Source organism: Bradyrhizobium xenonodulans, assembly GCF_027594865.1.
Lineage (GTDB): Bacteria > Pseudomonadota > Alphaproteobacteria > Rhizobiales > Xanthobacteraceae > Bradyrhizobium > Bradyrhizobium xenonodulans.
On the sequence record NZ_CP089391.1, the window covers coordinates 4,242,557 to 4,296,912 of the forward strand.

56 protein-coding genes and 1 pseudogene (2 of these 57 running past the window's edge) are annotated in these 54,356 nt (G+C 64.7%); 18 read left to right on the forward strand and 39 right to left on the reverse strand.

Annotated elements, in window-relative coordinates:
• The 3 genes from I3J27_RS19940 to I3J27_RS19950 form a co-directional block, all read right to left on the reverse strand.
• Window positions 1-459, reverse strand: partial view of a YVTN family beta-propeller repeat protein gene (locus I3J27_RS19940; RefSeq protein ID WP_270172846.1) — the 5' portion only. 495 nt of this gene lie to the left of the window's left edge; 459 of the gene's 954 nt are visible here — the first part of the coding sequence; the start codon lies at window positions 457-459; the stop codon falls past the left edge of the window.
• Between the two features lie 17 nt (window positions 460-476).
• Window positions 477-1,046: an SRPBCC family protein gene (locus tag I3J27_RS19945; protein ID WP_270160144.1), complete on the reverse strand. Its 570-nt coding sequence runs from the start codon at window positions 1,044-1,046 to the stop codon at window positions 477-479.
• Between the two features lie 746 nt (window positions 1,047-1,792).
• On the reverse strand, window positions 1,793-2,560 hold the full coding sequence (locus I3J27_RS19950) for an AAA family ATPase (protein ID WP_270160145.1): 768 nt from the start codon (window positions 2,558-2,560) through the stop codon (window positions 1,793-1,795).
• A 244-nt stretch (window positions 2,561-2,804) separates the two neighbouring features.
• Between I3J27_RS19950 and I3J27_RS19955 the strand changes: the two genes are divergently transcribed.
• Complete coding sequence (locus I3J27_RS19955) at window positions 2,805-4,862, forward strand: DUF1217 domain-containing protein (RefSeq protein WP_270160146.1); 2,058 nt, start codon at window positions 2,805-2,807, stop codon at window positions 4,860-4,862.
• A 13-nt stretch (window positions 4,863-4,875) separates the two neighbouring features.
• Here the strand turns inward: I3J27_RS19955 and I3J27_RS19960 are convergent, their stop codons facing one another.
• The 3 genes from I3J27_RS19960 to I3J27_RS19970 all read right to left on the reverse strand — a co-directional run bounded on the left by I3J27_RS19960 (window position 4,876) and on the right by I3J27_RS19970 (window position 7,956).
• Window positions 4,876-5,736, reverse strand: a complete 861-nt coding sequence (locus I3J27_RS19960) for a PCC domain-containing protein (RefSeq protein WP_270160147.1) — start codon at window positions 5,734-5,736, stop codon at window positions 4,876-4,878.
• A 9-nt stretch (window positions 5,737-5,745) separates the two neighbouring features.
• Window positions 5,746-7,353 carry an acyl-CoA synthetase gene (locus I3J27_RS19965; protein ID WP_270160148.1) on the reverse strand — a complete coding sequence of 536 codons (1,608 nt, stop codon included), beginning with the start codon at window positions 7,351-7,353 and terminating at the stop codon, window positions 5,746-5,748.
• Between the two features lie 105 nt (window positions 7,354-7,458).
• Entirely contained in the window at window positions 7,459-7,956 is a 498-nt protein-coding gene (locus I3J27_RS19970; protein ID WP_270160149.1) for a hypothetical protein, read from the reverse strand.
• Between the two features lie 94 nt (window positions 7,957-8,050).
• Between I3J27_RS19970 and I3J27_RS19975 the strand changes: the two genes are divergently transcribed.
• The 3 genes and pseudogenes from I3J27_RS19975 to I3J27_RS19980 all read left to right on the forward strand — a co-directional run bounded on the left by I3J27_RS19975 (window position 8,051) and on the right by I3J27_RS19980 (window position 8,844).
• A complete protein-coding gene (locus tag I3J27_RS19975) occupies window positions 8,051-8,410 on the forward strand; it encodes a hypothetical protein (protein WP_270160151.1) in 360 nt (119 codons plus the stop codon).
• Window positions 8,411-8,437: 27 nt separating this feature from the next.
• Window positions 8,438-8,557 (forward strand): annotated as a pseudogene (locus I3J27_RS39100) (DUF3828 domain-containing protein); the annotation flags it as partial.
• Window positions 8,558-8,568: 11 nt separating this feature from the next.
• On the forward strand, window positions 8,569-8,844 hold the full coding sequence (locus I3J27_RS19980; protein ID WP_270160153.1) for a GNAT family N-acetyltransferase: 276 nt from the start codon (window positions 8,569-8,571) through the stop codon (window positions 8,842-8,844).
• Between the two features lie 47 nt (window positions 8,845-8,891).
• Here the strand turns inward: I3J27_RS19980 and I3J27_RS19985 are convergent, their stop codons facing one another.
• Entirely contained in the window at window positions 8,892-9,287 is a 396-nt protein-coding gene (locus tag I3J27_RS19985; RefSeq protein ID WP_270160154.1) for an SPW repeat protein, read from the reverse strand.
• A gap of 231 nt (window positions 9,288-9,518) precedes the next feature.
• Between I3J27_RS19985 and I3J27_RS19990 the strand changes: the two genes are divergently transcribed.
• Window positions 9,519-9,794, forward strand: coding sequence for a GNAT family N-acetyltransferase (locus I3J27_RS19990; protein ID WP_270160155.1), 276 nt, complete (start codon window positions 9,519-9,521; stop codon window positions 9,792-9,794).
• A gap of 53 nt (window positions 9,795-9,847) precedes the next feature.
• Here the strand turns inward: I3J27_RS19990 and I3J27_RS19995 are convergent, their stop codons facing one another.
• Window positions 9,848-10,234, reverse strand: coding sequence for a DUF3597 domain-containing protein (locus I3J27_RS19995; protein ID WP_270160156.1), 387 nt, complete (start codon window positions 10,232-10,234; stop codon window positions 9,848-9,850).
• Between the two features lie 328 nt (window positions 10,235-10,562).
• On the opposite strand from I3J27_RS19995, the gene I3J27_RS20000 reads away from it, so the two are divergent.
• The gene (locus I3J27_RS20000) at window positions 10,563-11,471 is read left to right on the forward strand and encodes a DUF2189 domain-containing protein (RefSeq protein ID WP_270160157.1); all 909 of its coding nucleotides are present in this window, start codon (window positions 10,563-10,565) and stop codon (window positions 11,469-11,471) included.
• 135 nt (window positions 11,472-11,606) lie between these two features.
• Window positions 11,607-12,431 carry a lytic murein transglycosylase gene (locus I3J27_RS20005; protein ID WP_270160159.1) on the forward strand — a complete coding sequence of 275 codons (825 nt, stop codon included), beginning with the start codon at window positions 11,607-11,609 and terminating at the stop codon, window positions 12,429-12,431.
• A gap of 72 nt (window positions 12,432-12,503) precedes the next feature.
• Here the strand turns inward: I3J27_RS20005 and I3J27_RS20010 are convergent, their stop codons facing one another.
• Window positions 12,504-12,767, reverse strand: a complete 264-nt coding sequence (locus I3J27_RS20010; protein WP_270160160.1) for a hypothetical protein — start codon at window positions 12,765-12,767, stop codon at window positions 12,504-12,506.
• Window positions 12,768-13,470: 703 nt separating this feature from the next.
• Here I3J27_RS20010 and I3J27_RS20015 point away from each other — a divergent pair.
• From I3J27_RS20015 to I3J27_RS20030, 4 genes are all read left to right on the forward strand, one after another.
• On the forward strand, window positions 13,471-13,623 hold the full coding sequence (locus tag I3J27_RS20015) for a DUF1127 domain-containing protein (protein ID WP_007590701.1): 153 nt from the start codon (window positions 13,471-13,473) through the stop codon (window positions 13,621-13,623).
• A 125-nt stretch (window positions 13,624-13,748) separates the two neighbouring features.
• On the forward strand, window positions 13,749-15,176 hold the full coding sequence (gene trmFO / locus I3J27_RS20020) for a methylenetetrahydrofolate--tRNA-(uracil(54)-C(5))-methyltransferase (FADH(2)-oxidizing) TrmFO (RefSeq protein WP_270160167.1): 1,428 nt from the start codon (window positions 13,749-13,751) through the stop codon (window positions 15,174-15,176).
• A 7-nt stretch (window positions 15,177-15,183) separates the two neighbouring features.
• Window positions 15,184-16,278 carry an AMP-binding enzyme gene (locus I3J27_RS20025; RefSeq protein ID WP_270160168.1) on the forward strand — a complete coding sequence of 365 codons (1,095 nt, stop codon included), beginning with the start codon at window positions 15,184-15,186 and terminating at the stop codon, window positions 16,276-16,278.
• A 77-nt stretch (window positions 16,279-16,355) separates the two neighbouring features.
• A complete protein-coding gene (locus tag I3J27_RS20030; protein WP_270160169.1) occupies window positions 16,356-16,952 on the forward strand; it encodes a CAP domain-containing protein in 597 nt (198 codons plus the stop codon).
• Between the two features lie 12 nt (window positions 16,953-16,964).
• On the opposite strand, the gene I3J27_RS20035 is transcribed toward I3J27_RS20030, so the two are convergent.
• Window positions 16,965-17,438, reverse strand: coding sequence for a VOC family protein (locus I3J27_RS20035; protein WP_270160170.1), 474 nt, complete (start codon window positions 17,436-17,438; stop codon window positions 16,965-16,967).
• Window positions 17,439-17,587: 149 nt separating this feature from the next.
• Between I3J27_RS20035 and I3J27_RS20040 the strand changes: the two genes are divergently transcribed.
• A complete protein-coding gene (locus tag I3J27_RS20040; protein WP_270160171.1) occupies window positions 17,588-18,766 on the forward strand; it encodes an aminotransferase class V-fold PLP-dependent enzyme in 1,179 nt (392 codons plus the stop codon).
• Window positions 18,767-18,789: 23 nt separating this feature from the next.
• On the opposite strand, the gene I3J27_RS20045 is transcribed toward I3J27_RS20040, so the two are convergent.
• Window positions 18,790-19,251, reverse strand: coding sequence for a cupin domain-containing protein (locus I3J27_RS20045; RefSeq protein ID WP_270160172.1), 462 nt, complete (start codon window positions 19,249-19,251; stop codon window positions 18,790-18,792).
• Window positions 19,252-19,378: 127 nt separating this feature from the next.
• On the opposite strand from I3J27_RS20045, the gene I3J27_RS20050 reads away from it, so the two are divergent.
• The gene (locus I3J27_RS20050) at window positions 19,379-20,920 is read left to right on the forward strand and encodes a winged helix-turn-helix domain-containing protein (protein WP_270160173.1); all 1,542 of its coding nucleotides are present in this window, start codon (window positions 19,379-19,381) and stop codon (window positions 20,918-20,920) included.
• Window positions 20,921-20,934: 14 nt separating this feature from the next.
• Here the strand turns inward: I3J27_RS20050 and I3J27_RS20055 are convergent, their stop codons facing one another.
• The 6 genes from I3J27_RS20055 to yajC all read right to left on the reverse strand — a co-directional run bounded on the left by I3J27_RS20055 (window position 20,935) and on the right by yajC (window position 26,592).
• Window positions 20,935-22,179, reverse strand: a complete 1,245-nt coding sequence (locus I3J27_RS20055) for a threonine ammonia-lyase (RefSeq protein ID WP_270160174.1) — start codon at window positions 22,177-22,179, stop codon at window positions 20,935-20,937.
• A gap of 45 nt (window positions 22,180-22,224) precedes the next feature.
• Window positions 22,225-23,088 carry a phytoene/squalene synthase family protein gene (locus I3J27_RS20060; RefSeq protein ID WP_270160175.1) on the reverse strand — a complete coding sequence of 288 codons (864 nt, stop codon included), beginning with the start codon at window positions 23,086-23,088 and terminating at the stop codon, window positions 22,225-22,227.
• On the reverse strand, window positions 23,085-23,468 hold the full coding sequence (locus I3J27_RS20065; protein WP_270160176.1) for an Mth938-like domain-containing protein: 384 nt from the start codon (window positions 23,466-23,468) through the stop codon (window positions 23,085-23,087). The genes I3J27_RS20060 and I3J27_RS20065 overlap by 4 nt, the downstream gene beginning before the upstream one ends.
• A gap of 61 nt (window positions 23,469-23,529) precedes the next feature.
• Window positions 23,530-24,555: a protein translocase subunit SecF gene (gene secF / locus I3J27_RS20070; RefSeq protein WP_270160178.1), complete on the reverse strand. Its 1,026-nt coding sequence runs from the start codon at window positions 24,553-24,555 to the stop codon at window positions 23,530-23,532.
• Window positions 24,556-24,571: 16 nt separating this feature from the next.
• On the reverse strand, window positions 24,572-26,170 hold the full coding sequence (secD, locus tag I3J27_RS20075; RefSeq protein WP_270160179.1) for a protein translocase subunit SecD: 1,599 nt from the start codon (window positions 26,168-26,170) through the stop codon (window positions 24,572-24,574).
• A 47-nt stretch (window positions 26,171-26,217) separates the two neighbouring features.
• Window positions 26,218-26,592 (reverse strand): preprotein translocase subunit YajC, encoded by a 375-nt coding sequence (gene yajC / locus I3J27_RS20080; RefSeq protein WP_100180922.1) that lies wholly within the window; start codon window positions 26,590-26,592, stop codon window positions 26,218-26,220.
• A 181-nt stretch (window positions 26,593-26,773) separates the two neighbouring features.
• On the opposite strand from yajC, the gene I3J27_RS20085 reads away from it, so the two are divergent.
• Window positions 26,774-27,766, forward strand: a complete 993-nt coding sequence (locus I3J27_RS20085) for an ATP-binding protein (protein ID WP_270160181.1) — start codon at window positions 26,774-26,776, stop codon at window positions 27,764-27,766.
• An 83-nt stretch (window positions 27,767-27,849) separates the two neighbouring features.
• Here I3J27_RS20085 and I3J27_RS20090 read toward each other — a convergent pair whose 3' ends face one another.
• Both I3J27_RS20090 and I3J27_RS20095 read right to left on the reverse strand, forming a co-directional pair.
• The gene (locus tag I3J27_RS20090) at window positions 27,850-29,235 is read right to left on the reverse strand and encodes a LysM peptidoglycan-binding domain-containing M23 family metallopeptidase (protein WP_270160182.1); all 1,386 of its coding nucleotides are present in this window, start codon (window positions 29,233-29,235) and stop codon (window positions 27,850-27,852) included.
• A 109-nt stretch (window positions 29,236-29,344) separates the two neighbouring features.
• Entirely contained in the window at window positions 29,345-29,995 is a 651-nt protein-coding gene (locus I3J27_RS20095) for a protein-L-isoaspartate(D-aspartate) O-methyltransferase (RefSeq protein ID WP_270160184.1), read from the reverse strand.
• 236 nt (window positions 29,996-30,231) lie between these two features.
• Here I3J27_RS20095 and I3J27_RS20100 point away from each other — a divergent pair, with 236 nt between their 5' ends.
• Window positions 30,232-30,603: a response regulator gene (locus tag I3J27_RS20100; protein WP_270160185.1), complete on the forward strand. Its 372-nt coding sequence runs from the start codon at window positions 30,232-30,234 to the stop codon at window positions 30,601-30,603.
• Here the strand turns inward: I3J27_RS20100 and surE are convergent, their stop codons facing one another.
• From surE to I3J27_RS20160, 12 genes are all read right to left on the reverse strand, one after another.
• Window positions 30,604-31,371, reverse strand: a complete 768-nt coding sequence (gene surE / locus I3J27_RS20105; protein ID WP_270160187.1) for a 5'/3'-nucleotidase SurE — start codon at window positions 31,369-31,371, stop codon at window positions 30,604-30,606.
• A 103-nt stretch (window positions 31,372-31,474) separates the two neighbouring features.
• Entirely contained in the window at window positions 31,475-31,828 is a 354-nt protein-coding gene (locus I3J27_RS20110; protein WP_270160189.1) for a hypothetical protein, read from the reverse strand.
• Between the two features lie 62 nt (window positions 31,829-31,890).
• Complete coding sequence (gene serS / locus I3J27_RS20115; RefSeq protein ID WP_270160190.1) at window positions 31,891-33,222, reverse strand: serine--tRNA ligase; 1,332 nt, start codon at window positions 33,220-33,222, stop codon at window positions 31,891-31,893.
• 194 nt (window positions 33,223-33,416) lie between these two features.
• Window positions 33,417-34,229, reverse strand: a complete 813-nt coding sequence (gene tatC / locus I3J27_RS20120) for a twin-arginine translocase subunit TatC (RefSeq protein WP_270160191.1) — start codon at window positions 34,227-34,229, stop codon at window positions 33,417-33,419.
• Window positions 34,226-34,735: a Sec-independent protein translocase protein TatB gene (gene tatB / locus I3J27_RS20125; RefSeq protein WP_270160192.1), complete on the reverse strand. Its 510-nt coding sequence runs from the start codon at window positions 34,733-34,735 to the stop codon at window positions 34,226-34,228. Before tatB ends, tatC begins: the two co-directional genes overlap by 4 nt.
• 87 nt (window positions 34,736-34,822) lie before the next feature.
• Window positions 34,823-35,056, reverse strand: a complete 234-nt coding sequence (locus tag I3J27_RS20130; protein WP_200515731.1) for a twin-arginine translocase TatA/TatE family subunit — start codon at window positions 35,054-35,056, stop codon at window positions 34,823-34,825.
• 168 nt (window positions 35,057-35,224) lie between these two features.
• Window positions 35,225-35,977: an SMC-Scp complex subunit ScpB gene (gene scpB / locus I3J27_RS20135; protein ID WP_270160193.1), complete on the reverse strand. Its 753-nt coding sequence runs from the start codon at window positions 35,975-35,977 to the stop codon at window positions 35,225-35,227.
• Between the two features lie 21 nt (window positions 35,978-35,998).
• On the reverse strand, window positions 35,999-36,838 hold the full coding sequence (locus I3J27_RS20140) for a segregation and condensation protein A (RefSeq protein ID WP_270160194.1): 840 nt from the start codon (window positions 36,836-36,838) through the stop codon (window positions 35,999-36,001).
• Window positions 36,835-37,863 carry a beta-N-acetylhexosaminidase gene (gene nagZ / locus I3J27_RS20145; protein ID WP_270160195.1) on the reverse strand — a complete coding sequence of 343 codons (1,029 nt, stop codon included), beginning with the start codon at window positions 37,861-37,863 and terminating at the stop codon, window positions 36,835-36,837. The genes I3J27_RS20140 and nagZ overlap by 4 nt, the downstream gene beginning before the upstream one ends.
• A 46-nt stretch (window positions 37,864-37,909) precedes the next feature.
• Window positions 37,910-39,481 carry an SPOR domain-containing protein gene (locus I3J27_RS20150; RefSeq protein WP_270172847.1) on the reverse strand — a complete coding sequence of 524 codons (1,572 nt, stop codon included), beginning with the start codon at window positions 39,479-39,481 and terminating at the stop codon, window positions 37,910-37,912.
• 140 nt (window positions 39,482-39,621) lie between these two features.
• Window positions 39,622-41,412: an arginine--tRNA ligase gene (gene argS, locus I3J27_RS20155; RefSeq protein ID WP_270160196.1), complete on the reverse strand. Its 1,791-nt coding sequence runs from the start codon at window positions 41,410-41,412 to the stop codon at window positions 39,622-39,624.
• 9 nt (window positions 41,413-41,421) lie between these two features.
• Entirely contained in the window at window positions 41,422-42,630 is a 1,209-nt protein-coding gene (locus I3J27_RS20160) for a deoxyguanosinetriphosphate triphosphohydrolase (protein ID WP_270160197.1), read from the reverse strand.
• Between the two features lie 123 nt (window positions 42,631-42,753).
• Between I3J27_RS20160 and erpA the strand changes: the two genes are divergently transcribed.
• Complete coding sequence (gene erpA, locus I3J27_RS20165) at window positions 42,754-43,083, forward strand: iron-sulfur cluster insertion protein ErpA (protein WP_270160198.1); 330 nt, start codon at window positions 42,754-42,756, stop codon at window positions 43,081-43,083.
• 4 nt (window positions 43,084-43,087) lie between these two features.
• On the opposite strand, the gene I3J27_RS20170 is transcribed toward erpA, so the two are convergent.
• Complete coding sequence (locus I3J27_RS20170) at window positions 43,088-45,418, reverse strand: hybrid sensor histidine kinase/response regulator (RefSeq protein WP_270160199.1); 2,331 nt, start codon at window positions 45,416-45,418, stop codon at window positions 43,088-43,090.
• Between the two features lie 135 nt (window positions 45,419-45,553).
• Here I3J27_RS20170 and xth point away from each other — a divergent pair, with 135 nt between their 5' ends.
• Both xth and I3J27_RS20180 read left to right on the forward strand, forming a co-directional pair.
• Window positions 45,554-46,351: an exodeoxyribonuclease III gene (gene xth / locus I3J27_RS20175; protein ID WP_270160200.1), complete on the forward strand. Its 798-nt coding sequence runs from the start codon at window positions 45,554-45,556 to the stop codon at window positions 46,349-46,351.
• Between the two features lie 210 nt (window positions 46,352-46,561).
• Window positions 46,562-47,332 (forward strand): outer membrane protein, encoded by a 771-nt coding sequence (locus I3J27_RS20180; RefSeq protein ID WP_270160201.1) that lies wholly within the window; start codon window positions 46,562-46,564, stop codon window positions 47,330-47,332.
• A 158-nt stretch (window positions 47,333-47,490) separates the two neighbouring features.
• Here I3J27_RS20180 and I3J27_RS20185 read toward each other — a convergent pair whose 3' ends face one another.
• From I3J27_RS20185 to I3J27_RS20215, 7 genes are all read right to left on the reverse strand, one after another.
• The gene (locus tag I3J27_RS20185) at window positions 47,491-48,318 is read right to left on the reverse strand and encodes a tetratricopeptide repeat protein (RefSeq protein ID WP_270160202.1); all 828 of its coding nucleotides are present in this window, start codon (window positions 48,316-48,318) and stop codon (window positions 47,491-47,493) included.
• Window positions 48,305-50,029: a dihydroxy-acid dehydratase gene (gene ilvD / locus I3J27_RS20190; RefSeq protein WP_270160203.1), complete on the reverse strand. Its 1,725-nt coding sequence runs from the start codon at window positions 50,027-50,029 to the stop codon at window positions 48,305-48,307. The genes I3J27_RS20185 and ilvD overlap by 14 nt, the downstream gene beginning before the upstream one ends.
• A 1,102-nt stretch (window positions 50,030-51,131) precedes the next feature.
• Window positions 51,132-51,710, reverse strand: coding sequence for a hypothetical protein (locus tag I3J27_RS20195; RefSeq protein WP_270160204.1), 579 nt, complete (start codon window positions 51,708-51,710; stop codon window positions 51,132-51,134).
• Between the two features lie 85 nt (window positions 51,711-51,795).
• Window positions 51,796-52,053: a hypothetical protein gene (locus tag I3J27_RS20200; RefSeq protein WP_270160205.1), complete on the reverse strand. Its 258-nt coding sequence runs from the start codon at window positions 52,051-52,053 to the stop codon at window positions 51,796-51,798.
• 97 nt (window positions 52,054-52,150) lie between these two features.
• On the reverse strand, window positions 52,151-52,363 hold the full coding sequence (locus I3J27_RS20205) for a hypothetical protein (RefSeq protein WP_270160206.1): 213 nt from the start codon (window positions 52,361-52,363) through the stop codon (window positions 52,151-52,153).
• Between the two features lie 152 nt (window positions 52,364-52,515).
• Window positions 52,516-52,692, reverse strand: coding sequence for a hypothetical protein (locus tag I3J27_RS20210; protein ID WP_270160207.1), 177 nt, complete (start codon window positions 52,690-52,692; stop codon window positions 52,516-52,518).
• 126 nt (window positions 52,693-52,818) lie between these two features.
• Window positions 52,819-54,356, reverse strand: partial view of an adenylate/guanylate cyclase domain-containing protein gene (locus I3J27_RS20215; protein WP_270160208.1) — the 3' portion only. It continues 199 nt past the right edge of the window; the window shows 1,538 of its 1,737 coding nt (coding positions 200-1,737); its start codon lies beyond the right edge, outside the window — the gene reads right to left on this strand; its stop codon occupies window positions 52,819-52,821.

Genomic DNA, 54,356 nt, shown 5'->3' on the forward strand with positions numbered 1-54,356 from the left:
GAGCAGCAGCTTGCCGTCAGGCGTCACCGCCAGCCCCGACGGCGAAGCGCCGACGGCGATGCTGGCCGTGACGCTGCGGCTCCCCGCATCGATCACCCGCACCGCCGCCGCATACCAGTCGGCGACATAGACCGTCTTGCCATCGGGCGACACCGCAATGCCGAGCGGCCCGCCGCCGACCTCGATGCGGCCGGCAACCTGGCGCGTTGCGGCGTCCACCACCGTCACCGTCTTGGCATCGGGGCTCGTCACATAGGCAAAGCGCCCATCCGCGCTGACGGCCACGCCGGCCGGCTTGCCGCCGATCGGAATGGTCGCAACGCTGCGCGACGTGGCGAGATCCACCACCATCAGATCGTCGCTGAGCTGGTTGGTGACGAACGCCTCTTCGGCTGCCGAGCTGTCGAGACCCGCAGCGCAAAGGCTGGCGGCGAGCGCCGCCAGGGCCAGCGCCGGCAAGCCCAGCACCCGCACGGTCAGCTTCCGCTCTCGATCTTCTTCTTCAGCGCTTCGAGACCGGCCTTGTACAGCCCGCTCACCGCCGTCTTGGCGGCCTCATCGCTCAGCTCCGGCGGCGGATCGTTGTTGGGAAAGCCGCGGTAGAACGCGCCCGCCCATTCCAGCGTCGAGCCCTTGCCGTCGGCACTCGGCGTCACCGTCAGCGTCGAGGAATAGTTGGTCACCGGCAGCACCTTCACGTCGACGGTGGTGATGCGGTAGGAATAGGTCATGGCGGCGGCGTCGAACTTGTAGAGCTCCTCGTCGACGGTCGCTCCGCCCGTCAGGGTCAGCTTGCGCGTGGCGCCGATCTCGTTGCCCTTCTCGCCCTCGGTCTTGGTCACCGGCGGCAGCCAGCCCATGTCCTGGAAATTGCCGATCGCTGCCCACACCTTGGCCGGCGGCGCATTGATCTCGATGGATTCGCGCACCTTCTGCCGGGTCGGCCCATGCGCCCAAACCGGCGCAAACGCCGCCGTCAAAGCCGCCGCGCCCGCGGCCGTCAGCGCCGCCACCAGCACCGTGCGCCGTCCAATCGTCACCCTCATCTCGTTTCCTCATACGTCCAGTTGATCGTGCGCGACTTGAGGCGCGCTGGGATCATGGTAGCGCATTTTGCGGCCGAGGGGAGACCCGTTCGTGGCGCCGTTGCGGCGGAGCGCCGGCGCCACCCACAACCCCTTGCGCAGGTAGACGGGCAAAACACCCAACGGGAGGGTCAATCACGCCACGTGAAAATATTTCTCTTTATCCGTATTTCGGATTATCGTATAGAAAATCACCCTAACCCGGGCCGAGGGGCGGATCGCGATCGTCACGAACGCGGGATGGGACGTGGTGGACGCGGGCGGCGTCGGCGCGAAGGTGGTTTGCAGGGCGGGTCACTCCGTGAGCAACGGCCTGCGCGCACACGACCGGTGCAGCCCGCGTACGGCAAAATCGTGTGGTCCTGACGCCCGGGGTCTGTGCGTCAAGTGTTGCGGTGATGTCGCGGCCCGACCGGGTCCGCGCATCAGCTATCGGCAAGGCGACGGGGGCAATAGTGCATCGCTCCCCGGGGAGAGCACGGCATAAGCCGTCAAACCACTGCGCAGGGAAGGCCGGATGTTTGGCTTCACCTGTATGCCGCTGTGCAGATTTTTGTAGCCACCTTCCGCACAGTGGACCGTGGGTGCCAGCCGGCACCCGGCCTTCCCTGCGCCCTCGGCGCTTTTCGAGGGCGGCGATTAACGCAAAGCTCGGGCGCGATATGCCGCGAGAACGAGAAGCCGCGCATGCTAGCCAACCGCGCTCATCACTCACCCAGCGTTGCCTCGACGAAGCCGCGGGGATCATCGCAAAACTCCCGCATCACCCGAAAATGATCCGTCTCCTCCACCGTCACCGGTTCGAGGCCGTATTTGCCGAGCCGCAACAGCCGCGCATTCGGATACGCCATCAGCATCGGCGCATGGGTTGCCATGATGACCTGGCAGATGCGGGAATCCTCCATGCGTCGCAGCAGCTTCAGGAATTCGATCGGACGCGCCGACGACAGCGCCGATTCCGGCTCGTCAAAGATGAAGATGCTCTGGCGCTGGCAGCGCTCCTCGAAAAAGCGCAGGAAGCCTTCGCCGTGGGAGTGCGACAGGAAATCAGGGCCGACCTGGCCGGCATCACGCGCGGCCTTGTCCAGGTATCGCGCCACCGAGAAAAAACTCTCGGCGCGGAAGAACCAGCCATTGGTGATCTTCGGCAGCCAGCTTGCGCGCAGCGCCCTGGAGAGTTGGCCGCCCATGCTCTCGCGCGCCTCGGAATGGTCGACCGGCATGTAACCCTTGCCGCCGCCGGCATCGTCATGGCTGGCGAGCGCTGCGATGCCCTCGAGGATGGTCGACTTCCCGGTGCCGTTCTCTCCGACGATGATCGTGATCGGGATATCGAAATGGAGCTCGAAATCATCCGGGAAGATCGGCAGGCAAAACGGATGGGCCTCGCGATCCCGAACTTGCGATGGATCGAGCCAGACGCGCTTCAGATACGGCGCCGGCAGCTTGATGGTTCGCCCGCTTCTTCGGCTCATGCCCGGCTTCCAACTCATTCCAACCGATCTCCGGATTGGAACATATCAGGAACACAACCTCCGCGAAAGCTGCATGAGGGAAACAGACGGAAACAAATTGAAACAAACCCGGCATCCGCCGGCCGGCTGCAACTTAAGAAAACCCAGCTACGAGTCAGTTTGCTGGCATGAGGCCAGTTCCCACCTCGCGACCCCGCAATGATTGCCGGACGTCCGGGACCGTAACGCCGCGAGGAATGCCGCGATGGTGACGACCTATTTCAGCTACAGCTACATCACGCGCAATCTCAAGCAGTCCCTCACCCGGGTCGAGCAGCAGCCGGACGTGGCGCGGGAGGCCGCCTATTACAAGGCTCACATCGGCAAGGTGAAGACCGTCGATGAATTCATGAAGGATTATCGCCTCTATCACTATGCAACGAAGGCATATGGCCTGGAAGACATGGCGTATGCCAAGGCCTTCATGAAAAAGGTGCTGGAAAGCGACCTCAACGACTCAAACAGCTTCGTCAACAAGCTGGTCGACAAGCGCTACCGGGAGTTTGCCGCGGCATTTTCCTTCAATGGTACGGGAACGCCGGTTGCGCAATCGGAAAACCAGACCGATGAGATGATCGGTCTGTACACGGCGACCAAGAAGAGCCAGGTCGATGCACTTGCCAACGACTCGGCATATTACAGCGCCCAAATCGGCAAGATCGGCAGCGCAGACCAGATCCTGAACGACGACCGCCTTCGCAACTACGTCTATTCGGCATTCGGAATCGATCAAAGCAAGTGGCCGCGCGACACGATAAGCCAGGTCCTGCGCAGCGATCCATCCGATCCAAACAGCTACGTCAACACAACCTTCGCGTCTCAGTTGACCGGCCTCAACACCCAGCTTGCTCAAGCCCAGTCGGACGTGAGCGCCACCAAGACGAAGATCGCAGACTACACGGCCCAACTCTCGCAACCGGGCGCCAATGTGAGCCAGTTGCAGGTCCAGATCCTGGTCGAAAAATATCACCTGGAATCGTACACGAAGAGCGTCGCCAGCCTCAACGACCAGATCTCGACGATCGGCGAGTTCGTAGACTTGGCCGGCGCATTCGAATTTTCGTCTGATGGCTCGCTTCCGTCGGGTGTGCCTGCACAGACCGCTGCAAACGTCACGCTCACGGCAAAGCGGTTCGACGACAGCAAGTCCGCCGTCTATGCAGCGGCAAGCCCGCTGAGCGAAGCGCTGGCAATCACGCAATTCAGAAACGCCATCCTCAAGGTCAATTCCATCCAGGCGTTCGTATCGACGCCGGCCGTGTATGATTTTGCGCTCGGCGCGGTCGGCCTCGATCCGAAAGAGGTCTCGCAGGACACCATCAAGGCCGTCCTCGAAAGCGACCTCAGCGATCCCAAGAGCTTCGTCCATACCCTCAAGGACGAACGATACGTCGAGCTCGCACGGGCCTTCAACTTCGATGCCAAGGGCAATCTGACGACGCCCCTGGTCGCGCAGGACCCGGCCAAAGTCCTCCAGCTCGCGAAGGACTACGTCATCGCAGCGCTGAGACAGGCAAGCCCTGAGCAGCAGAAGGCAGTTCGGGCACAGGCCCAGAAGGACGCGACGTCTTATCAGGAAGTGGTCGCGGGAATCGACAGCGTTTCCGAGCTGCTTGCGAACCGGCAGATGGTCGATTTCATTCTCGTCGCCAAGGGATTGGATCCCAAGAAGGTCAGTACCGACTATCTCAAGAAGATCTTCGCGTCCGATCTGAATAATCCAAAGAGCTTCGCCAACACCGAGAGCGATCCGCGCTTTGCCGAAATCGCGGCGTCGTTCAACTTCGACAGCAAGGGCAACGTCGCGCGTCTCCCGTTGATGGGTCCTCAGAAGCAAGACCAATTCCGGGACACACAGGCGAACTATCTCCAGCAAAGCCTGGAGCAGCAGCAGGGGGATACGAATCCCGGCGTGCGCCTCGCGCTCTATTTCCAGCGAAAGGCGGGAGACATCACGTCCGCCTACGACATCCTTGCCGACAAGGCTCTCTCGGAAGTGTTCAGGACCACCTTCAATCTGCCCGACTCGATGGCGGCAATGCCGATCGATCAACAGGCCAAGTTCGTCGACAAATTCATGAAGATCAAGGATCTGTCCGATCCCACGAAGGTTGCCAAACTGTTGAACCGTTTCTCCGCCATGTATGACGTCAAGAACAACCAGACCAGCGGTCAGGTTCAATCTCCCTTGCTCAACCTCTTTCAGGGATCGGGTTCGGGAATAAGTGACGCGACGTACCTGGCCATTGCCAAGCTACGATGATCGCTCGCCGATATTAGCCCAGTACTTCGAGCACCAGCTCCATGGTCATAAGCACGGGATTATCGCCGCGGATCAGACGCCCCTCCGCAATACCGCCGGTGTAGTCGATCAGCGCAACCTCGAGCGTGGCTTCCAAAGCACCGGACGGACCGGGCGCGATCGTCCCTGCCGTTATCGCCAGCTCCGTGGCAAACGGCTCGGTCGCACCGCCATGGATGAAGCGCGCGCCGATGGTCGAGCCGACGCCGCCATGAATCTTCGCGCGCGCGATGCCGTGCGCACGGCAGAACGCTTCGAGGCAGAAGGCAAAATCCTGGTTGGGCCGCAGCCGCAGCGCGAAGGCGCGGCTGGTCGTGCGCGCGCCGGTGCTCGCAGCCGATACCGGCCCGAACAGCTTGAAGTTGGTCTCCGGATCAGGCTCCGCAGTGAACATCGCACCATCGATGCCGAAGGCCTCGACCTCGAACGGTTCGGCGACAACGGTCTCGTCCGGCATCATGTGGCCGCCGCTCGCCTTGCCGTCCGCCTCCGTCCACAGTCCGTGGCAATGAAAGAATGGCGCGCCGTCGCGCATGCCGAGCGTCATGCTGCCGAGCTTCGCGCGCGTGATGCCTTCGGGCCGATACGTGTCGCTGTAGAACGCGGCATTCTCGCCGGTCTTCGACAGCGCCGGCATCACATAGGCAAACGGCCCGAGCGCCCCGCGGCCGAAGCTCAGCACGCCGCCGGCAAATCCCTCTGCGGCAAAACCGCGGCGCGCGGCCTCCAGCAATGGGACGCCTGCTTCGAGCGTGAACGCGAAGGCGCGCCCCCTCGCCTCCACCCATTGGATGCGCTCTGCAACGGGTGCGCCTGGCTGCTTGATACTCCGCATCACCTACGCTCAGCCCGCCTTCGTCTTGTCGAGATCGAGCAGCCCGCGCGCCTCGAGCTCGTCGCGCACCATGCGCTTCGGCACCTTGCCGTAGCCGGATTTCGGCAGCGCGTCCCAGAAGAAGAAGCGCTTCGGCATCTTGTAACGCGGCACTTTCGGCAACAGGAACGCCGCCATCTCCGCTTCACTCACGGGCGTCTCGCCCTCGCGCGCAACGCAGACGGCGACGCCGACCTCGCCCCAGGTCGCATCGGGCACGCCGAGCACGGCCACTTCGCCGACCGCGGGATGGGTCAAAATCTTCTCCTCGATCTCGCGCGGATAGATGTTGGAACCGCCGGAGATGTACATGTCGGAGGCGCGCCCCGTGATGTAGACGAAGCCCTCCTCGTCCATGTGGCCGAGATCGCCGGTGCGGAACCAGCCGTTGCGGAACGCCTTCGCATTGGCCTCGGGGTTATCGTAATAGCCGGCAAGTACGGCAGGCCCGATCACGCAGATCTCGCCGCTCTGGTTGGCGGCGAGCTCGCGGCCCTCGTCGTCCTGGATCGAGACCTGCATAGCCGTGCGCTCGAAGCCGCAAGTGCCGATCTTCGCATAGGGGCCATCCTCGGGATCATGCAGCGCCGCCGGCAGCACCGTGATGTTGCCGGTGACCTCGCCGAGGCCAAAATACTGCACGATGACCTTGCCGAGCTTCTTCAGCGCGGCCTTCTGGTCCTCGCGATACATCGGCGCGCCGGCATAGATCACGTGGCGCAGCGAGGAATGATCGTATTTGTCGACGGCGGGATGCTCCACCATCATCTTCAGGATCGTCGGCACTGTGAAGAGATTGGCGACCCGATGGGCCTCGATCAGGCGGAACGCTTCGTTGATGTCGAATTTCTCGGTCGGCAGCAGCACGGTGCAGACGCCGCGCGCGGTCTGCACCAGCTGATGCACGCCGGCGCCATGCGACAACGGCGCCACCACCAGCGAGGCATCCGTCTCCGTCACCCCGGGGGTCAGATCGGCGAGATGATTGGTGACGACAAAGCCCATCTGGCCGTGGGTCAGCACCGCGGCCTTGGAACGGCCGGTGGTGCCCGATGTGAAGAAGAACCAGCAGGGATCGTCGTGCTCGACAGCGACATTCTCGACCAATTGACCTGCCTGCGAGGCGATGGCGTCCGCCACCGAGCGCTCACCGAACGCGGCCTTGCCGTCGATGCTCCAGGTGAATTCCAGCGCACCGCCGGCCACGGCCGCGGCGTGCTCGGGAAAGTCGACATGGCACAGAAACGCCTTCGCGCCGGAGGCCTGTGCAAGATAGGTGACCTCATCGGGCATCAGGCGGAAATTGGTGGGGACCCAGACGGCCCCGAGCCGGAACGCGGCGAACATCGAGACAAACATCTCGTCGCCATTCTTGGAATGGACGAGGATGCGGTCGCCCTTGGCGATGCCACGCGCGGCGAGCGCGGCGGCCAGGGCCGAGACCTGCGCATCGATCTCGCGCCAGGTCCAGGATCTGTCACCCCAGACGAAGCCGGGACGCGCCCCATGCCGCCGCGCATTCTGGGTCAGCATGTAAGCGAGATTCATGACGCGGCGGGACATGCGCAGGAGCGGCATCGGGCTTCCTCTTCGAGTGCGGACGGCGTGCGAGCCACCCGCTCATTGCAGCCCATTTATCGCCATCGCCAGCGCCCCCGCAAGGCCGCCGGATGCACGGCTCCCCTACGGCTGCTTGAACGCAAACGGCGTCACCGTGATCGCCTTCTGCTTGACGCAGGTCTGCGGACCAAAGCCGCCGCAGAAGCTGCCATGCAGATCGAAGCGGACGCTGTGCGCGGCGCCGCGCTTCATCGGCGCGGCCATGACCTTATAGCGGAGGACATAGCCGTCGAACACCTGACGCACATTGCCATCCGGCAGCGTCACCAGGATGTTGAGGACGCAGCCGCCGGTTCCGCAATAGGTCGTCTCGCGATCACCGCATTTGGTGTTCTGAAAATCGAGGATGTAGTCGTCGCGGCCGTCCCCGGTGAGGTCGATCCTGCGCATCGTATCAGGCGCGAATGTCACCGCACCCCCGTCCTGGCTCTCACATTCCTCGACGGCATGGCGCAGCGCCCCCTGCACGCCGGGCGGATAGTCGGAGGGATTGAACGGCTTGGCGTCGTCGGCGCGCGCACCGGCGGCGATGAGAGTGAGCAGGAGGATCAGATAGCGCATGCGCGTTGGTCGCCGCTCCAGCCCAAAGCGTTCAGGGAATTTTAAACATGATCGGCGCAACGTTCGTCAGTTCTCGCGTACAGAGTGTCCCGTCATGGTCAAAGCGCCCGCCCTCCTCCTGTTGTCGCTGGCGCTCGCCGGATGTGCGATGGGGCCACAAGCGCATCTGACTTCCGATCCCGCCTTCAAACCGGCGCGCTATGCCTGGGATGGCGCGGGCGAGGATCCCAATCAGCCGCGTGCGGCGTCCGGACCGAGGCGGACCGCGGCCGGGTCCGAGCGCAGCAGATCGCAGGCCGGGCTTACGCCCTATTCGAAGGAATGGTGGAAGGCGCAGGACGGGATCGAGGCCGAGCAGGATGCCAGGGTCAACCGCTCCCTGGTCATTTGCCAGGGCTGCCTGCATCCCCAGCCGCAGCCCGAAGATTCCAGGCTGGCCAAAGCGGCCGATTGACCTTCGTATCGGAAACTCTCCGACCGGACCATGCGTTACGACCTCGTGCGCGAGGCTGGTCGTTGGCGGATCGACGACATCAAGGGTTCGTCCGACGGCGAAGCCTGGTCGATCCGCAAGATGCTGACGGACTCGCTGAAGAGCTGACCGGAGACGACATGAGCGACGTCATCAACAACAAAGACCATCACCGTTATGAGCTCGAGGTCGAGGGCCATCTTGCGACCGAGCATTACAAGCTCGACGGCAATGTCATCACGTTCGAGCACACCGACGTGCCGAAAGAACTCGGCGGCAAGGGCGTCGGCTCGAAGCTGGTGCAAGGCGCGCTCGACCAGGTCCGCGCGGCCGGCTTGAAGCTGATCCCGGAATGTCCGTTCGTGAAAGCGTGGATCGAGAAGCATCCGGCCTACGCGGATCTGGTGAAGAGTTGAGCGCGCAGGCCCACCCGTAACCAGGCGGGCCCGCCGATATCTACGGCCTATCGTCCATGCCTGAGCATGTCCTGGTCGTTGAGGTCCCAGTCCTGCCACAGCTGGAGTATGCCGAGCAGCACCACCACCGCGCCAAGGCTGGTGTGATAGATGCGGACAAAGCCGTCACCGGAATAGCCGATGACGTAAGGCGAAGCGATGAGCCACAGTCCGATCAGGATCGTCGTCACCTCCTGCCAGCGTTGCAGCGCGACATATTCGAGCTGGCTGATGCCAAACACGACCAGGCCGACTGCGACCGCATTCAGGATCATCACTTCGTGGCCGACGATTGGTCGATCTTGGATGGGAAACCACGGCGAAACGACGATCAATGCGCCGAGCAGCATCCCGCACCAGTCTTCCCATGTTCGATGAGTATTGAAGAAACCAAAGTCCGACATAGTACCCTCCTACAACAGAGGCATACGTCTGCGGCTGGCGATCACGACACTCCGAATGTCTAGCGACCCTGCCGGCCGCATTCGGGCGTATGTCCTGTCAAGGACGTGGGACCTGCCATGGAACTTGCAAGAGCGACGTCGAGGATTATTTGTGGTCACTGCGTGATGCTCGCAGAGCGGGACTTGTCATACCGCACTGCAGCCACAGGCGCGGCATCGGAAGGATCTTGCATGGCGGCACTGGTACGGGACAACAAGGACAGGAGTCGCTTCGAGCTCGATGTCGGCAGCGAAATCGCCTTCGCCAATTACCGGCTGACGCCGTCGGCCGTGATCATCACGCATACCGAGACGCCGCGCGCACTCCGCGGCCGCGGCATTGCCTCCGAGCTGGTCAAGGGCGCGCTGGAATTGATCCGCCGCGACGGCAGGAAGGTGATCGCCGGCTGCGGCTTCGTCGTCGACTATCTCGACAGGCATCCGGAGGATGCGGATCTCCTCGCCTGAATGCAAAAAGGGCCCGCGAGAGCGCGGGCCCTTGGCAACGACCTAGCGACCGGTCAGTGCTTGATCTCCGGCGGCAGCTTGCCACCGTTCGCGGCGAGCTTGGACATCACCTGCTTGTGCAGCCAGACGTTCATGCTGGCCGAGTCGTTCATGTCGCCGCTGTAGCCGAGCTCCTTGGCGAGATCCTTGCGCGCCGCGAGACTGGAGTCGATGTCGAGCGCCTTCATGAGGTCGACGATCGAGGTGCGCCATTCCAGCTTCTCGCCCTTGTGCTCGGCCGCCGCCTTGTCGACGATCGCGGCGACGTCCACTGTCGCGGCCGGCGCGGCAGCAGGCGCCGATCCGCCCGGCGCGGCGCTGGCGGGTGCGCTGCCTGCGGGCGCGGCGGAAGCTGGATGGCTGCCGAAGATCGCGCCCATGATTTTCCCGAAAATGCTCATATCTGCTCCCCGAAAAGGATCCGTTGGAAGGGCCCTGAGTGGCTCTTATAGACGAAGTTACTTGCGCCCGCGAAGTTCCGCGAGCCAGCAAGCAGCATCAGCTTATCTGCGGCGAAATGACGACCGAATGACATCATCGCGGTTGCGCTGCGGCATCGAATCTCACCCAAGCGTGAGGGACAGGACTCGGAATTGGGAGTACGCTTCACGTTCAGCTCGCGATGCCGTCCGGAATTCGCGTCTGGCCGGAATCGCGAAACTCAGAAAAGCGGCCGCTTGCGCCGTTGTCGGCGCCGACTTCGGCTGCATGGCAAGGGAGCTAGCGACCATGGCCACGTTCTACCAGGGCAATGTCCCCACTGTGGTCCGGACCGCCGATGCGGCTGGACCCGTGATCCGAACCATACAACTCTCCGACCTGCACGACGCGCTTCGGCGCGGCTGGGACGATTTCAAGGCGGTGCCGAGCCATGCCATCATCCTGTGCGTGATCTATCCGGTGCTGGGCCTCGTGCTCGCCCGCGTGGTGATGGGCTATTCGGTGCTGCCAATGTTGTTTCCGCTGGCCGCGGGCTTCGCGCTGATTGGGCCGTTCGCGGCCCTCGGTCTCTACGAGCTCTCCAGCCGGCGCGAGCGCTATGAGGAGGCCAGCGCCTGGGATGCCATGGAGGTGCTGCGCTCGCCTTCCTTCGGCGCCATGCTCGGCCTCGGCACGCTGCTGCTCGCCCTGTTCGTGACCTGGGTTGCGACCGCGCAGGCGATCTATGTCGCGGCGTTCGGCTATGAGGGCGCAACCGGGATCTCGGATTTCCTGACGCGTGTGCTGACGACCCAGCAAGGCTGGTGGCTGATCGTGGTCGGCTGCGGCGTCGGCTTCCTGTTCGCACTCGCCGCGCTCTGCATCAGCGCCGTGTCGTTCCCGTTGATGCTCGACCGCCATGCCGGCGCGTTCGAGGCGATGGTGACGTCGCTGCGCGTCGTCGCGAAGAATCCGGTGCCGATGGCGGCCTGGGGTCTGATCGTCGCAGTGCTGCTGGCGCTCGGCACGATCCCGGCCTTCCTCGGACTTGCCGTGGTGATCCCCCTGCTCGGCCATGCGACCTGGCACCTCTACCGCAAGGCGATCGTCTCGGAGCCCGGCGCACGTCCGGTGCCGCCCCCGCCGCATCGCCCGCGCAAGCCGGCCGCCGACTTCCCCGCCAACCTCTTCCCCTGGCGCAACAGGACGGACGGCTGACGATATCGTGACATGCGATCCTGCCCGGGCTCGGCCTGGGCAGGAGTTCGCGCTGTCATACGCCTTGCTTTGGCCGCGGTTACAATCGAAATTGCGCCCGCCGGTCAGATCACTTCACGGAATCCATTTCATCTGATGACCCCGACGATTTCTCGTCTCGCTCTTGCAGCCTTCGCCCTCTCCGCATCCATCCTGTCAGTCCAGCCAGCCCTCGCCGCTGTTGCCTGCGGCTCGGGCAATTTCGACGCCTGGCTTGCGGACTTCAAAACCGACGCCGTCGCCAAAGGCGTCTCGCAGCAGGCCGTCGCCGCCGGACTCGCCGGCGTGACGCTCGATCAGAGCGTGCTCAACCGCGACCGCTCGCAAAAGGTCTTCACACAGACCTTCGAGGAGTTTTCCGGCCGCATGATCCCGCCGCGGATGACGCGGGGCTCCAATATGATGAAGCAATACGGCTCGGTGCTCTCGCGCATCGAGCAGACCTATGGCGTGCCTGGCGAGGTGCTAGTCGCGATCTGGGGTCTGGAGACCGATTTCGGCGTCAACACGGGCAAGTTCGCGACCATCCGCTCGCTGGCGACGCTAGCTTATGATTGTCGCCGTTCCGAGCAGTTTCGCGCGGAATTGCTGGATGCGCTGCGCATCGTCCAGCGCGGCGATCTCGCCCCCGCCGACATGAAGGGCGCCTGGGCCGGCGAGCTCGGCCAGACCCAGTTCATGCCGTCGTCCTGGATGAAATATGCCGTCGATTTCGACGGCAACGGCAAGCGCGACCTTCTGCACAACGCGCCCGACGTGCTCGCCTCGACCGCCAATTATCTCGCCGGCTATGGCTGGCAGAAGGGCAAGGACTGGCAGCCCGGCGCTCCGAATTTTGCGGTGCTGCAGCAGTGGAATAAGAGCGAGGTCTATTCAAAGACTGTCGCCTCTTTCGCGGCCCAGCTCGCGCGCGCCCCTTAATTAGCCCACTACAAAACGCGTAGGGCCGATCGTAAGGCGACCGGCCCTCTCTTGATGCGTTTGCCTGCCCGCTTACTTGCCCATGGTGGCGGTCATCGCCTTGTTCAGATGCGCGCCGCACGCACCCATTTTGCCGTTGAGCAGCGAGTCCTGAGCCGACGCGATCTCCTTCTGCGCGACGAACTTGCTGTCGCCGTCGGCCATGTTCTCGATCGCAGTCTCGGTCTTCTCCAGATTGGCCGAGCTGCAACCACCCGTGGCGTGCTTGGCAGCCTCGGCCGGCGCGACGGCGAATGCGACGGCGGCAATTGCGATAACCCCGAGTAACTTCGTCATGATGTTACTTCCTTCTCTTGTTCTTGGGACAGGCCCGGCGACATTGCCGGACTCTGCGACATGACTTTCCTCCGGGCGCGGCAACTTGCCGCAATAAATTCCTCGCGAGAATTGCGTGATGTTGCGCGCAGCGCAGAGGCGCATGCGAAATTTCTGATTTTCATTACACCCTCGTAATGAACGCCACACGTCCGGCGTGTGTGCGCTGCACCGAGGGGGTCAGCTCCGTCTGAGACGAGACTGGATCGGAGGCTCCCCAGCCTGCAGCCTCCCTGGCGAACGTATTCACCAGCTCGGGATTGGACCAATCGTTTAACCGCCAAAGGCAACTCCTACGTACATGAATGAATTTATATTCATTTCTGATGATCGATCATCATGCGATTCGCGCATGCGAGACTTGGGTGCAGAAGCTGGAGGGCCGCCTTGCGGGCGAGAGGAACGCAACTTATTTCCGCCCCGAAGGGAACCGGATTAAGCGGGGTAACTCCGTGAATTCACGGGAATTTATGGCGATCCCTTCACACCCCAGCCTGCCCTTTGGGCAGGAGCGCCACCGAGTTAATCGTCCGTTACCGCTGCCATGCACCTAGCGCTTAGCTGCATCGCAACATCGGAACTTTCGCACTGCACCACTCTCACCTATATTCATTTCAACGATGAGGCCCGGGCAAGGGCTGAATCGAACTACAGGAGACTACCAATGCTGCTCTCGCTCATCCGCATGATCCAGGCTTTCCGGGACTATCAGCGCAATGTCGCCGAGCTGTCCCAGCTCAGCGATCGCGAACTGGCCGACATCGGCCTCGATCGCTCGGACATCCCGCGCGTTGCCGCCGGTCAGTATCAGGGCTGATATCGTTCAGCCCTCACCGGACGGACCGATAGCGCCCGCCTCGTGCGGGCGTTGTCGTTTCTGATGGCAGAAAACTCGATCTCGGCGATTCCACTGATCGCCGAAAAGCGCTACCTGTCCGCCCCATGACAGGACCCCAATCCAACATCGTGCACGTCATTGGCGCCGGCCTTGCCGGTTCCGAAGCCGCCTGGCAGGTGGCCAAAGCAGGCGTGCCTGTGGTGCTGCACGAGATGCGGCCGACCCGCATGACCGAGGCCCACCGCACCGACGGACTCGCCGAGCTCGTCTGCTCCAATTCGTTCCGCTCGGACGATGCCGCCAACAACGCCGTCGGCCTGCTGCATGCGGAGATGCGTCGGCTCGACTCGCTGATCATGCGCGCGGCCGACGCCAATCAGGTGCCCGCCGGCGGCGCGCTCGCGGTCGATCGCGACGGATTTTCAGCGGCCGTCACCAAGGCGCTGAACGATCATCCGCTGATCGAGATCGCCCGCGGCGAGGTTTCAGGCCTGCCGCCGGCCGAGTGGAGCAACGTCATCGTTGCGACCGGCCCCCTCACCTCTGCGCCGCTGGCCGACGCCATCCGTGAGCTGACCGACGAAAACGCGCTCGCCTTCTTCGACGCGATCGCGCCGATCGTGCATCGCGAATCCATCGACATGTCGGTGGCCTGGTTCCAGTCGCGCTACGACAAGGTCGGCCCCGGCGGTACCGGCGCCGACTATATCAACTGCCCCATGACCAAGGAGCAGTATGACGGCTTCGTCGCCGCGCTGATGTCAGGCGAAAAGACCGAGTTCAAGGAGTGGGAGACCAACACGCCCTATTTCGACGGCTGCCTGCCGATCGAGGTGATGGCGGAGCGTGGCCCCGAGACCTTGCGCCACGGGCCGATGAAGCCGGTCGGACTCACCAATCCGCACGATCCCGCCACGAAAGCCTACGCCATCGTGCAGCTGCGCCAGGACAACAAGCTCGGCACGCTCTACAACATCGTCGGCTTCCAGACCAAGCTGAAGTATGGCGAGCAGCAGCGCATCTTCCGCACCATTCCCGGGCTGGAGAAGGCGGAGTTCGCCCGTCTCGGCGGCCTGCACCGCAACACCTTCCTCAACTCGCCAAAGCTGCTCGATAGCCAGCTACGGCTGCGCGCACAGCCGCGGCTGCGCTTTGCCGGCCAGATGACGGGCTGCGAAGGTTACGTGGAATCCGCCAGCGTCGGCCTGATCGCCGGCCTCTATGCGGCTGCCGATGCCCGCGGCGAGACGCTGGCCAGCCCGCCGGGCACGACCGCGTTGGGATCGCTGCTCGGCCACATCACGGGCGGCCATATCGAGACCATCGAGCCGGGCACACGCTCGTTCCAGCCGATGAACATCAATTTCGGCCTGTTCCCACCGCTCGCAACTGCGCCGACCAAGAAGCCGGACGGCACGCGGCTGCGCGGCAACGAGAAGACCGTGGCCAAGAAGCGGGCGATGAGCGCATTGGCGCTCGCCGATCTCGATCGCTGGATCGCCGATCACCTGCGCATCGCCGCAGCCGCGTGAGTTCTCGATGAATCTCCCCAAAGACGACGCCGCCACACTCTCGGCGCGCTGGACCGAAGGCGTGCTGCTCAAGCGCGACGTGTTCTCGACCGTCGAGCGCGGCCGCTTCCGCGGCGACAGCGGCGAGGTCGACGCAGTGCTGCGCCGGCTCGATGAGGTGCCGTGGTGGTCGTTCCTGCTGGCGCGCCATCTGTTCGCCCGTGAGAAGCACGCGCTGGCACTCGCCAAAGGCCTCAATGTCGGCCCCGAGCTGCTGTGGGCGGGCCGCCGGGCGCTCGTGCGCGGCTTCGTCGACGGCGTCGCGCTGCATCTGGCCAAGCCGCATGGCGACCTCGCCTATTTCCGCTCGGCCAAAGCGGCGCTGCGCCGGTTGCGACGCGCCGGCATCTGCCACAACGATCTCGCCAAGGAGCAGAACTGGCTGGTCGGCCGCGACGGCCGCGCCTATGTGACTGACTTCCAGCTCGCGGCCTGCTTCAACCGCCGCGGCCGGCTCTACCGCATCCTCGCCTATGAGGACCTGCGGCATCTGCTCAAGCACAAGCGCTCCTATGCACCCGAGGCGCTGACTCCGCGCGAACGAAAAATCCTGGCGAAGAAATCGTTCGCGGCGAGCCTTTGGCTCATGACCGGCAAGAAGGTCTATCGAGCGATCACGCGCGGCCTGTTCAACTTCACCGACCGCGAGGGCGGCGGCCGCCGGCTTGTCAACGACGCGCCGGTGCTGGCGGAACTGATCCGCAAGAACCCGGCTGTGCGCGACACCGCGATCGTCGCTTTTGCCGACCGCCGCTCCGGCGTCGGGCTCTATGCCTTCGTCGAGGCTGATCAAAGCGCGCTCGAGAGTGAGCTTCGGAGCGAGCTGTCCGCCGCCAAGGGCCCGAAGCCGCCGGAGCACATCCAGGTCGTGCACGCGCTGCCCCGCGATACCAGCGGCAAGCCGCGCACCGAGATCTTGCAACTGGTCGCCATGAACCAGCTCGACCTGATCGAGCCGATGATGAAGAGCGATCAGGACCGCGCCTTCCTCAAGGACATCCTGGAGCAGCGCAAGAACCTGCGCGACCGCTTCAATTTCGAGGCGGACCTGCCGACGAGCTAGGGCGGGGGGCTCGCGCCTTGAAGCGTCCACATTGGCGATAGAGAAGCGGTCGGATAAAAGGCGGACTTGGCGGGGTTATGGGCACTCGGGGAATGATGACGCATCGTGTAGCTGGCACAATGGTCGCCGGCCTGATGCTGCTCGCCACCGCCCCCGCAATGGCTGAATCCCCGGCCGAGCTGATCTCCAGCTTCCGCCTCAAGCACGGCGAAGTTCGCGTCGTCCGCGATTCAACGCTGGACCACATCGCCATGGACCAGGCCCGCGCGATGGCGGCGAAGGACGATCTCAGCCACGACGCCCTCGGCCCGTTCAACCGCCGTGTCGCGCCGGCCGGTGCCGGGCGCGCAGCGGAAAACATCGCCTACGGCTACGACAATTTCGAGAAGACGCTGGGACAGTGGATCGACTCCTCCGGGCACCGCAAGAACCTGCTGCTGCACAACGCCTCCCGCGTCGGCATCGCGAGCGCAAGAAATGCCAGCGGCAAGCGCACCTATTGGGCGATGGTGATCGCCGGCGATTACGAGCCCAAGGTTAAGGACAAGGGCAAGCGGAAGAAGGACGGCGAGCCTTTGGTCGCCGTGAAGCGTCAGGCCGCGCCCCCAAGCAAGCCCAGGCCCAAGCCGAAGTCCAGCGACTGTCACATCAAGCTGCTCAGCCTCTGTATCTGAGGCGAGACGATCTCAGCCGCGGCGCGCCGCCTCGATCGCGGCGACGTCGATCTTCGTCATCCCCATCATCGCGTCGAACGCGCGCTTGGCTTCGGCCCCGCCGGCCGCCAGCGCCTCGGTCAGCACGCGCGGCGTGATCTGCCACGAGAGGCCCCATCGGTCCTTGCACCAGCCGCACGCGCTCTCCTGCCCGCCATTGCCGACGATGGCATTCCAATAGCGGTCGGTCTCCTCCTGATCGTCGGTCGCGATCTGGAACGAGAACGCCTCGTTGTGCTTGAAGATCGGACCGCCGTTGAGGCCGAGACAGGCAACGCCGGCCACGGTGAATTCGACGGTGAGCACATCGCCGGCCTTGCCTGAGGGATAATCGCTGGGCGCGCGGTGGACGGCACTTACGGTGCTGTCCGGAAAGGTCTCGGCATAGAAGCGGGCAGCCGCCTCGGCGTCCTTGTCGTACCAGAGGCAAATCGTGTTCCTCGCCATTGTGCGCTCCTTTCAGGCCCTAGCACACCATGCTTTCTCTCAGCATATGCATCCGGATCAGCATGCTCCAGCCGCACCTTCCGTTTGCTCGTCTTGCTCGCGTGCGTCATTGTGTCTAACTTCGGGAATCCAAAAGCGGAGGCTCTCACGTGATCGACATCGACCAAATCCGGGCCGACACGCCAGCCGCCTCCCGTCTTGCTTATCTCCACAACGCTGGCGCGGCTCTGATGCCGGCGCCTGTCGTCGCGGCGATGAAGCAGCATATCGATCTGGAGAGTGAGATAGGAGGCTATGCGGCCGCCGATCGCGAGTCCGCCCGGCTCGACGCGGTCTACGGCTCGGTGGCCCGCCTGCTGAATGCTGCTCCCGATGAAATCGCGCTCGTGGAAAACGCGACGGTTGCCTGGCAGATGGCGTTCTACGCGCTTCCGTTCCGCAAGGGCGACCGGATCCTCACGGCCGAGGCGGAATACGCCGCCAACTATGTCGCCTTTCTTCAGGTCGCCAAGCGCACGGGCGCAGTCATCGACGTGGTGCCGAGCGATGCCAGCGGCGAGCTCGACGTCCATGCGCTCGAACGCATGATCGACGAGCGCGCGAAGCTGATCGCGATCACCTGGGTTCCGACCAATGGAGGGCTGGTCAATCCGGCCGCTGCGATCGGCAGGATCGCGCGGGCGCACGGCATCCCCTATCTGCTCGACGCCTGCCAGGCGGTCGGCCAGATGGAGGTTGACGTCGAAGCCATCGGCTGTGACATGCTGTCGGCCACGGGGCGCAAATTCCTCCGCGGCCCGCGCGGCACCGGCTTTCTCTACGTCCGCCGTGCCCTGCTGCAACAACTCGAGCCGCCGATGATCGACCATTTCGCGGCGCCCTGGGTCTCGCGAGATGAATATCAGCTCCGTGACGACGCGCGCCGTTTCGAGACATGGGAGAACAATTACGCAGCACGCCTCGGTCTCGGCGCTGCCGTCGACTACGCCCTCGCGATAGGCATCGACCCTATCGAGCAGCGCTGCCGCCTGCTTGCGGATCGTCTTCGCGGCGGCCTTGCCGGCATTCGCGGCATCACTATTCGCGACCTCGGCCGCGCGCCGGGCGCGATCGTCAGCTTCACGATGGAGGGGTATGAGGCGGATGCCATCGTCCGCAGCGCCGCCACGGCCGGCATCACCATCGGCGCGTCAGATCCCGCGAGCACCCGCATCGATGCGGAAGTCCGCGCACTGCCGCCGGTCGTGCGGGCCTCGCCGCATTACTACAATACGGAGGCAGAGATCGACCGGCTGATCGGCCACCTCGCGGGTTTGGCGCCGCGATAGCGCCCTCCTTTCGGCCAGGACTTTCAGGGCCTTGTCGTCAGTGCCGACAACTGGTCCGTGTCGAACCGGGCGCGCAACTCGCTGATGGCTTTCGCGTCCGGAGTTCCAGCGGCGGTCAGCTTGGCTAATTCCTCGAAATAATGCTCGTGCCCGGGCGGAGACACTGTCATGAGCACGCGCGCGGGCTTGTCGCTGACATTGGTGATGTTGTGGGGAACGCCCGGAGGAATGAAGAGGTAGGTCCCCGGCGTGGCTCGGACGACCTCTTCGGCGACGTGCCATTCGCATTCGCCCTCAAGCATGTAGAAGGTCTCTTCCTGCACACGATGAACGTGCCGGCCCGTGGCGAACCCTGCGGGAATCGTCCAATCGAACATGCTGGTGTAGCGGGTGTCCTCTCCCGTCACCAGAAAGGCCATCGGCTGGCCCCGCAGCATCACTCCCCCGGTTTCGCCGGGCCTGCGGATGAGCGGCTTTGCGTTCATGTGGTCCTCCATCGCTGGTTGCTGCACGGCATGGCAACGGCACCATGATGGTCCGCCCGCTCCGGGAAGTAGCGAAGAGGTGCGGAAAACATTGCAAAAAACCTGCGAAATGTGTCCTTCTTGAGCGATGGCCGCGATCCTTGAATTTGGTCCCTTTCGCCTCGATGTCGATGCAGGGATTCTGTTCCGCGGAGCCGAGCCGACCCCGCTCGGCCAACGCGCCGTGCTGCTCCTGGCCCTGCTGGTGCGGCGCGCTGGCACGCCAGTATCCAAGGATGCCCTGATCGAGGCGGCGTGGCCCGCCCAAGCGATCGAGGACAGCAACCTGACCGTCCAGATCGCGGCCGTCCGCCGCACGCTGGCAGACGCTTCCGGAGAGGCGCAATGGATCGAGACGCTGCCACGGCGCGGCTATCGCTATGTCGGGCCGGCCGTGACGGCGTCCGACCCGGACCGGGAATCCGCGCCGTCGCTGACATTGCCCGAGAGGCCATCAATTGCGGTGTTGCCCTTTGCGAACTTGAGCGGCGATGCGGAGCAAGACTACTTTGCCGACGGAATGGTCGACGACATCATCACCGGTCTGTCCCGCATCAACTGGCTATTCGTAATCGCGAGAAACTCCACATTCACGTACAAGGGCCGAGCGGTCGACGTGAAGCAGGTCGGCCGCGAGCTTGGCGTACGCTACGTGCTGGAAGGCAGCGTCCGGAAGGCTAGCGGCAATGTGCGCATTACGGGTCAACTGATCGACGCATCGACCGGCATGCATGTGTGGGCCGAGCGGTATGACCGTCAATCCGATGATATTTTCGGACTTCAGGACGACATCGCCATGTCCGTCGTCGGCGCCATCGCACCGAGCCTGCGCCGCGCCGAGATCAACAGGGTCAAGCGTAAGCGGCCGGATAGCCTCGATGCCTATGACCTCGTCCTGCGCGCCCAGCCGGATGTTGATTCCGGCATGCCGGAGCAGGTGACGCAGGCCCTTGTATTGCTCGAGCGTGCGATCGCGCTCGAGCCCTCCTATGCGCTGGCGCACGGCAATGCTGCGATGTGCCATCATTGCCTGTTCCTCCGCGCAGGTTTGCAGGAGGCGAGCCGCGCAGACTCGATCCGACACGCGCGTTCGGCCATTGCCCACGGGCAGGATGATGCGGTTGCCCTCACGCTGGCAGGCTTTTCGATCGGCATGGATGGCCACGATCGCTCCTCGGCATTCACCGCACTCGATGCCGCGCTCGCGATCAGCCCATCATCGGCGCTGACTTACATCCTCGGCAGCGTCATGCTCGGCTGGGGCGGCGATGCCGACCGCGCTATCGAATGGAGCGAGCGCGGCATGCGGCTCAGCCCGTTCGACTCCTGGGCCTTCGCCGCCTTCGACGCGCAGGCGATGGGGCATTTCCACCACGGCCGGTACGAGGAAGCCTGTCGCGCCGCTTACCGCTCCGTTCAGGCCAATCCGCGTCACAGCATCACCCACGTGCAACTGGCCGCGGCGCTCGCAAAGTTAGGACGATTGCAGGAGGCGAGAACGGCGGCGGCCCGGGTGCTGGAGTTACACCCGACCTTCCGCTACGGCCGTCAATTCCAGGGCGTCAACTGCGCTCCGGCGCTGGCAGCGTCGCTCGGTGAAGCGCTTCGCGCCGCGGGATTGCCGGAGTAACCGTCAAACTCGCCTCAGGTGCAGCGTGCGCTCAATCCCGATGCACTGAGCCTCGCCATGACCTCGTCGAGATGTGCACTGTCGCGGGTCTCGATGACGAGTTGCAGCAGCGTCGCCTTGGCCGGCAGATCGGAGAAGGTCCGCTGATGCGAGACTTCGATGATGTTGGCGCCTGCCTCGGCCAGCAGTGCCGCGACGGCGGCGAGTTGCCCGGGTCTGTCGGGGATATCGAGCGAGAGCTGGGTCAGCCGTCCTTCGCGTGCCAGCTCGCGCGTGAGGACAGATGCGATCAGCCGCGTATCGATGTTGCCCCCACTCAGGACGAGGCCGACCTTCTGGCCGGCAAAGCGGGAGGGATCGGACATCAGCGCGGCGAGGCCGGCGGCGCCGGCACCTTCCACGACCGTCTTCTCGATCGAGATCAGGGTCGCGACCGCGCGTTCGAGCTCGGCTTCGTTGACCAGCGCGATGTCGTCGACGAGGCGGCGGACGATTTCGGTTGTGATCTTGCCGGGCGATTTCACCGCAATGCCTTCGGCCAGCGTATCGCCGCGCGCCGGCAGATTGCCGTCGTGGATGGCGTTGTACATCGAGGGATAGAGCCAGGCCTCGACGCCCAGGATTCGCAACGACGGCTTGATCGATTTGGCGGCGATGGCGATGCCGCTGACCAGCCCGCCGCCGCCGATCGGGACGACCAGCGTATCGAGCTCCGGCACGGCCTTCATCATCTCCAGTCCGACCGTGCCTTGCCCCGCGATGACCAGCGGATCATCGTAGGGATGGACGAAGATCATACCGCGGGCTTCGCCGTGGCTTCGCGCATACGCAGCCGCCTCCTCCAGCGTCGCGCCCGTCACCACCACCTCGGCGCCGTGATGCCTGGTGTTCTCGACCTTCACCATCGGCGTGCCGACCGGCATCACGATGGTGGCGGGAATGCCGAGCCGCCTGGCGTGATAGGCAACGCCCTGCGCGTGGTTGCCGGCCGACATGGCGATGACGCCCCGCGCGCGCTCCTCGGACGTCAGCGCGGTGAGACGGTTGAGCGCGCCGCGCTCCTTGAACGAGGAGGTGAACTGGAGGTTCTCGAATTTGAGCCAGATGTCGCAGCCGCAGATGCTGCTCAGCGTGCGGCTGTAGCTGCAAGGCGTCTCGACGACGGCGCCGCGGATGGTCTCGGCGGCGGCGTGAATGTCGCTCGGCGTGACCGGAAAACCGCTCAGGTCGGGCGATGTGCTTGGGGACAACTCAGCCATGGGACAGCATAGAGCATCTGGCGGTTTGAGGCGATAAGCCAACCGCTATTTGGTAAATTCCCGGGAACGTGAAGCCCGCCACAGCGTCCACAGCGTGCGCAGCCGCGACGTCGGCTGCGGCGCAAACGGATTGCGCCCCGGTTGCGACAGGCGCTTGAGATCGGCCCGCACCAGGCTCAGCGGCAGAAAGGCAGGACGTGCCGGTGCCGGCACCTCCGCGAGCAGCGACAAGGCAGTCGCCAGATGCCGCTGCGCCTCGCTCGCGAGCTGGTCCAGCACGGCGCGCAAGGCCGGCGTCTCCTTGCCGGCGAACACTTCCTCCATCTGGCAGCCATGGCTCGCCATCACCTGCTGCGGCAGGAACAACTGCCGATGCGCGGCATCGCGCGGCAAATTGGCGATGACCTGCACGATGCCCTGAGCCAGCCCGGCATGCCTGGCGAGATGCCCGATCGCCTCCGACGGCGGCGCCACGATCCGGGCTGCGAGATCGAACAGCGCCGAACATGTTGCCGCCAGATAGCCCTCCAGCGCCGTCAGTGTCGGCATCGGATCGTTGTAGAGATCGAACTGATGCTCGTCGGCGAGCAGCGACAGCGGCTCGACCGGCAGGTCGAAATCGCGGATCGCGCGCAACAGCTCGGCCGCCACCGGATTGCCCTCGGCGCTGCCATGGACTTGGCCCGACAGCATGTCGGTCCACCATTGCAGGCGGATTTCGCCTGGCAAGGGCTGGCTGACCTGATCGCGGACCCGGACAATCTCGACATTGAAGGCATAAAGCGCCAGCAGCGCGCGGCGCTCGGCAGCGGGGGCGAACAGGGTCGCGGCATAGCGCGGAAAGTCGTGGCTGCGCACGAGATGGGCACAGAACGCAACGGTGTCGGGCGGCGGCGCAGCGCTGCTCATGGCACGGCGATGAGCGCGGCGGCGACGCGCCGCCGTTCGCCGATCATGATGTTGTAGGTCCGCACGGCGGGACCGGTCTGCATCGTGTCCAGCACCACCCTCACCGCTTTGAGCGCCTGCCGCAGCTCCGGCGGTGGCAGCCACATGCCGGTTCCGGTGCCGATCAGGAGCGTGTCGATGCTGTTGGCGGCGGTGAAAACCCGATCCAGCGAATAGCGGTCGATCTTTGCGGGATCGGTCACATCCCAGGCCCAGATCGCCTCGGGCAGGCACAACAGCGAGCCTCGGTGCGACATGCCGGCAAAGGCGAAGCCGCCCTTGCCATAGGCGTCGATCGGCGCCGAGCGCGGGAAATGCGGAGCGTTGGGATCGCCAGCCATCAGTGTCGTCCGAATTTTCTGACTGCCCTCGCAAACGCCTGCGAGGGCAATGCGGTTCGGATCATGCCTTGCTTTTCTTCGCCGGCGTCGCGGTGTCGGGCGCATCTTCGCGATGCTCGCCGACACCGAGATAGATCAGGATCGGGGCTGCGATGAAGATCGAGGTGTAGGTGCCGACCAGCACCACGCCGAACATCATCACCGCGGTGAAGCTGTGGATGGCATGGCCGCCGAACAGCAGCAGGGCCAGCAGCGCCAGTGTCACCGTGAAGTGGGTGATGATCGAGCGCGACAGTGTCGAGTTGATGGACTCGTTGAGAAGCTGCGGCATCGGCATCTTCTTGTAGCGCCGCAGCATTTCACGGATGCGGTCGTAGATGACGACGGTGTCGTTGAGCGAATAGCCCAGAATGGTCAGGAGTGCCGCGATGCTAGTCAGGTCGAAATCGACCTGGCTGATCGACATGAAGCCGATCGTCAGCACGATGTCGTGCACGTTGGCGATCATGGCGCCGAGCGCGAACTGCCATTCGAACCGGAACCAGAGATAGATCAGGATGGCGACGATCGCGAGCATCAGGCCGGCCATGCCCCAACCCAGCAGCTCGCCGGAGACACGCGGGCCCACCACCTCGACGCGGCGATACTCCACGGCCTCGCCGAGGGCGCCGCGAACCTTGTCCACGGCCGCCTGCTGCGCCTTGTCGCCGCCCGGCTGCTCGGCCACGCGAAGCAGCACGTCGGCGGGACCGCCGAATTGCTGCAGCTGGACTTCGCCAAGGCCGAGGCTGCCGAGGGTCGTGCGCATCTGCGCAAGATCGGCCGAGCCCGACTTGGCCCGGACCTCCATCAACGTGCCGCCCTTGAAGTCGATGCCGAAGTTCAGGCCATGAGTGAAGAACAGCGTGATCGCGACGATCGACAGCGCCGCCGAGACCGGGAAGCTGATGCGGCGGAAGCGCGTGAAGTCGAAATGCGTATCGTCTGGAACGATGCGCAGCGACGGCAGGAGGCCGAGCACGCTGACCACGGTCAGCGCGGCAATCAGGACGCCGAGAGAGATAAGAACGAGTTGAGTAGTGGTCACAGCCGGCCTCGAATTGTCAAATCGGCACAGTCTTCGGCCGCTTCCACTGTACCCACCATGCCACGATCAGGCGGGTCATGGTGAAGGCGGTGAAGACCGTGGTGATGATGCCGATGCCGAGCGTCACTGCGAAGCCGCGCACCGGACCGGTGCCGATCATGAACAGCACGGCAGCAGCAATGAAGGTCGTGATGTTGGAATCGAGGATGGTCGCGAGCGCCCGCTTGAAGCCTGCGTCGATCGCCGAGATCGGGCTTCTCCCGCCGCGCAACTCCTCGCGGATGCGCTCGTAGATCAGCACGTTGGAGTCGACCGCGATGCCGACGGTGAGCACGATGCCGGCGATGCCGGGCAGCGTCAGCGTGGCGCTGAGCAGCGACAACAGGCCGAAGATCATGGCGACGTTGATGGCAACCGCGATGTTGGCGAAGACCCCAAACAGCCGGTAGGTCACGAGCATGAAAATGATGACCATGATCGATCCGACATAGGCCGCAAGTTCCCCCTTGTCGATCGAGTCCTGGCCGAGGCCCGGACCGACGGTGCGCTCCTCGACCACCGTGAGCGGCGCCGGCAGCGCGCCGGCGCGCAAGAGAATCGCGAGGTCGTTGGCCGACTGCACGGTGAAACTCCCGGAGATCTGGCCCTGGCCGCCGGTGATCGGCTCACGAATGACCGGTGCCGAGATCACCTTGCCGTCGAGGATGATCGCGAAGGGCAGCCCGACATTCTCCTGCGTGGCCTGCGAGAACTTACGCGCGCCCGAGGTATTGAACTTGAAGCTGACGACCGGCTCATTGGTACGCTGGTCGAAGGTCGCTTGGGCGTCGGTCAGATCGCCGCCCGCAACCAGCACCTGCTTCTTGACGACGTAGCCGGGCGGCGGTGGCGTGGCGGCCGGCAGGAACTCCGAGTCCGGCGGCAACCTGCCCTGCTGTGCCTGGTCCGGCGGCACCGAGGGATCGACCATGCGGAATTCCATCTTCGCGGTCTTGCCCAGCAACTCCTTCAAATGGGTGGGATCCTGCAAACCCGGCACCTGCACCAGGATGCGGTCGTTACCCTGACGCTGGATGATGGGCTCGACGGTACCGAGTTCGTTGACCCGCTTCTCGACGATCTGGATCGACTGCTCGATGGTCTTGCGCATGCGGTCGAGCATCGCGGCCTCTGAAATACTGAGGCGGATCAATCCGCCACCGGCATCGGCGGCTTCAAGGTCGCGCTGACCGGTGGACCCCATAAGGCCGCCAATCGGCTGCGCAAGCTCACGCAACTTGGCGAGCGCCGTCTGGACGTCCGCGTCCTTGACGCGCACCTCGACGGCATCGCCCTTCGTCACGAGACCAGTGTAAACGATCTTGGCCTCGCGCAGCACGCGACGGACGTCGTCGCGGATCTGGTCGAGCTTTTCCTTCTTCACGTAGTTGGCGTCGACCTCGAGCTGCAGAGAGGAGCCGCCCTGGAGGTCGAGGCCGAGCACGAGCCGGCGCTGCGCCCAGGCGGGCCAGGTCTTGACCTGCGCCTCGGGGAAGAAGTTCGGGACCGCGCAGAGGCACACGATCAGCGCCGTCAGGATAATCCCGAGCGCCTTCCACCGCGTGAAATACAACATCGACTGGACCTGTCAGATCGGGAGACTTGAGATGCTCGCGGAAGCGCTCACTTCGACGCGGCGTCGTCCTTGGCGGCTTCCTTGCTATCCTTGGATTCCTTGGCCGGCTCGCCCTTGGCACGCACGCCCGAAATCATCTGGCGCATCTGCCGCACCCGCACGCCATCGGAAATCTCGAACTCGATCTGGTCGTCGTCGACAACCTTGGTGACCTTGCCGACGAGGCCGCCCGAGGTCACCACCGTGTCGCCGCGGCGGATGTTCTTCACGAGATCAGCGTGGTCCTTCACCTTCTTCTGCTGCGGACGCAGAATCAGGAAGTACATGATCACGAAGATCAGGGCGAACGGCAGCAGCGACATCAACATGCTGTTGGTGTCGCCGGCGCCCGCGGCCTGGGCATACGCAGGGGTAATGAACATTCGGACGATCCTCGTGAGAACGGGGGAAAGCCGGTCAGGCCCTCAAAGGCGACCGGCTCGGTCAAATTCGCGCGGACTATAGCGGCCATTGCCCCAATTGCAACGCTGCCAGACCGCCCTTTTGGCCACCTTGCGGCGCGCCGTCAGGCCCGATAAGGCTGCATTCTCAGGAACTTCGGACATGCCCCAAAAACCAAGCAAAAGCCCGGCCGGCAAAGGCCCCCGCACCCCTGCCAAGACTCCCGCCCGCGTCGCGGCAAATCGCCCCAAGGGGACCGTCAAGACGGCCCTCAAGGCATCGCCGGACCTCTCCCAGGAGCGGATCGTCCGCGCGCTGGAGACCATTGCCGCGCACCTCGCAGCCCAGGGCAAGCCCGCCGTCGCGCGTGAGTCGTTCAAGCAGGCGGATGCGTTCGTCTGGCATCCGGACGGCCGCCTTGCCGCGGTGCCGCGAGTCAGCCGGGTCGAGCTGTTCCTCCTGAAGGGCGTCGACCGGATGCGCGACATCCTGATGGAGAACACCGAGCGCTTCGCCAACGGCCTGCCCGCCAACAACGCCCTGCTCTGGGGCGCGCGCGGCATGGGCAAGTCGTCGCTGGTGAAGGCGGCGCATGCCAGCATCAATGCGGAGCGCAAGCCGGCGGACAGATTGAAGCTGATCGAGATCCACCGCGAGGACATCGAGAGCCTGCCCGCGCTGATGGAGCAACTGCGCGCCTCCTCGTTCCGTTTCATCGTGTTCTGCGACGATCTCTCCTTCGACGGCAACGATGCGTCCTACAAGTCGCTCAAGGCCGTGCTCGAAGGCGGCATCGAGGGCCGGCCAGAGAACGTCATCCTCTACGCCACCTCCAACCGCCGCCATCTGCTCGCGCGCGAGATGATCGAGAACGAGCGCTCGACCGCGATCAATCCCGGCGAAGCCGTCGAGGAGAAGGTCTCGCTGTCGGATCGCTTCGGCCTGTGGCTCGGCTTCCACCGCTGCAGCCAGGACGAATACCTCGCCATGGTGCGCGGCTATTGCGGCCATTTCGGCGTCAAGATCGACGACGAGGCGCTGGAGCGCGAGGCGCTGGAATGGTCCACGACGCGCGGCTCCCGCTCGGGCCGCGTCGCCTGGCAGTTCGTGCAAGAGCTGGCGGGCCGGCTGGGTGTGAAGCTGGCGGCGACGTAGCGGGAGCGCTCGACGATAGCCATCGCCACAAACGAAATCGCCCGCTAACGCGGGCGATGACGATCGTCTTACGTTGAAGGAAGTTATGCCCCGTTCAGGAATTGAAGCGGGTCAACCGGGCTCGATCCCTTACGGATCTCGAAGTGGAGCTGCGGCGACGCCACCTCCCCGGATTGACCCGACTTGGCAATGACCTGGCCGCGCTTGATGGTATCTCCGCGCTTCACCATCAGCTCACTCGCATGGGCATATGCGGTGACGTAGCCGTTGGAGTGCCGAACCAGGACCAGATTGCCGTAACCCTTCAGCTCGTTGCCGGAATAGGCGACGACGCCGTCTTCGGCCGCCTTGACCGGCGTCCCCTCGGGCACCGCGAGATTGATGCCGTCGTTGGACTTGCCGTTGGTCTTGGCGCCGTAGCTCGTGACCACCTTGCCGCGCACCGGCCAGCGGAAGGTCGGCAGCGCGCTGGTCGTCTCCGCGGCCTTCGCCGAAGCCTCGGCAGCGGGCTTCTCTTCGACATTGGCCGTGGCCTGGGCGAGGCGTGCGCTCTGCACGGGCGCTGCGACGGCAGCCACCTTGGTGGCGGGTACGGGCGCGGCCGCAACGGGCTGAAGCGTCCCGACGGCGGGGGCAGCAGCAACCGGCGCTGCGACGGCAGCGGTCTTGGCACCGGGCACGGACAGCTTGGTGCCGAGCTTGAGCTTGGTCGACGGATCGAGGCCGTTGGCGCGAGCCAGCTCGGCCGCCGAGATATGGTTCTTGCGGGCGATGCTGGCGAGCGTGTCGCCGTGGTTGACGAAGTGCGTGCTCGATGGCGCAGCCATGGCGGCAACCGGCTTCGCAGGCGCTAACGCGGGAGCCGCCGCGACGGGAGCCATCGCTGGCGCGGGCGCAGCAGCAGTGGCGCCCGGATGCGGGATGATCAGCTGCTGGCCGGGCGAGAGCGCGCGCGGCCCCTTGTAGCCGTTGGCGGCGAGGATCGACTGCGGCGTGACGCGATAGCGCTTGGCGAGCACCTCGAGCGTGTCGCTGGTGCCGACGATGATCTTGGTCCCGCCGGCCGGCTGCGCGGCCGCGACCGAGCGCGGCGGCACGGTGGCTGTCGTTTCGAGATGCGGCTGCGCCGGGGGCGCGTAGGTGCCGACGCCGCGGCCGCCTCCGGACACGCCACCACCCGCCGCAACGGGATAGGATTGCGGCGCGGACACCGCCGGCGGCGGCAAGGGCTGCGACTGGTAGGAACCAGGCTGCGTCTGCGGCCGCGAATATTGCGGCAGCTCGCGCTGCGGCGGCGGTGCCTGCTGCACCGAACCGGTCTGGTCGGAGGCGAAGGGATTGGAGAAGTTCGACTGGGACAGCCGCGACGACATGTCGGCGCTGCATCCTGCGAAGCTGAAGGAGATCAGCGCCAGCACCGCGACCTGCGGTACGCGGCGCGAGTAAAGCAACTCGGCGACGACAGACATGGTTACTCACTCGTACGCAACAGAACTGGTCTTTTAAGTAAACACGCGCCGAGTAAATAACGGCTTAACCCTCCCAATAAGATGTTGGCAGCACAGCCGATCCGGAATTCTACAGCTCCCGCGCCACCCCGGGCAGCGCCGGCACGAAACGGACCTCGACGAGTTCCTTGCGGTTGATCCCGGCTTCGGTGCGGGTGAGACGGACCAGCGTCTGCACGCCCTGGTGCGGGCCGACGGGCGCGATCAGGATGCCGCCGACCTCCAGCCGGTCGACCAGATTCTCCGGGAGCTGCTCCATCGCGGCGGTCACGATGATGCGGTCGAACGGACCGATATTGGCCGGCAGATTGAGGCCGTCGGCGAGCATCACCTCGACATTGTGACAGCCGAGCTTTTCAAGTCTGGCGCGCGCCGTGTCCGCCAGCTTGCGATAGCGCTCGATTGTCAGCACCTGGCCGGCGAGCCGCGACAGCACGGCGGCCTGATAGCCGGAGCCGGCGCCGATCTCGAGCACCCGGTGCTTCTTCTGCAGCTGGAGCTGCTCGGTCATGTAGGCGACGACGAAGGGCTGGCTGATGGTCTGCCCGCAGGCGATCGGCAGCGCGGTGTCACGATAGGCCCCCTCGCGATCGGCTTCGTCGACGAACAGCTCGCGCGGCACCTCCTCCATGGTCCGCAGCACCGCCTGGTCGCTGATGCCCCGGCGTCTCAGCGTGAGCTGAAACATCATCTTTTCCGTTGGGTGCTGATGGGAGGTCATCGCTTCCTGTGTCGTCTCGTCATTCGGGATCGCGGCTTCCGCCGCGCGCGCCCGGGCAAGAATCTTGTTCCTGCTCAGGAACCCATGATAGCCTTTGGCTACAGCATTTGACCACAAATCGGCTTGCAGCGGGCTGACGGCAAAAGGTCATTTTCAGGCGTCCCTTCGCCGACGCGCATTGCGTCGATTCGTGTTATCTGCGAACGTTTCCGCAAATGGGCAAGGACTCAGCGACAATGACCGCGACAGGGCTTTCGGGCCGCTCTGTATTCCTCGTCGAAGACGAGGTGATGATCAGGATGATGGTCGCGGACATGCTCGAGGAGCTCGGCTACAAGATCGCAGCCGAAGCCGGCGACATCACCGAGGCGATGCGGCTCGCCCAGGCGACCGAGTTCGACATCGCCATCCTCGACGTCAACGTCAACGGCAAGGTCATCTCGCCGGTTGCCGACGTCATCAAGGCGAAGGGTTGCCCGTTCATCTTCGCCACCGGCTACGGCTCCTCGGGCCTGCCCGAGCAGTACCGCGACCGGCCCGCGCTCCAGAAGCCGTTCCAGCTCGACGCGCTCGGCAAGACGATCGAAGCCGCGCTGCGCGACGGCTAGCTATTTCAGCGTCGCACTCAGCGCGTCGGAAAACGCTTCATTGGTGCGGTCGAGCCGAAGCGGCGTGACCGAGACGTAGCGTTCGCGCAGTGCCGCGAGGTCGGTGCCGTCGGCTGGCGTATCCATCATCGCCGCGCGCTCGAAGCCGATCCAGAAATAGGGATTGCCCCGGCCGTCCCTGCGCTCGTCGATCCTGAGGAAGCCGAGATTGCGCTTGCCCTGGCGCGTGACGCGAATGCCCAGCACCTCCTCCGGCGCACAGGACGGGAAGTTGACGTTGATGACGGTGTCCTTTGGGATCCCGGCAGCCATCACCTTGCGCAGGATGTCGGGCCCGAACTTGCGCGCGGTGTCCCATTGCGGCCGATCTCGCGTCTCGACGCTGAACTCCTGTGACAGTGCGAACGAGGGCAGCCCCAGGATGGTGCCTTCCAGCGCGCCGGCGATGGTGCCGGAATAGACCACGTCCTCGGCGACGTTGCGGCCCTTGTTGACGCCGGACAGCACGAGGTCCGGCAGCGTGGTGCCCAGAATATGCCGCGCGCCCATGATGACGCAGTCGGTCGGCGTGCCGCGCACGGCGAAGTGGCGCGGGCCGACCTCGCGCAGGCGGAGCGGATCGTTCAGCGACAGCGAATGCGACACGCCGGACTGGTCGAGCTCGGGCGCGACCACCCAGACGTCGTCGGACAGCGCCCTGGCGATCTCCTCCACGACCTTGAGGCCGGGAGCATGAATGCCGTCGTCATTGGTGCAGAGAATACGCATGCGAAGGGCCGATTCCAGAAAGCGGGGTCTGAGCCGTCTTATCCGGCCGGGGCCGATCAGGCAAACCGGCCGATGGGGACCGTCGTTCCCGGCTTGGTCCCGTTTACCTGCGGACGCGCCATTGCGGCAGGAAGCGCGCCAGCCGGCCTTCGGCACGCAATGTCATCGCCGGCACAACCGGGCTCACGACGGGAGCTTCGATGACGCCGAGCGCCTGCAATTGCGCAACGATCGGATCCGCCCCCGGAAAGCGTTCGCGTGCCATCGTCAGCGCGCTGTCGAAATCCGCAGCATTCACGCCGGGCTTGGCCCGCCGGCTCTGGACCAGATCCTCGTCCCAGAGCCGCGCGACCTCGATATCGAGCACGCCGCGGAGGCGCTGGTCGACGGCCTGGATGCCGGCACCCGTCACCGCCCATTGTCGGCCGACCCAGAAGATGTCGCGGTGCAAGGCCATGAATGGTGGGTTCGCATTGGCGGGTGGCCGGCAGGATAACCGGCCGCCCGATCTTCGCAACCCTACTCGCGCGCGATCACCTTCAGCCCGCCCATATAGGGCTGGAGCACGCTGGGAACCGCGATCGAGCCGTCCTCTTGCTGATAGGTCTCCATCACGGCGATCAGCGCGCGGCCGAGTGCGGTGCCGGAGCCGTTCAGCGTATGCACGAAGCGTGGCTTGCCGTCCGGACCGCGCGAGCGGGCGTCCATGCGGCGAGCCTGGAAATCGCCGCAGACCGAGCAGCTCGAGATCTCGCGGAACGCGCCGCCCTCGCCCTGTCCGGGCATCCAGACCTCGATGTCATAGGTTTTTTGCGACGAAAAACCCATATCCCCGGTACACAGCGTCATGACGCGGTAATGCAGGTCGAGCCGGCGCAGCACTTCCTCGGCGCAAGCGAGCATGCGCTCATGCTCGTCCTTGCTGGCCTCCGGCGTCGTGATCGAGACCAGCTCGACCTTGGTGAACTGGTGCTGACGGATCATGCCGCGGGTATCGCGGCCCGCGGCGCCCGCCTCGGCGCGGAAGCACGGCGTCAGCGCAGTGAGCCGCATCGGCAGCTGCTTCTCATCGAGGATGGATTCGCGCACCAGGTTGGTGAGCGCCACCTCCGCTGTCGGAATGATGCCGAGACGCTCGGTCCGCAGCCGCTCCAGATCGGGTGCGGCGAGCAATTCGCCTTTGATCGCCCAGAACTGATCGTCCTCGAATTTCGGCAATTGTCCGGTGCCGAACATGATCTCGTTGCGCACCAGCAGCGGCGGATTGATCTCGGTATAGCCGTGCTCGTCGATGTGCAGATTCAGCATGAACTGGCCGAGCGCGCGTTCGAGCCGTGCCAGCCCCTTCTTCAACACGACGAAACGCGCGCCGGAAAGTTTCGCCGCCGTCTCGAAATCCATGTCACCGAGAGCGCCGCCGAGATCGTCATGAGGTTTGGGCGCGAACGCATAGTTGCGCCTGTTGCCGAACACATGGCGTTGCACATTGCCGTGCTCGTCGACGCCGTCGGGCACTTCGCCGAGCGGCAGATTGGGGATCGCCGACAGCGCCGTTGCAAGCTCCTCATCTGCGGCCTTCGCAACGGCCTCGAGCTCGGGCATCGTGGTCTTGAGCTCGGCGACCTCCGCCATCAGCTTGGCGGCGCGCGCGTCATCCTTCGCCTTCTTGGCGTCGCCGATCTCCTTGGAGGCCGCATTGCGCCGCGCCTGCGCCTGCTCCGAGGCAAGGATCGCCGCGCGCCGCTTCTCGTCGATCGCGAGCAGCGATGCCGACAACGGCTTCAGGCCACGCCGGGCGAGACCGGCGTCGAAGGCTTGCGGATTGTCGCGGATCGATTTGATGTCGTGCATGGCGGTGGTCCTGGATCAGCGCGTAAACCTACAACGGAAACGTTGTACGTCAGCGCGTTCCCCCTAGCACAGCTGTCATCGCCCGCGAAAGCGGGCGATCCAGTATTCCAGAGACAGGGGTGATTCCTCGACAGGCCGCGGCGTACTGGATTCCCCGCATGCGCGGGGAATGACACTGGTGGGTTTGGCCGCCCCTACTCCGCCGGATTGACCGGCGTCGACACGTCGGTGCCGGTGGCGGCCTGCGAGGCGGCCGCCTTCTTCTCCACCATCCCGACCGCGATGATCGAGCCCTCGTAGAGCGCCAGCAAGGGGATCGCGAGCGAGCACTGGCTGAGCACGTCGGGCGGCGTCAGCACGGCCGCGATGACGAAGGCGATCACGATGAAATAGCGGCGCTTCTCGCGCAGCATCTTCGAGCTGACGATGCCGATGCGGCCGAGCAGCGTCAGGATCACCGGAAGCTGGAAGGCGATGCCGAAGGCGAAGATCAGCGACATCATCAGCGACAGATATTCGCCGACCTTGGGCAGGAGCTGGATCTGCGCGGTCTCGTCGCTGCCGGCCTGCTGCATACCGAGCGAGAAGCGGACCAGCATCGGCAGCACGACGAAATAGACCAGCGCCGCGCCCAGCACGAAGAAGAACGGCGTCGCCACCAGATACGGCAGGAAGGCCTGCTTCTCGTGCTTGTAGAGCCCGGGCGCGACGAACTTGTAGATCTGTGTCGCGATGATCGGGAACGAGATGAAGCCGGCACCGAACAGCGCGAGCTTGAGCTGGGTGATGAAATATTCCAGCAGCGCGGTGTAGATGAACTTGGAATTCTCCGGACCCGCGACCCACACGAACGGCCAGACCAGCACGTTGTAGATCTGCTTGGCGAAGAAGAAGCAGAAAATGAAGGCCACGCCGAAGCCGAGCAGCGCCTTGATCAGCCGCGAGCGCAGCTCGATCAGATGGTCCATCAGAGGGGCTTTACTGGCCTCGATATCGGCGTCGCTCATGACGCTTTGGCGTCCTTGATCGCTTCGGATGGCGCCGTGTCCTGAATGACGGTGTCCTGCGCAACCTGCGCCTGCTCGACCTCACGGGTGATGGCGAGCGGCTCGTTCACAGCCGTATGCGCCTCGGCCTCCACGAAGGTCTCAGGCGTCGGCGCTTCCGGCGTCGTTGGTGTCGTCGGCGGTTCGACAGCAGTCGTCGTGGTCGTCTCGGCCGGCTTGTCCAGAGCATCGACGCGGAGCGCGTCGCTGACGTCCTTCTGCAGCGAGGTCAGCGGATTGAAGCCGGTGGCGGCTTCCTTGACCTCATCGAAGCTCTTCTTGAGGTCGGCCATCTCGGCCTCGCGCATCGCTTCCTGGAACTGGCCCTGGAATTCGGCGGCCATCTTGCGGGCCTTGCCCATCCACTGCCCGACCATGCGCAGCACGCCCGGCAGCTCTTTCGGGCCGATGGCGACCAGGGCCACGACCCCGATCAGGACCAGTTCACTCCACCCGATGTCGAACATGAGGTCTTCCGTTCACGCAAGGCCGCGACCGGCCCAATCCCTTGCGCGCAGGATCGGGGCCGCTACCCGCGTCTCGCGTACTCTTGCTCAGACGGCCTTGCTGCCGACGTCGGACCGGGCCGCGGTCGGCGCGGCATTGTGCTCGATGGACTTCGAAGGCTCGGGCTTGTCGGCGACCTTGTCGTCGTCCTGCATGCCCTTCTTGAATGCCTTGATGCCTTGCGCCACGTCGCCCATCAGATCCGAAATCTTGCCGCGGCCGAACAGCAGCAGGACGACTGCGATCACCAGGATCCAGTGCCAAATGCTAAGCGAACCCATCCTGCAACCCTCCAAACACGCTTGGCCGGGGACCCGGCCGATCTTCCCCGAAACCTAGGCGCGGCAGACCTCAAAAACAAGGACCAAGGCAGCGCCAATTCGCTGTTGGCGCTACGTAATCTTGCTAGTGTTAACTGGTCGCAGGGGGCCCCGTAAAAGGCCGCGACGTCAGTCCTCGCTGCCGCCCTCGCCGCCCTCATTGCCGCCTTCCGGCGGCGTCTCGGGCTCGACCGCGGGTGCCAGCGCCAGATCGAGGTCCTCGCCGGGTTCCAGCGGATCCTCGTCCTCGCGCAGGGCCGGGTCGTCCGACGGCGTCGGCACGCTGAATCCGGTCGGCAGGCGCGAATCCAGCAGGCCCGTCCCCTTCAGCTCTTCCAGGCCCGGCAGATCGCCGAGCTGTTCCAGCGTGAATTGCGACAGGAAGTCCTCGGTTGTTCCGAAGGTCAACGGACGGCCGGGCGTCTTGCGGCGGCCGCGCGGCTTGATCCAGCCGGTCTCCAGCAGCACGTCGAGCGTGCCCTTGGAGGTTACAACGCCGCGGATCTCCTCGATCTCGGCACGCGTCACCGGCTGGTGATAGGCGATGATCGCCAGCACCTCGATCGCCGCGCGCGACAGGCGGCGGGTCTCGTGGCTCTCGCGCGTCATCAGCCAAGCGAGATCGCCGGCGGTGCGGAAGGTCCATTTGTTGGCAACGCGCACGAGGTTCACCCCGCGCAAGGAATAATCGGCCTGGAGCTGCTCGAGCGCGGCCTTGACGTCGACGCCCTCAGGCATGCGCTTGGCCAGCGTGGCGGTGTCCAGCGGTTCGTTCGACGCAAACAGCAGCGCTTCCAGCAGCCGCAATTCCTCGGGACGCGCCTGGGATTCGTTCTCCATCGGCTCGGCCTCTTCTACCCGCACTTCAGCCAGGCTTGCCATGGCAGATTCTCCTTCTTGCACTTAACCGACCGGCGCATCGGGCGCAGGAACTGCGTCCACGACCGGTTTCGGCCGCCCCTTCCGGAAATAGATCGGCGCAAACGCCTCTTTCTGGTTCAGCTCGAGCTGACCCTCACGCACCAGCTCGAGCGCGGCGGCGAAGCTCGAGGCGAACACCGTCGCGCGCTGCGTCGGATCGGCAACGTGCCGGATCAGGAAGTCGTCGAGCACGCCCCAGTCGTCCTGCTCGCTGATGCTGCCGACCAGCCGCTCCAGCGTGGCGCGCGCTTCGGCGAGCGACCACACGGTGCGCTTGGCCAGATGCACGCTCGCCAGCACGCGCGACTGGCGCTGCGCGGCGTAGGCGGTGAGCAAATCGTACAGCGTCGCGGTGTATTTCGGATGCTTGATCTCGGCGATCTGTTCGGGCTCGCCGCGCGGGAAGATATCGCGCTGCAATTGCGGCCGGTTCATCAGCCGGTTGGCGGCTTCGCGGATGGCTTCCAGCCGGCGCAGCCGGTTGGCGAGCGCCGTCGCCATCTGCTCGGCGCTCGGACCTTCCGCACTCGGCGGCTCCGGCAGCAGCAGCCGCGACTTCAGGAAGGCGAGCCAGGCCGCCATGACGAGGTAGTCGGCAGCGAGCTCGAGCCGGATCTTTCGCGCGGCTTCGATGAAGTGGAGATACTGGTCGGCCAGCGCCAGGATCGAAATCTTGGCGAGGTCGACCTTCTGGTTCCGCGCCAGCGCGAGCAACAGGTCGAGCGGACCTTCATAGCCCTCAACATCGACGACCAGCGCCGGTTCATCCTCGGCGAGCTCTGCGGGCCGCCCGGTTTCAAACGATAGGATTTCTGCGCTCATGCGGATGCCGTGTTTGCCCGTGCGATCAATGCGTCCAGCTCAGTGCGTGCGGCCGCCCGGTCGAACGGCTGCGGCGTCTTGCGCGCAGCGAGCGCGGCGTTGGCTCGCTCCAGCGCCCGGCCCGACAATTCAGGGGTCTCGCCGGCGACTTCGCGCATCTCCTCGATATTGCCGTTGCAATGCAGGGCCACATCGCAGCCGGCCGCGAAGATGGCGCGGGTCCGTTCGGCGATATTCCCCGACAGCGCGTTCATCGACACGTCATCACTCATTAACAAACCCTGGAACCCGATTACGCTGCGAATCACCTGAGCAATCATTGTCGCAGAAGTCGTCGCCGGATGGGCGGGGTCGACGGCGCTAAACACAACATGTGCAGTCATGGCCATCGGCAGGTCGGCGAGCGGCTTGAACGCCGCGAAATCGGTCCGTTCCAGCTCGTCCCTCGGCGTATCAACCGTCGGCAGCTTGAAATGGGTGTCGGCGGTGGCCCGGCCATGGCCGGGGATATGCTTGAGAACCGGCAGGACGCCGCCCTGCTCCAGCCCCTCGGTGACCGCGCGGGCGATCGCTGCGACCTTGCCCGGTTCGGTGCCGTAAGCCCGATTCCCGATGACGGCATCAGCGCCCGACACCGGCACATCGGCCAGCGGCAAGCAATCCACGGTAATGCCGAGATCGGCGAGATCGGCCGCGATCAGGCGGGCACTGAGGCGCGCAGCCGTCAGTCCAAGCGCCGAATCAGTGTCGTACAAGCTCGAGAAAATCGCGCCCGGCGGATAGACCGGCCAGTGCGGCGGCCCCAGCCGCTGCACCCGCCCGCCCTCCTGATCGATCAGGACAGGTGCGTCACCGGTGCCCGCAACCGCCCGCAATTCCGCAACCAATGCAGCGACTTGAGCCGGCGTATCGACATTGCGCTTGAAGAGGATGAAGCCCCATGGGCGCTGGTCGCGGATAAACTCCCGCTCGACGGCGGTCAGTTCCGTTCCGGATACACCGGTAATGAAGGCCCGCGTACTCATAACGGCCGATTAACCCTGCCCCGCGAGGGGGTCAAGGAAACGGCCGTTAATTCCTCTGGACGAAGCAGTCGGACAGGCCTGCGGATTTCAAACTGTTGCAGGCCTGCGACGCTTCCTGGGCGGAACCGTAGGGACCGGCGAAGGCACGATAGACGATGCCCTTGCCCTTCTCGGTCAGATCGACCCGCTTGATCACTGGGGCACGCGATCCAAGCACGCTGCCGTACTTGCTCTGCAGCACCCGATAGGACGCGGCGGCACTGTCCTCGCTCTGCTGCGAGGAGACCTGCACGATATAGCCACCGCCACTGCTGGTGGGCGCTATCTGCGTCGGGGTGGTCGCAGCCATCCGCTGCGGCGGCTCGGCCGCCGGCATCGATTGCGGCGCCAGCGACATCGGCTGATTGGCGCTGGCATTGGCCGAGGTCGGCGGATTGCGCGGCGCAGCCGGTGCGGCGGGCACGGCAACAGGCTTCGGCGCAGCAGCCGTCGGCTTGGCTGCAGCCGATTGCGGCGTGGCGCTATCGGTCTGATCCCCCTTCACGGCCACGGTCCGGATTGGGCGCGGCGAATTGGCCGGCAGCGTACCGTTGCTCGGGATCGGACCTGCGCTCGGCGGCGGCACCGTGGACGGCGACACGCTCGCCACCGGCGGCGGGTTCGCGTTCGGGTTCAGCGGCGGGAACACCACACGGGGACCACCCGCCTTGGCGGCGACATCGACGGGCGTCTCTTCGCGCGGCACGATCTTCTCGGAGCCGTCGCCGCTCGCCATGCGATCCGGCACCTTGGCCGCCGAGTCCGTCGGCGCCGGCACGATCTTGGTCGGGGTGTTGTCAGCCTTGATGATCGGCGGCTCACCGCTGCGGGGCGAGCCCACATAGGTCTTGTAGGCGAAGGCCGCGCCAGTGCCGACCACGGCGAGCGCAAGGATCGCTGCGACCGTCATCATGCCGCCGCGCGGCTTCTTCGGCTCGTCGAGATCGGCTTCGGGATAGTCACTCTGGAAGGCGTAGGGATCATCAGGATAAGCTGGATCGCGCTGATAGTCCTGCTCGCCCGCCTCCAGCCGCCCATAGAGCGCGTCGTCGTAGCGCGCCGGGTCGGGCTGCTGATACGGTTCCTGATAGGCTTGTTCCTGGTGGGCCTGATCATGCTGCTGATGAGCGTGGCCCTGATAGGCCTGATCCTGATACGCGTGATCCTGATAGGCTTGCGGCTGATGGAAATCAGGCTCGGGCGCGGTCGGCTGGGCTGAATAGCGATGCAATGGATGAACCGGGTTCACGGAGACGGGATAGTCGGGCTCGGACGCTGGCGCCGGCTGCGGTTGCACGTTGGCCCTCCGCATCCATGACGGCGGCCCGGGCGGAGGCGGCGGGGCCTGCTCGGCATAGTCCTGCTGATCATCGTCCTGCGGATAGTCGTGGTCCTGATAGTTCTGGGCAGGCGCTGCCGGTCGCTGCGCGCTCGGCCGTCCCTGCGCTGCGAACGGATCGGTCTGTCCGATCAGGCGGGCGAGCTCGGCCAAGGGATCGTTTTCAGTCTTCCCATGCGGGTCGCCACCGCGACCATAGTCATCGGAGGGAAACGGTCTGTCCTGATATCGTTCGGCCATCGTGATGATGCGTCCCTTCGGGAAAGCCGCGCGCCCCTCGACCAAGGCGCGGCTTTCGACCCACAAGGCTTTCAACCAAGTCTAAGCGATCCGGCTTCTGCCGGTACCCCCAATATTCCCCTTAAGTAGTTCGCCCCAAACTACCGCATCTCGTCCGGAGCATGGACGCCGAGGATGGCGAGGCCCGATGCCAGGACGGAGACGACGCCCTGGACCATGGCCAGCCGCGCCTTTGTTAGATCTGCATCATTATTGATAATGAAGCGTAAATAGGGCAAATCGCGCCCCTTCGTCCAAAGTGCATGAAATTCGCTGGCTAAATCATAGAGATAGAAGGCAATTCGGTGCGGCTCATGGGCCGCGGCGGCTGCTTCCAGCATGCGCGGATAAATTGCGAGGCGCTTGAGAAGATCGAGCTCGACCGGGTCCGACAGCCGTTCCACGGCCGACTCACCAAGCCAGGCGATCCGCTTGTCCGGATCCTCCGGGAGTTCCGGGAACACCTCGGCCCGCGCATTGCGGAAGATCGAGTGGCCGCGGGCATGGCCGTACTGGACATAGAACACCGGGTTGTCGCGCGACTGTTCCATGACCTTGGCAAGGTCGAAGTCGAGCACCGCGTCGTTCTTGCGGTAGAGCATCATGAAGCGGACGGCGTCCTGGCCGACTTCATCCACCACCTCACGCAAGGTGACGAAGTCCCCGCTCCGCTTCGACATTTTCACCGGCTCGCCGTTGCGCAGCAACTTCACCAGCTGGACGATCTTGACGTCGAGCGCACCCTTGCCGGAGGTCGTCGCCTTCACCGCCGCCTGCATGCGCTTGATGTAGCCGCCATGGTCGGCGCCCCAGACGTCGATCATCTCGGCGAAACCACGGTCGAACTTGTTCTTGTGGTAGGCGATGTCGGAGGCGAAGTAGGTGTAGGAATTGTCCGACTTGATCAGCGGACGATCGACGTCGTCGCCATAGGCGGTGGCCTTGAACAGCAGTTGCTCGCGGTCTTCCCAGTCCTCCACCGGCGCGCCCTTCGGCGGCGGCAGGCGTCCCTCGTAGATGTCGCCCTTGGCCTTCAGGAAATCGATGGTCTCGGCAACCTTGTTGTTGCCGGTCTCGATCAGCGAGCGCTCCGAGAAGAACACGTCGTGGCGGATGTTGAGGGCGGCGAGATCATCCTTGATCTCGTCCATCATCATCGCGATCGCCTTGGCGCGCACCGTCGGAAGCCATTGCGCCTCGCTCATGGCAAGGAGCCTGTCGCCGTGCTCCTTGGCCAGAGCCGCGCCGACCGGCTTCAGATAATCGCCGGGATAGAGCCCTTCCGGCATCGCGCCGACGTTTTCGCCGAGCGCCTCGCGATACCTGAGGAAGGCCGAGCGCGCGAGCACGTCGACCTGCGCCCCAGCGTCGTTGATGTAGTATTCGCGCGTGACGTCGTGGCCGCCGAACTGAAGCAGGCTCGCCAGCGCGTCGCCGAACACGGCGCCGCGGCAATGGCCGACATGCATCGGCCCGGTCGGATTGGCCGAAACATATTCGACATTGACCTTGGAGCCGCCGCGGACGCGTCCGTAATCGGCGCCCTCGCGCAACACCGTGCGCAGAGCCTCGGCCCAGGCCTCGGGCTTCAGCGTCAAATTGATGAAGCCGGGACCGGCGACGTCGACCTTGGCAATCAGTGCGTCAGCGCGCAGCCGCTCCGCGATCTGCTCGGCGAGGTCGCGCGGCTTTGCCTTTGCCTCTTTGGCAAGCACCATGGCGGCGTTGGTCGCCATGTCGCCATGGGAGGCGTCGCGCGGCGGCTCGACCACCACGCGCGCGAAATCGATGCCCTCGGGCCAATTGGCGTCCGCCGCGAGCGCGCGGCAGACGGCGTGCACGCGTGCGAGCACGTCGGCGAACAAATGCGGTGCTGAGGATGTGTCGGGCATGGGCGCCGCCTAACGCAAATCCGGGGTCGAGTCAAAAAGCCGCTGGTGCTCGGTCAGGGCGAAACGGTCGGTCATTCCGGCAATGAAATTGCCGATCCGGCGGGCCCGGTCGCCCTCATCGTCCGCCTCCGCCCCCAGCAGCCATTCCGGCGGCAGTTCGGCCGGCGATGTCAGGTATTTCGCGAACAGGTCGAACAGGATCTGCTCCGCCTCCCCCATCACCCGCATCACCCGCTTGTGGCGGTACATGTGCTGGTAGAGGAAGCGCTTGATGGCGGCCTCTTCCTCAGCGACCTCGGCGGGGAACGCGATCAGCGCCCGGCTCTGCTGGCGCACGTCCTGGGCCGATTGCGGCTTCACGGCGGCGAGATTCTTCTGCGCCTCGGCGAATACTGCGCCGATCAGGTGCGAGATCAGCTCGCGCACCAGCTCAGCGCCGCGCCTGACGTCTTCGAGATCGGGATAATGCGCCGACGTCTCGGCGATGATCTCGGCCGTCAGTGGCATCACCTTGAGGTCGTCGAGGTGGAACAGGCCGGCGCGGAGACCGTCGTCGATGTCATGGGCGTCATAGGCGATGTCGTCGGCGAGCGCGGCGACCTGCGCCTCCAGCGAGGCAAAACTCCACAATTCGAGATCGTAGGTCTTGATGTAGTCAGCGATGCCGACGGGAACGCCATGCTCGCGATAGCGCCCGACCGGCGCACCGTTGCGATCAGTCAGCGGGCCGTTGTGCTTGACGATGCCCTCCAGCGACTCCCAGGTCAGGTTCAAGCCATCGAACTCGGGATAGCGGTGCTCCAGCGAGCCGACGACGCGGAGCGTCTGGGCGTTGTGGTCGAAGCCGCCAAAATCCTTCAGGCAGGCGTCCAGCGCCCGCTCGCCGGCGTGGCCGAACGGCGGATGGCCGAGATCATGGGCAAGGGCCAGCGTCTCCGTGAGGTCCTCGTCGAGCCCAAGCTGCCGGGCCAGCGCGCGGGCAATCTGCGCCACCTCCAGCGAATGGGTCAGCCGGGTGCGGTAATGGTCGCCCTCATGGAACACGAACACCTGCGTCTTGTACTTCAGGCGGCGGAACGCGGTGGAATGGATTACCCGGTCGCAATCCCGGCGGAACGGGCTGCGGGTCCGGCTCGGCGGCTCCGCAACCAGCCGGCCGCGGCTGCGGTCGGGATCGCAGGCATAGGGCGCGCGGGGGGCTGCCATTCCGACGGACACGACGAATTTAGTCCCTATCCATTTGATTCTGCGTATCCTTGCACTTAACTATGCCGGACGCGGGATACCAAATGAATTGACCAAGTGAATTTGGTGTGACCGCGGGACGATCGGAGACGAGCCATGACGACTGACGTGACCATCAGTGACCGCGCCGCACGCCGGATTGGGGAGATCCTCAAGGGCGAAGGCGCAGGCGCGATGCTGCGCATCTCCGTCGAGGGCGGCGGCTGCTCCGGCTTCCAGTACAAGTTCGACATCGACCACGCCCGCACCGACGACGATCTCGTCATCGAGCAGGAGAGCGCAGTGGTGCTGGTCGATTCCGCCTCGCAGCCGTTCCTGGCGGGCTCGCAGGTCGATTTCGTCGACGATCTGATCGGCGCCTCGTTCCGCGTCAACAATCCGAACGCCACCGCGTCCTGTGGCTGCGGGACCAGCTTCTCGATCTGAGCGCTTAACCGCCGGTCATCTGCCTTTCCTCGTCCGTCCACTCCACATCGACGGGCATCAGCTCCGGCTGCAACGGCGCGTCTTCCGACATCGCGTAACCGTCCAGCGCGCGCAGCAACGCAGCGGCCAGCGCGGGCTTGCGCAAGGGCTTTGCCAGGAAGTCGGACATGCCCGCCTCGCGGCAGATCTTGACGTCCTCGGGGAAGGCGTTGGCGGTCAGCGCGACGATCGGCAAGGCCTCGAAGCGCTCGCCCTGCGCGCGGATCGCGCGCGTCGCGGCAAGGCCGTCCATGTCGGGCATGCGCACGTCCATGAGCACGACGTCGTAGTCGGCCTCGGAGACCGCTTCCACCGCCTGCACGCCGTCGGTCACGACGCGCAGCTCGACGTCGAAGGCACCGAGCATCTTGCTGACGACCATGCGGTTGACGGCGTCGTCCTCGGCGACCAGCACCTTCAGCGGCCGGTCAAGCTCGGCGATCCGCGCCTGGAGTTCGTCGGCCTCGTCGCGTCCCACCGCCTGGCCGGAGGCTTGCGCCTGGCTCCAGGGCAGCACCAGCGTGAAGCGGAAGGTCGAGCCCTCGCATGGCGTCGAGGTGACACCGATCGTCCCGCCCATCTGCTCGATGATGCGCCGCGAGATTGCAAGGCCGAGCCCAGTGCCGCCGAAGCGGCGGCTGATCGAGGCGTCGGCCTGGGCGAAGTCGCTGAACAACTCGCCGAGCTTCTCGGGCGCGATGCCGATGCCACTGTCGGTCACGGTCCATTCGACGGTGGCCAGCAGGTCGCGGCGCGCTTGACACACGGCCGATATCGTCACCTCGCCGTCGTCGGTGAACTTCACCGCGTTGGACGCAAGGTTCAGCAGCACCTGCCGGATGCGCGCAACATCGCCGCGCAGCGTCGGCGGCAGGTTCGGATCAGGCTCGACCTTGACCACCAGTCCTTTGCTCTTGGCGCTCGCGCGCGCGACATTTGCGACCGTCTCGACCAGCGCCTGCGGCGCGAAGTCGATGGCCTCGAATGCGAAGCGGCCGGCCTCGAGCTTAGAGAGGTCGAGGATGTCGTTGAGGATGCGCTGGAGGTTGTCGCCGGACTCGCGGATCGTGGTCACGGCCTCTTGCTGCTCCGGATCGAGCTTGGTCTCCAGCAGCATGCTGGCCAGCCCGAGCACGCCGTTCATGGGCGTGCGGATCTCGTGGCTCATCACAGCCAGAAAGTCGGACTTGGCGCGGCTCTCGGCCTCGGCCTTCTCCGCGCGCCAGCGCTCGGTGACGTCGCGGCCGAAGCCACGATAGCCCAAAAATTGCCCGTCACGGTCATAAGCCGGCTTCGCGGTGAGCGACCACAGCCGCGCCTCGCCGCCGGCGACGACCTTGAGGTTCATCTCGTGCAGCGGTTCGGCATGCTCCATCAGGCCGACGACGTTGTAAGCCGCGCCCTTTTCGTCGGGGCAGAGCATGTCGAGCACGTCGGCGAAGTGCGATCCCTTCAGGAGCGGAAGCGGCAGTTGGGCGACGTCGGCGAAGCGCTGGGGCACATCGACGAGATGTCCCTCGGCGTCGGTCTGCCACAGCCAGTCGCTGGCGTTCTCCTGGAAGTCTTTCAGCAGCAACGAGATGATCTCGGTCTGCCGTTCAAGCTCGAGCTGGGCCTTGAGATTGCCGAGGAACAGATTGCCTTGCGAGACGATGTTGCGCGCCATGAAGAACGCGAACAGCAGCAGGAACACCGCGGTCATCAGATACGGCCCGGTGCCGCACGACAACAGCGCGCCGGTGCAGGCGACCGTCACGGTGGCGAGATAGACGAGGCCGGCGCGCGGGAAGGTCGAGAGCGTGAAGGCGCCGCCGGACATCATGCCGACCATCAGACAGGCCAGGATGAGCTGGCTGGTCGGCTCGACGCGGCTGAACAGCGCGAGCGGCAGCGTGCCCCAGATCGCGGCGAGGAAGAAGGCCTGCCGCAGCATCTGCCGCGCGGCGCGCGGCGAGGCTTCCTGCGGCGGGTTCTGATGCGACCGCCGCCATGCGCGCACGGCGAGCGAGGCGGTGACGGCGAGGGTCATGCCCCAGATCGCGAGGAAGTCGTTCCAGCCCCTGCCCCAGAACAGGATCAGCACGATGACGACGTTGAGCATGGTGACGGCCATCGTCACCGGGATTGCCTGCGTCACCGCATCGATCTGCTTGGCGCGGATGCGGCGCAGCTCGCGCCCGCTGAGACCGGCGGTCAGGCCGTCCTCGATCTCGAAGCCGCCGAGCCAGTACAGGAACGCGCCGATCAGGCCGTCGCCCGGCTCGCTTGCCTTCATGGATTTGTCCGGCCATCCCATTCGAAAAACCTTTTCGGTATCAATGGCCCGGGGCCGGCTTCAACCGGGTTAATTTTGTGGGAGATTTTGCGGCGTCCTTGACGGGGGCGTTAGCGGTTTGTTCTAACCATGGCCCCTGCCCGGAGCCATGCCGACATGCCCATCAGAGTTGCCACCTGGAACGTCAATTCGGTCCGGCAGCGGATCGACCTGCTGCTGACCTGGCTGAAGGAGTGCCAGCCGGACATCGTCTGCCTTCAGGAGATCAAATGCGTCGACGAAGCGTTCCCGCGGCTTGAGATCGAGGCGCTGGGCTACAACGTGGTTACCCACGGGCAGAAGACGTTCAACGGCGTCGCCCTGCTCTCGAAGCTCAAGTTCGACGAGACCAAAACGGGGCTCGCCGGCGACGACGAGGACGCCCATGCGCGCTTCCTCGAGGGCGTGGTGACACTCAAGTCTGGCGTGATGCGCATCGCCTGCCTCTATCTGCCCAATGGCAACCCGGTCGGGACCGAAAAATATCCCTACAAGCTCAAATGGATGTCGCGGCTTCTTGAGTATTCGAAGCAGCGCCTCAAGACCGAGGAGCCGCTGATCCTCGCAGGCGATTTCAACGTGATCCCGCATGCCCGCGACGTCCATAATCCCGCCGCCTGGACCGAGGACGCGCTGTTCAAGCCGGAGACGCGGGAGAGCTTTCAGTCCCTGCTCGGCCTCGGCCTGACCGACGCCTTGCGCGCCGTCACCGACGAACCCGGGCTCTACACCTTCTGGGATTACCAGGCCGGCGCCTGGCAGAAGAACCATGGCCTGCGCATCGATCATCTGCTGCTGTCGCCACAGGCCAGCGACCGGCTCGCCAATGTCGGGATCGACAGCTATGTGCGGGCCTGGGAGAAGCCGTCGGACCACGTGCCGGTGTGGGCGGATCTGGATCTCGAGGCGGCGTAACCGAAGCGCACTGCGAGCGACGACAAGACCAAGCGCTCAGCGACGGACGAGGATGTCATCGACCTCATCCCGCCTGGTTTCACGCCTGCGATGATGCGGCCGTGCCACAGTGGGTCGCGAACTGGGTGCGGCGGTTCTGTTTGCCGTTTTCAGAGGCGGCGTCTGGGCATTATGGTCTCGTCCAGAAACATTTGGACACAGGGGCTTTTCATGCAGGCGTTCAGATTAGGTTTTGCGGCAGCGATGGTTCTCGGCGGGATCAGCACGGCGTCCGCCGCCGACCTCGCTGCACGCCCCTACACCAAGGCGCCGCCGATGGTGGCAGCCGTCTATGACTGGACCGGCTTCTATATCGGCCTCAATGCGGGGTACGGCTGGGGGCGCAACGGACATCAGGACATCCTGCCCCCCGCCGGCGGTTTCTGGACGCCCTTCGCGCTCGGATTTGGAAGCACCCAGACCGTCAATCCCGAGGGCGGAGTGTATGGCGGCCAGCTTGGCTACAACTGGCAGTCCGCAAACTGGGTCTTCGGCCTCGAAGGTCAGTTCGACGGCGCCAGCATCCGCCGCACCGACATCAGCATTTTCTTTCCGGCCAGCGACCGTCTGAGCTCGCGTATCAACTCGTTTGCAACTGTGACCGGACGCGTCGGCTACGCCTTCAACAACTGGCTGCCCTACATCAAGGGCGGCTACGCCGGTGCAGATCTGAAGACGAGCAACTTCGACATCTTCGGCACCCATCTCGATCACGGCGCTTGGCGCAACGGCTACGTGGTTGGAGCGGGCGTCGAATATGCCTTTGCAGGCAACTGGATCGTCGGCGCCGAATACAACTACATGGAGTTCAACAAGCAGTCGTTCGCTGGTCCGAACCTAACGACCGGCGCGCCGTTCGGTGCCGAGAACTTCAGCGACAGCCTGCGGCTTCAGACCGTGACCGCTCGCATCAGCTACAAGTTCGGCCCGTCGGCCAGATAGAGCGATCCTCGACCCGATCGGTCGAAACATGCATCGCTTCTTCAACCCCGCCTTGTCCGCAAGGCGGGGTTTTCATTGTGAACATGGGAGGAGTTCGGCTGGCGCGCCCTGTAAAGTAAGGGCGTTTGTCGCCTTCCAATGGGGTCCCGACTTCGCTACTACCGGCGGCCCTGCCCCTGCACCCACTGCTCCAGCAGTTGCAGGCACATGGCACGGTCGTCGTCAGAAGCCTTGGAGAAGGCACGGTTGTAGCTTTCCTTGATCCAGGTCTCTTCGGTGCCGGCGCTGTCTCGCGCCAGCGTCAGCCACATCAGGCCGCGGGCGGCCTGGCGCGGCAGGCGGTCGCCGTTGAACAGCATCTGGCCGAGCAGCGCCTGCGCCTCATGCTGGCCCTTCTGGGCGGCAAGGCCGAGCCAGCGCGCGCCGTAGCGGAAGTCCTCGCGCGAGGCATCCGGCGTCTTCAGGTAGAGCCGGGCGAGATCGTACTGGGCATCCGCATTGCCGAAATAGGACGCCGCGTAGGAGAACATCTCCCGCGCCCGGTCCGGATCGGCCTTGATCTTCGAGTTCGGGATGCCGCTGAGATAATAGCGGCCGAGCGCGACGAAGGCGTTGGCCACGACCTGGGCCTGCGGCGCCGACGGGCTGTCCTCGGCATGTGCATTGGCGATGCGGCTGAAATATTCGAAGGCGCGCAAATCGTCCTGGGCGACGCCGTTGCCGCTGGCGTACATGCGGCCAAGCATGAACTGGGCGCCGGGATGACCGCCTTCGGCGGCGTATTGCAGGGCGCTGAGCGAGGTTTCCTGGGGCGCGGTCACCACCGCGGCCGCCTTGCTGCGCACGGTCGCCACGGCGCCGGGCAACGTGGTCACGACCGGGAGGGTCGCGTCCTTGCTGGCCGAGCCGTCAAAGGCGAGCGCCGGCGCGGACAGCGCCGCTGCCCCCAACACAAACGCAACTAAGGCACGCCTAGATGTCCGCATAGCACTGTTTCTCGTGCGCGCCGCCCGGGTGGGTGACTGCCCCCCCGACTGCTGGTCCAACCTGCTGAGCATATTTCCAGAGCGCGCCCGTCGTGTGGTTAGTCGCGCGAGCGCTCCATTTGGTCTTGCGCTGGGCAAGCTCCTGGTCGCTCAATTTTACGTTAAGGATACCCGCGACCGCGTCGATCTCGATGATGTCGCCATCCTCGAGCAGCCCGATCGGGCCGCCAACCGCGGCCTCGGGCCCGACATGGCCGATGCAGAAGCCGCGGGTGGCGCCGGAGAAGCGGCCGTCGGTGATGAGCGCGATCTTGCCGCCCATGCCCTGGCCGGTCAGCGCCGCGGTGGTCTGGAGCATTTCCCGCATGCCGGGACCGCCCTTCGGCCCCTCGTAGCGGATCACGATGACTTCGCCTTCCTGATAGGTGCGCTTCTGGACAGCCTCGAAAGCATCCTCCTCACGGTCGAAGCACCTGGCCGGACCGGTAAACCTGAGGTTGGACATTCCCGCGACTTTCACGATCGCACCTTCTGGCGCCAAATTGCCCTTCAGACCGACCACACCGCCCGTGACGGTGATCGGCTTGTCTGCCGGGTGCACCACGTCCTGGTGCGGATTCCATTTCACGCTTTTGAGGTTTTCGGCGATCGTTCGACCGGTGACCGTAATGCAGTCGCCGTGGAGAAATCCGTTGTCGAGCAGCGTCTTCATCAGAAGCGGTATGCCACCTACTTCAAACATGTCTTTGGCGACATAACGGCCGCCCGGCTTCAAATCCGCGATATATGGTGTCTTTTTGAAGATTTCGGCGACGTCGAACAGGTCGAACTTGATGCCGCACTCATGCGCAATCGCCGGCAGGTGCAGCGCAGCATTGGTTGAGCCGCCCGACGCGGCGACGACGGCGGCGGCGTTCTCCAGCGCCTTGAGGGTGACGATATCGCGCGGCCGGAGGTTAGAGGCGATCAGGTCCATCACCTTCTCGCCCGCAGTCATGCAGAAGGCGTCGCGGATTTCATACGGTGCCGGGGCACCGGCCGAGTAAGGCAGCGCAAGCCCAATCGCCTCGGAGACGGTCGCCATGGTGTTGGCGGTGAACTGCGCGCCGCAGGCGCCCGCCGAGGGGCATGCCACGCGCTCGATCTCGTCGAGATCCTCGTCCGACATCGCGCCGACCGAATGCTTGCCGACCGCCTCGAACATGTCCTGCACGGTGACCTGCTGCCCGCGGAAATTACCGGGCAGGATCGAGCCGCCGTAAATGAAGATCGATGGCACGTTGAGACGGACCATCGCCATCATCATGCCCGGCAGCGACTTGTCGCAGCCGGCGAGCCCGACCAGGGCGTCGTAGGCGTGGCCGCGAACGGTCAGTTCCACCGAGTCGGCGATGCATTCGCGCGACGGCAGCGAGGAGCGCATGCCGTCATGGCCCATGGCGATGCCGTCGGTGACGGTAATGGTGCAGAATTCGCGGGGGGTGCCGCCGGCGGACGCGACTCCCTTCTTCACCGCCTGCGCCTGGCGCATCAGGGCGATGTTGCAGGGAGCAGCCTCATTCCAGCACGAGGCCACGCCGACGAAGGGTTGATGGATCTGATCGGTGGTCAGGCCCATGGCGTAGAAGTAGGACCGATGGGGCGCGCGCGCAGGGCCTTCCGTCACGTGACGGCTCGGCAGCCTCTGCTTGATGTTCGTCTTGGCGTCCATCGCGAACCAGTTTCCTCGGCCAACCCTTTCAGACCCGAAAAATCAGAGCCAAGATTTGAATCGACCTTGGGATTTCCCGTCGCCGTCCTGGGGCCGCCGATGCCCTCAAACTTTAGAGCGATTTTATTCATGTTCGGGTGTGGCTAAAAAGCGGCGCTGATGCGAACGGACGGAGATAAGGGTTTAATCCAAGATGAGTGTTGCAGAGACGGCACAATCGTTACCGGGAAGACACGGATAAGGCTACTGCGATACCTTCGCGAAGATGACCATCAACAACTTTAGATTTTGTAGCGTAGGGATTGCTCCTGGCTTTGGCCCGACGGCCACGCGCACGCAAGTGAGTCGGTGCTGCTCTCCAAGTGACGCCGTCATTACCGCCACCGGGTCTCGCCTTGAGGCGCAGACACGCCTTCGCGATCTCGCGGCTTAGTTCGCGCGAGCTTTGCTTGATCTCTCCACCCTCGAAGCCAAGAGGGCGCAGGGAAGGCCGTGTGCCAGCGAGCACCCGCGGTCTACTGCGCGAAATGGAGCGCAAGGGAGACCGCACAGCAGCATACAGGTGTAGCCGTCACGCGGCCTTCCCTGCGCGATGGTTGGACGGCTTATGCCGTGCTCTCCCGGGAGCCGAGTTCGTTCTGGCCTCCCTCGCTCTCGCGAAAGTCGCCGGCACCGCGCCGGTTGACGCGACTGCCGCCTCCGCAAAGGCTTGACCGCAGCAACGACGGCCAGGACCACACGGTTTTGCCGTACGCACGGTTCGCGTGTTCGCCGCAGTTTTCCCGGCCCTGTCGACGAAGCCGGAAACTTACAGGCGAGACGAACCCGACAGCGCCGCTCGTCTGCACGAGGTTACGAGCTCACGGAGAGCAATCCGCCCTGCCCGTGACCTTTCGTGCCGACGCTGCCGCGTCCACCGCAAGCCCGGCTCGCGAAAATGACGACCACATGATCGCCCCTCAAGGATGAGCCGGGATGGGCGACACATACGCCGTTCCCGAATTTCGGTAAAGCGGAATATTTTCGCGCGTGCGGATTGACAGCCGCGCAGGTGTTTTGCCCGTCGGGCAATTTGATGCCTTCGTAGCCCGGATGGAGCCACTCAGGCTGACATCGCCTTGCGCCCGAACGGATCGAGCAGGCGGACGATCTCGCAGACGGCGACGAGGCCGGCGAGCCAGACGGCGCTGGTCAGCCCGATGCGCGCCACGATGGCGGCGGTGAAGGCGCCCTCTCCGCCGAGGAACGGCGTCGCGGCAAGCAGCGCGAGCTCGTAGGCCGCATAGGCGGCAACGAGCGCGACCGTCAGCATCAGCGGCATGCGGCCCTGCGGCAGCATCCGGAGCACGGACGACGCCGCCGCTGCCGCAATCAGCCCAGCGGCGCCGATGACAAAGCCCCAGACAATGGTGTTGCCATCGACGGGATAGTGCAGCGCGCCGAAGCCGATGCTCTGGTTCACGAGCCAAGCGCCGGTAACGACGAGCAGTGCCCGGCGCAGCGGCAGCATCGCAGCCGCCAAAACCGCGAATGCCGCAAAGGGCGTCGCGCAGGCGAGCGCGAAGCTCGCGAGTGCGCACGACACCGTCAGCAGTACAAGGCAGAACATCGGTGCAAGGCGCGGCGACACCGGCTGAAGCCGTAACTGGTCGGCGCGCGGCGGCAGCATCGTGACCGTCATGGATAGATCTCCTTGGCGGCCATCCTAGCACATTTGCGCCAAGTGCTCCGCACGTCCTGACCGCCAAAATGTCGACCGCCCGCGCTCAGGCCCGCCCTCTTGGCCGCTGCGCCTGAGCCCAGGCCGCGGTGACATCGCGCGGCGGGACGTCGATGCGCTTGATCGGCGTCAGCTCACCGGAGGCGGAGATGATGGCGGTCTCCTCGCGGCGGCAGCGCGGGCAGACGAAGCGGACCTCGTGCGGCGAGGCCGACCAGCTCGAGCGTTTGACGTTGGCCGCCATCGGCCATGCCTCGCAATGCGAGCATGACACCAGGAACCGGCCGGGATCGAGCATACCCATTCCATCGGACTCCGCATCCTGCCGCCCTCATCCAATGATTACCCCATGGGAATCGTTCCGGTGCCCCGACACCGTCAGCTCCGGGAAGCTGCGCCGCTCAGTGCGCGCCCTTGAGGGTGCAGGACGTCGTGCAGGTGACGGTGTTGCCGCGGTCGCAGGCCTTGCAGGCGGCAACGCACTGGCTCATGTCGCGAGGATTGTAGGAGCTGTAGTTCCGCATCGCGCAGACCGGGGTCGAGCCGGTGATGTCCGGCTCCTGGTTGCAGGCCGCCGTCATGAGCGCGAAGATGAGGACCGCAAGAAGGCGCATGGGATTGCCCTAGCAAGGAGCGGCAAAGCGATTTCAGCGAGATACGCTGCATCGCAACGGACCTCGGCATTCCCACTGCGAGCAATCGCGAATCGCGACGCTCGCATCTAGGACGATGCGCGCCAAATATTAAGAACCGCTTGCAGGCCGCCTCAGGCCGCAGCCCTGATCGCGATCGCCTGCCGCATATCGACCGCCAGCTGCCGGTACTGCTCCCCGAGCTTCAAATAAAACTCACGCTTGGTGCTGTCGGTGGCGAGCTTGGCGATCAGCTCGCATTCGGCGGTGAGAGTCTCAAACCGCTCCAGCCTGTCCTCAAGTTCTGTCATTGGCGTGTCCCCGTCAAACGCCTCAAGGACACGTAACCTAAGCCCGGGAAATAGGTCACTGCGAACATCGTTATGGAGTAGAATAAATTTTCGCCAGCGGGGGCCGCAAGGAGAGCATGTGGCTACCTATTTCTGCTCCAACCGCCAGGCGCCGTCCCAGCCCTCGTCCGGCGGATCGGCCTCGAACTGCGCGATGCGGGCGAGCAGCGTGCGCGAGGGCCCGTCGCCGGGGACGGCTTCGAGCGCGGCATTGAAGGCGGCGCGGGCATCATCGAAGCGGCGGGCGCGATAGGCGGCAAGGCCTTCGGCGTAGTGTGCGCGCAAACTCTCCTGCGGGACGCTGAGCCCGAGCGCCTTGCTCATGACTTCGAAAATGGCCTGCGGCATGCTCTGGCCGGCGACCGTCAGGCGATCGATCTCGCGCAGCTCGAGGTGGGATCCGATCGCATCCGCCGTCGCCTGCGAGATCAGGATACGGGTGCCGTAGACCTTGTTGACGGCCTCCAACCGTGAGGCGAGGTTCACGGCGTCGCCCATCACGGTGAAGCTCATCATCAGCTCGGAGCCGATGCTGCCGGTCAGGACCTCGCCGGTGGCGATGCCGATGCGCAGGTCGCAGAGACCGGGCATGACGCGGATGCCGAGCAGGTCCGGCAACTGCTTCTGCAGCGCCGGCACCTGGTCGGCCATGTCGATGGCGGCGAAGCAGGCGAGCAGCGCCGGCTCGTCCTCCTCGATGAAGGGAGGCCCCCAATAGGCCATGATGGCGTCGCCGATATATTTGTCGATGATGCCGCGATGGCCCCTGATCGGCGCGGACATCACCGTGAAATAGTGGTTCATTACCTTGACGAGACCGCGCGGGGTCATGCCCTCGCTCATCGAAGTGAAGCCGCTCATGTCGCAGAACATGATGGTCATGACCCGGCGCTGGCCGTCGATCGCGACCTCCGGCCGGTCGATCAAGCCCTGCACCACCTTCGGATCGATGTAGCGGCCAAAGGTCTCGCGGATGCGTTCATTGTGCCGCAACTGCTCGATCATGCGGTTGAAGGCGGAGGCGAGTTCGCCGATCTCGTCCTGGGTGGAGACGGTGATGGGCTTGTCGAAGCGGCCCGCCTCGACCTCGCGGGCGCCGGCGAGCAGCAGCCGTACCGGGCGCGTGATGCCGCTGGACACCAGCAGCGCAAAGGCAAATCCGACGATCGCCGCGAGCAACGTCACCACACCCGAAATGATCATCGCCTGATGCTGACGGCTGATCACCTGCGACGTCGAGAAGAAGACCTGCGTCAGCATGTCGGCGCGGATCGCATCGACCTTCCGGTTGAACGCGTCGCGCAGCGTGTCGAGCTGTTCCAGCGTGCCGCGGGCCTCGGCCATGTTCTTGGCCTCGATCTGCTTGAGCAGTTTCGCATTGCCCTCGTCCAGATTGCGCCGCAGCTCGGTGACAGCGCTCTCGATTCGAACGTCGAGCCGTGCCAGCGCGGCATTGTCGGAATACGTCCTGGGGTCGTCGATGATGGCGTTGATGAGCTTGCGCGCGGTCTCGGCCTCCTCCTCGAACTTGCGGTCCAATGCCTCGAAGTCGCGAAGCCGCGCCGCATAGGCCTCCTCGTCCGACGGCGACCCCATCCTGGTCATGACCATTTGCCGCAGCGCCA

What these genes read in the sequence shown, in the direction of transcription:
- I3J27_RS19995 (WP_270160156.1), bottom strand. Translation starts at nt 10,234, where the DNA reads ATGAGCATTTTCGGGAAAATCATGGGCGCGATCTTCGGCAGCCATCCA.
- I3J27_RS19960 (WP_270160147.1), bottom strand. Translation starts at nt 5,736, where the DNA reads ATGCGGAGTATCAAGCAGCCAGGCGCACCCGTTGCAGAGCGCATCCAA.
- I3J27_RS20050 (WP_270160173.1), top strand. Translation starts at nt 19,379, where the DNA reads ATGGCCGCGATCCTTGAATTTGGTCCCTTTCGCCTCGATGTCGATGCA.
- I3J27_RS20185 (WP_270160202.1), bottom strand. Translation starts at nt 48,318, where the DNA reads ATGCGGACATCTAGGCGTGCCTTAGTTGCGTTTGTGTTGGGGGCAGCG.
- surE (WP_270160187.1), bottom strand. Translation starts at nt 31,371, where the DNA reads ATGCGTATTCTCTGCACCAATGACGACGGCATTCATGCTCCCGGCCTC.
- I3J27_RS20055 (WP_270160174.1), bottom strand. Translation starts at nt 22,179, where the DNA reads ATGGCTGAGTTGTCCCCAAGCACATCGCCCGACCTGAGCGGTTTTCCG.
- scpB (WP_270160193.1), bottom strand. Translation starts at nt 35,977, where the DNA reads ATGGCAAGCCTGGCTGAAGTGCGGGTAGAAGAGGCCGAGCCGATGGAG.
- I3J27_RS20095 (WP_270160184.1), bottom strand. Translation starts at nt 29,995, where the DNA reads ATGACCTCCCATCAGCACCCAACGGAAAAGATGATGTTTCAGCTCACG.
- I3J27_RS20030 (WP_270160169.1), top strand. Translation starts at nt 16,356, where the DNA reads ATGGGCACTCGGGGAATGATGACGCATCGTGTAGCTGGCACAATGGTC.
- I3J27_RS20210 (WP_270160207.1), bottom strand. Translation starts at nt 52,692, where the DNA reads ATGACAGAACTTGAGGACAGGCTGGAGCGGTTTGAGACTCTCACCGCC.
- I3J27_RS19970 (WP_270160149.1), bottom strand. Translation starts at nt 7,956, where the DNA reads ATGCGCTATCTGATCCTCCTGCTCACTCTCATCGCCGCCGGTGCGCGC.
- I3J27_RS20005 (WP_270160159.1), top strand. Translation starts at nt 11,607, where the DNA reads ATGACCCCGACGATTTCTCGTCTCGCTCTTGCAGCCTTCGCCCTCTCC.
- I3J27_RS19965 (WP_270160148.1), bottom strand. Translation starts at nt 7,353, where the DNA reads ATGCCGCTCCTGCGCATGTCCCGCCGCGTCATGAATCTCGCTTACATG.
- xth (WP_270160200.1), top strand. Translation starts at nt 45,554, where the DNA reads ATGCCCATCAGAGTTGCCACCTGGAACGTCAATTCGGTCCGGCAGCGG.
- I3J27_RS20150 (WP_270172847.1), bottom strand. Translation starts at nt 39,481, where the DNA reads ATGGCCGAACGATATCAGGACAGACCGTTTCCCTCCGATGACTATGGT.
- I3J27_RS20085 (WP_270160181.1), top strand. Translation starts at nt 26,774, where the DNA reads ATGCCCCAAAAACCAAGCAAAAGCCCGGCCGGCAAAGGCCCCCGCACC.
- secD (WP_270160179.1), bottom strand. Translation starts at nt 26,170, where the DNA reads ATGTTGTATTTCACGCGGTGGAAGGCGCTCGGGATTATCCTGACGGCG.
- I3J27_RS20015 (WP_007590701.1), top strand. Translation starts at nt 13,471, where the DNA reads ATGCTGCTCTCGCTCATCCGCATGATCCAGGCTTTCCGGGACTATCAG.
- I3J27_RS20025 (WP_270160168.1), top strand. Translation starts at nt 15,184, where the DNA reads ATGAATCTCCCCAAAGACGACGCCGCCACACTCTCGGCGCGCTGGACC.
- nagZ (WP_270160195.1), bottom strand. Translation starts at nt 37,863, where the DNA reads ATGAGTACGCGGGCCTTCATTACCGGTGTATCCGGAACGGAACTGACC.
- trmFO (WP_270160167.1), top strand. Translation starts at nt 13,749, where the DNA reads ATGACAGGACCCCAATCCAACATCGTGCACGTCATTGGCGCCGGCCTT.
- I3J27_RS19980 (WP_270160153.1), top strand. Translation starts at nt 8,569, where the DNA reads ATGAGCGACGTCATCAACAACAAAGACCATCACCGTTATGAGCTCGAG.
- I3J27_RS20010 (WP_270160160.1), bottom strand. Translation starts at nt 12,767, where the DNA reads ATGACGAAGTTACTCGGGGTTATCGCAATTGCCGCCGTCGCATTCGCC.
- I3J27_RS20090 (WP_270160182.1), bottom strand. Translation starts at nt 29,235, where the DNA reads ATGTCTGTCGTCGCCGAGTTGCTTTACTCGCGCCGCGTACCGCAGGTC.
- I3J27_RS20195 (WP_270160204.1), bottom strand. Translation starts at nt 51,710, where the DNA reads ATGACGGTCACGATGCTGCCGCCGCGCGCCGACCAGTTACGGCTTCAG.
- I3J27_RS19990 (WP_270160155.1), top strand. Translation starts at nt 9,519, where the DNA reads ATGGCGGCACTGGTACGGGACAACAAGGACAGGAGTCGCTTCGAGCTC.
- I3J27_RS19985 (WP_270160154.1), bottom strand. Translation starts at nt 9,287, where the DNA reads ATGTCGGACTTTGGTTTCTTCAATACTCATCGAACATGGGAAGACTGG.
- I3J27_RS20170 (WP_270160199.1), bottom strand. Translation starts at nt 45,418, where the DNA reads ATGGGATGGCCGGACAAATCCATGAAGGCAAGCGAGCCGGGCGACGGC.
- I3J27_RS20100 (WP_270160185.1), top strand. Translation starts at nt 30,232, where the DNA reads ATGACCGCGACAGGGCTTTCGGGCCGCTCTGTATTCCTCGTCGAAGAC.
- I3J27_RS20065 (WP_270160176.1), bottom strand. Translation starts at nt 23,468, where the DNA reads ATGGCTGGCGATCCCAACGCTCCGCATTTCCCGCGCTCGGCGCCGATC.
- I3J27_RS20035 (WP_270160170.1), bottom strand. Translation starts at nt 17,438, where the DNA reads ATGGCGAGGAACACGATTTGCCTCTGGTACGACAAGGACGCCGAGGCG.
- erpA (WP_270160198.1), top strand. Translation starts at nt 42,754, where the DNA reads ATGACGACTGACGTGACCATCAGTGACCGCGCCGCACGCCGGATTGGG.
- I3J27_RS20130 (WP_200515731.1), bottom strand. Translation starts at nt 35,056, where the DNA reads ATGGGTTCGCTTAGCATTTGGCACTGGATCCTGGTGATCGCAGTCGTC.
- tatC (WP_270160191.1), bottom strand. Translation starts at nt 34,229, where the DNA reads ATGAGCGACGCCGATATCGAGGCCAGTAAAGCCCCTCTGATGGACCAT.
- I3J27_RS20110 (WP_270160189.1), bottom strand. Translation starts at nt 31,828, where the DNA reads ATGGCCTTGCACCGCGACATCTTCTGGGTCGGCCGACAATGGGCGGTG.
- I3J27_RS19955 (WP_270160146.1), top strand. Translation starts at nt 2,805, where the DNA reads ATGGTGACGACCTATTTCAGCTACAGCTACATCACGCGCAATCTCAAG.
- I3J27_RS20000 (WP_270160157.1), top strand. Translation starts at nt 10,563, where the DNA reads ATGGCCACGTTCTACCAGGGCAATGTCCCCACTGTGGTCCGGACCGCC.
- I3J27_RS20045 (WP_270160172.1), bottom strand. Translation starts at nt 19,251, where the DNA reads ATGAACGCAAAGCCGCTCATCCGCAGGCCCGGCGAAACCGGGGGAGTG.
- I3J27_RS20180 (WP_270160201.1), top strand. Translation starts at nt 46,562, where the DNA reads ATGCAGGCGTTCAGATTAGGTTTTGCGGCAGCGATGGTTCTCGGCGGG.
- I3J27_RS20200 (WP_270160205.1), bottom strand. Translation starts at nt 52,053, where the DNA reads ATGGGTATGCTCGATCCCGGCCGGTTCCTGGTGTCATGCTCGCATTGC.
- serS (WP_270160190.1), bottom strand. Translation starts at nt 33,222, where the DNA reads ATGCACGACATCAAATCGATCCGCGACAATCCGCAAGCCTTCGACGCC.
- argS (WP_270160196.1), bottom strand. Translation starts at nt 41,412, where the DNA reads ATGCCCGACACATCCTCAGCACCGCATTTGTTCGCCGACGTGCTCGCA.
- I3J27_RS19975 (WP_270160151.1), top strand. Translation starts at nt 8,051, where the DNA reads ATGGTCAAAGCGCCCGCCCTCCTCCTGTTGTCGCTGGCGCTCGCCGGA.
- tatB (WP_270160192.1), bottom strand. Translation starts at nt 34,735, where the DNA reads ATGTTCGACATCGGGTGGAGTGAACTGGTCCTGATCGGGGTCGTGGCC.
- I3J27_RS20060 (WP_270160175.1), bottom strand. Translation starts at nt 23,088, where the DNA reads ATGAGCAGCGCTGCGCCGCCGCCCGACACCGTTGCGTTCTGTGCCCAT.
- I3J27_RS19945 (WP_270160144.1), bottom strand. Translation starts at nt 1,046, where the DNA reads ATGAGGGTGACGATTGGACGGCGCACGGTGCTGGTGGCGGCGCTGACG.
- I3J27_RS19950 (WP_270160145.1), bottom strand. Translation starts at nt 2,560, where the DNA reads ATGAGCCGAAGAAGCGGGCGAACCATCAAGCTGCCGGCGCCGTATCTG.
- I3J27_RS20140 (WP_270160194.1), bottom strand. Translation starts at nt 36,838, where the DNA reads ATGAGCGCAGAAATCCTATCGTTTGAAACCGGGCGGCCCGCAGAGCTC.
- I3J27_RS20205 (WP_270160206.1), bottom strand. Translation starts at nt 52,363, where the DNA reads ATGCGCCTTCTTGCGGTCCTCATCTTCGCGCTCATGACGGCGGCCTGC.
- ilvD (WP_270160203.1), bottom strand. Translation starts at nt 50,029, where the DNA reads ATGGACGCCAAGACGAACATCAAGCAGAGGCTGCCGAGCCGTCACGTG.
- yajC (WP_100180922.1), bottom strand. Translation starts at nt 26,592, where the DNA reads ATGTTCATTACCCCTGCGTATGCCCAGGCCGCGGGCGCCGGCGACACC.